Origin of the sequence: Frigoribacterium sp. CG_9.8, assembly GCF_015751965.1 — a bacterium.
Lineage (GTDB): Bacteria > Actinomycetota > Actinomycetes > Actinomycetales > Microbacteriaceae > Lacisediminihabitans.
In genome coordinates this window covers 56,768-111,982 of record NZ_JADOVH010000006.1, presented here as the reverse complement: position 1 = coordinate 111,982, position 55,215 = coordinate 56,768, and the positions used below count along the sequence as shown (strand labels likewise).

At 62.7% G+C, this 55,215-nt stretch carries 63 protein-coding genes and 1 pseudogene (2 of these 64 only partly in view); 13 read left to right on the top strand and 51 right to left on the bottom strand.

Annotated elements, in window-relative coordinates:
• Positions 1 to 194: the end of an acyltransferase family protein gene (locus IWX88_RS12580; RefSeq protein WP_196830824.1), read on the top strand. Its footprint begins 1,852 nt before the window's first position; only the last 194 of its 2,046 coding nucleotides appear in the window; the start codon falls outside the window, past its left edge; the stop codon is at positions 192 to 194.
• A gap of 182 nt (positions 195 to 376) precedes the next feature.
• On the opposite strand, the gene rplQ is transcribed toward IWX88_RS12580, so the two are convergent.
• From rplQ to rpoB, 46 genes and pseudogenes are all read right to left on the bottom strand, one after another.
• Entirely contained in the window at positions 377 to 925 is a 549-nt protein-coding gene (rplQ, locus tag IWX88_RS12575) for a 50S ribosomal protein L17 (RefSeq protein ID WP_196830822.1), read from the bottom strand.
• A 40-nt stretch (positions 926 to 965) separates the two neighbouring features.
• The gene (locus IWX88_RS12570) at positions 966 to 1,961 is read right to left on the bottom strand and encodes a DNA-directed RNA polymerase subunit alpha (RefSeq protein ID WP_196830819.1); all 996 of its coding nucleotides are present in this window, start codon (positions 1,959 to 1,961) and stop codon (positions 966 to 968) included.
• Between the two features lie 221 nt (positions 1,962 to 2,182).
• Positions 2,183 to 2,581 (bottom strand): 30S ribosomal protein S11, encoded by a 399-nt coding sequence (rpsK, locus tag IWX88_RS12565; protein ID WP_161885428.1) that lies wholly within the window; start codon positions 2,579 to 2,581, stop codon positions 2,183 to 2,185.
• Between the two features lie 42 nt (positions 2,582 to 2,623).
• Positions 2,624 to 2,998, bottom strand: coding sequence for a 30S ribosomal protein S13 (gene rpsM / locus IWX88_RS12560; RefSeq protein WP_185201698.1), 375 nt, complete (start codon positions 2,996 to 2,998; stop codon positions 2,624 to 2,626).
• A 192-nt stretch (positions 2,999 to 3,190) separates the two neighbouring features.
• Positions 3,191 to 3,307: a 50S ribosomal protein L36 gene (rpmJ, locus tag IWX88_RS12555; protein ID WP_185201699.1), complete on the bottom strand. Its 117-nt coding sequence runs from the start codon at positions 3,305 to 3,307 to the stop codon at positions 3,191 to 3,193.
• Between the two features lie 86 nt (positions 3,308 to 3,393).
• Positions 3,394 to 3,615 (bottom strand): translation initiation factor IF-1, encoded by a 222-nt coding sequence (gene infA, locus IWX88_RS12550; RefSeq protein ID WP_022883252.1) that lies wholly within the window; start codon positions 3,613 to 3,615, stop codon positions 3,394 to 3,396.
• 228 nt (positions 3,616 to 3,843) lie between these two features.
• Positions 3,844 to 4,674: a type I methionyl aminopeptidase gene (map, locus tag IWX88_RS12545; protein ID WP_196830817.1), complete on the bottom strand. Its 831-nt coding sequence runs from the start codon at positions 4,672 to 4,674 to the stop codon at positions 3,844 to 3,846.
• Positions 4,671 to 5,261 carry an adenylate kinase gene (locus IWX88_RS12540; protein WP_196830815.1) on the bottom strand — a complete coding sequence of 197 codons (591 nt, stop codon included), beginning with the start codon at positions 5,259 to 5,261 and terminating at the stop codon, positions 4,671 to 4,673. The genes map and IWX88_RS12540 overlap by 4 nt, the downstream gene beginning before the upstream one ends.
• Positions 5,258 to 6,583, bottom strand: a complete 1,326-nt coding sequence (secY, locus tag IWX88_RS12535; protein ID WP_196830813.1) for a preprotein translocase subunit SecY — start codon at positions 6,581 to 6,583, stop codon at positions 5,258 to 5,260. Before secY ends, IWX88_RS12540 begins: the two co-directional genes overlap by 4 nt.
• A 103-nt stretch (positions 6,584 to 6,686) precedes the next feature.
• The gene (rplO, locus tag IWX88_RS12530) at positions 6,687 to 7,250 is read right to left on the bottom strand and encodes a 50S ribosomal protein L15 (protein WP_196830811.1); all 564 of its coding nucleotides are present in this window, start codon (positions 7,248 to 7,250) and stop codon (positions 6,687 to 6,689) included.
• Positions 7,250 to 7,435 (bottom strand): 50S ribosomal protein L30, encoded by a 186-nt coding sequence (rpmD, locus tag IWX88_RS12525; protein WP_097060176.1) that lies wholly within the window; start codon positions 7,433 to 7,435, stop codon positions 7,250 to 7,252. Before rpmD ends, rplO begins: the two co-directional genes overlap by 1 nt.
• On the bottom strand, positions 7,435 to 8,097 hold the full coding sequence (rpsE, locus tag IWX88_RS12520) for a 30S ribosomal protein S5 (RefSeq protein ID WP_196830810.1): 663 nt from the start codon (positions 8,095 to 8,097) through the stop codon (positions 7,435 to 7,437). Before rpsE ends, rpmD begins: the two co-directional genes overlap by 1 nt.
• A gap of 32 nt (positions 8,098 to 8,129) precedes the next feature.
• Complete coding sequence (gene rplR, locus IWX88_RS12515; protein WP_196830847.1) at positions 8,130 to 8,501, bottom strand: 50S ribosomal protein L18; 372 nt, start codon at positions 8,499 to 8,501, stop codon at positions 8,130 to 8,132.
• 2 nt (positions 8,502 to 8,503) lie between these two features.
• Positions 8,504 to 9,040, bottom strand: a complete 537-nt coding sequence (gene rplF / locus IWX88_RS12510) for a 50S ribosomal protein L6 (protein WP_196830809.1) — start codon at positions 9,038 to 9,040, stop codon at positions 8,504 to 8,506.
• A gap of 6 nt (positions 9,041 to 9,046) precedes the next feature.
• Positions 9,047 to 9,445, bottom strand: coding sequence for a 30S ribosomal protein S8 (rpsH, locus tag IWX88_RS12505; RefSeq protein WP_196830808.1), 399 nt, complete (start codon positions 9,443 to 9,445; stop codon positions 9,047 to 9,049).
• 81 nt (positions 9,446 to 9,526) lie between these two features.
• Entirely contained in the window at positions 9,527 to 10,141 is a 615-nt protein-coding gene (gene rplE, locus IWX88_RS12500) for a 50S ribosomal protein L5 (protein WP_196830807.1), read from the bottom strand.
• A 251-nt stretch (positions 10,142 to 10,392) separates the two neighbouring features.
• A pseudogene (gene rplX, locus IWX88_RS13960) lies at positions 10,393 to 10,728 on the bottom strand (50S ribosomal protein L24); the annotation flags it as partial.
• A gap of 2 nt (positions 10,729 to 10,730) precedes the next feature.
• The gene (rplN, locus tag IWX88_RS12490; protein WP_196830804.1) at positions 10,731 to 11,099 is read right to left on the bottom strand and encodes a 50S ribosomal protein L14; all 369 of its coding nucleotides are present in this window, start codon (positions 11,097 to 11,099) and stop codon (positions 10,731 to 10,733) included.
• A 31-nt stretch (positions 11,100 to 11,130) separates the two neighbouring features.
• Positions 11,131 to 11,427 (bottom strand): 30S ribosomal protein S17, encoded by a 297-nt coding sequence (gene rpsQ, locus IWX88_RS12485; protein ID WP_196830802.1) that lies wholly within the window; start codon positions 11,425 to 11,427, stop codon positions 11,131 to 11,133.
• Complete coding sequence (gene rpmC, locus IWX88_RS12480) at positions 11,427 to 11,774, bottom strand: 50S ribosomal protein L29 (RefSeq protein ID WP_196830800.1); 348 nt, start codon at positions 11,772 to 11,774, stop codon at positions 11,427 to 11,429. Before rpmC ends, rpsQ begins: the two co-directional genes overlap by 1 nt.
• The gene (gene rplP / locus IWX88_RS12475) at positions 11,774 to 12,193 is read right to left on the bottom strand and encodes a 50S ribosomal protein L16 (protein ID WP_196830798.1); all 420 of its coding nucleotides are present in this window, start codon (positions 12,191 to 12,193) and stop codon (positions 11,774 to 11,776) included. Before rplP ends, rpmC begins: the two co-directional genes overlap by 1 nt.
• A gap of 4 nt (positions 12,194 to 12,197) precedes the next feature.
• On the bottom strand, positions 12,198 to 13,007 hold the full coding sequence (rpsC, locus tag IWX88_RS12470; protein WP_196830796.1) for a 30S ribosomal protein S3: 810 nt from the start codon (positions 13,005 to 13,007) through the stop codon (positions 12,198 to 12,200).
• Entirely contained in the window at positions 13,007 to 13,438 is a 432-nt protein-coding gene (gene rplV, locus IWX88_RS12465) for a 50S ribosomal protein L22 (protein ID WP_196830794.1), read from the bottom strand. Before rplV ends, rpsC begins: the two co-directional genes overlap by 1 nt.
• A 25-nt stretch (positions 13,439 to 13,463) precedes the next feature.
• On the bottom strand, positions 13,464 to 13,745 hold the full coding sequence (rpsS, locus tag IWX88_RS12460; RefSeq protein WP_185201712.1) for a 30S ribosomal protein S19: 282 nt from the start codon (positions 13,743 to 13,745) through the stop codon (positions 13,464 to 13,466).
• Positions 13,746 to 13,757: 12 nt separating this feature from the next.
• Entirely contained in the window at positions 13,758 to 14,597 is an 840-nt protein-coding gene (rplB, locus tag IWX88_RS12455) for a 50S ribosomal protein L2 (protein WP_196830792.1), read from the bottom strand.
• A gap of 19 nt (positions 14,598 to 14,616) precedes the next feature.
• A complete protein-coding gene (rplW, locus tag IWX88_RS12450; RefSeq protein ID WP_196830790.1) occupies positions 14,617 to 14,919 on the bottom strand; it encodes a 50S ribosomal protein L23 in 303 nt (100 codons plus the stop codon).
• On the bottom strand, positions 14,916 to 15,665 hold the full coding sequence (gene rplD / locus IWX88_RS12445; protein WP_196830788.1) for a 50S ribosomal protein L4: 750 nt from the start codon (positions 15,663 to 15,665) through the stop codon (positions 14,916 to 14,918). The genes rplW and rplD overlap by 4 nt, the downstream gene beginning before the upstream one ends.
• A 4-nt stretch (positions 15,666 to 15,669) precedes the next feature.
• Entirely contained in the window at positions 15,670 to 16,320 is a 651-nt protein-coding gene (gene rplC / locus IWX88_RS12440; protein ID WP_196830786.1) for a 50S ribosomal protein L3, read from the bottom strand.
• A 7-nt stretch (positions 16,321 to 16,327) separates the two neighbouring features.
• Entirely contained in the window at positions 16,328 to 16,636 is a 309-nt protein-coding gene (rpsJ, locus tag IWX88_RS12435) for a 30S ribosomal protein S10 (RefSeq protein WP_196830784.1), read from the bottom strand.
• Between the two features lie 406 nt (positions 16,637 to 17,042).
• Positions 17,043 to 17,747: a YoaK family protein gene (locus IWX88_RS12430; RefSeq protein ID WP_196830782.1), complete on the bottom strand. Its 705-nt coding sequence runs from the start codon at positions 17,745 to 17,747 to the stop codon at positions 17,043 to 17,045.
• A gap of 61 nt (positions 17,748 to 17,808) precedes the next feature.
• Positions 17,809 to 18,777 carry a DNA topoisomerase IB gene (locus IWX88_RS12425; RefSeq protein WP_196830779.1) on the bottom strand — a complete coding sequence of 323 codons (969 nt, stop codon included), beginning with the start codon at positions 18,775 to 18,777 and terminating at the stop codon, positions 17,809 to 17,811.
• 131 nt (positions 18,778 to 18,908) lie between these two features.
• On the bottom strand, positions 18,909 to 20,102 hold the full coding sequence (gene tuf, locus IWX88_RS12420; protein ID WP_196830777.1) for an elongation factor Tu: 1,194 nt from the start codon (positions 20,100 to 20,102) through the stop codon (positions 18,909 to 18,911).
• A gap of 109 nt (positions 20,103 to 20,211) precedes the next feature.
• On the bottom strand, positions 20,212 to 22,329 hold the full coding sequence (gene fusA, locus IWX88_RS12415) for an elongation factor G (RefSeq protein ID WP_196830775.1): 2,118 nt from the start codon (positions 22,327 to 22,329) through the stop codon (positions 20,212 to 20,214).
• A gap of 120 nt (positions 22,330 to 22,449) precedes the next feature.
• On the bottom strand, positions 22,450 to 22,920 hold the full coding sequence (gene rpsG / locus IWX88_RS12410) for a 30S ribosomal protein S7 (RefSeq protein WP_185201722.1): 471 nt from the start codon (positions 22,918 to 22,920) through the stop codon (positions 22,450 to 22,452).
• Positions 22,920 to 23,294, bottom strand: coding sequence for a 30S ribosomal protein S12 (rpsL, locus tag IWX88_RS12405; RefSeq protein WP_130981949.1), 375 nt, complete (start codon positions 23,292 to 23,294; stop codon positions 22,920 to 22,922). The genes rpsG and rpsL overlap by 1 nt, the downstream gene beginning before the upstream one ends.
• Before the next feature lie 323 nt (positions 23,295 to 23,617).
• Positions 23,618 to 24,112 (bottom strand): DUF6121 family protein, encoded by a 495-nt coding sequence (locus tag IWX88_RS12400; RefSeq protein ID WP_196830774.1) that lies wholly within the window; start codon positions 24,110 to 24,112, stop codon positions 23,618 to 23,620.
• A gap of 23 nt (positions 24,113 to 24,135) precedes the next feature.
• Positions 24,136 to 25,068: a hypothetical protein gene (locus IWX88_RS12395; RefSeq protein ID WP_196830773.1), complete on the bottom strand. Its 933-nt coding sequence runs from the start codon at positions 25,066 to 25,068 to the stop codon at positions 24,136 to 24,138.
• Positions 25,069 to 25,133: 65 nt separating this feature from the next.
• Positions 25,134 to 25,859, bottom strand: a complete 726-nt coding sequence (locus IWX88_RS12390) for a hypothetical protein (protein ID WP_196830772.1) — start codon at positions 25,857 to 25,859, stop codon at positions 25,134 to 25,136.
• Between the two features lies 1 nt (position 25,860).
• Positions 25,861 to 26,526, bottom strand: a complete 666-nt coding sequence (locus IWX88_RS12385; protein WP_196830771.1) for a hypothetical protein — start codon at positions 26,524 to 26,526, stop codon at positions 25,861 to 25,863.
• Positions 26,523 to 27,572 carry a type IV pilus assembly protein PilM gene (gene pilM / locus IWX88_RS12380; protein ID WP_196830770.1) on the bottom strand — a complete coding sequence of 350 codons (1,050 nt, stop codon included), beginning with the start codon at positions 27,570 to 27,572 and terminating at the stop codon, positions 26,523 to 26,525. The genes IWX88_RS12385 and pilM overlap by 4 nt, the downstream gene beginning before the upstream one ends.
• A gap of 33 nt (positions 27,573 to 27,605) precedes the next feature.
• Complete coding sequence (locus IWX88_RS12375) at positions 27,606 to 28,430, bottom strand: A24 family peptidase (RefSeq protein ID WP_196830768.1); 825 nt, start codon at positions 28,428 to 28,430, stop codon at positions 27,606 to 27,608.
• Between the two features lies 1 nt (position 28,431).
• Entirely contained in the window at positions 28,432 to 29,076 is a 645-nt protein-coding gene (locus IWX88_RS12370) for a hypothetical protein (RefSeq protein ID WP_196830766.1), read from the bottom strand.
• A gap of 125 nt (positions 29,077 to 29,201) precedes the next feature.
• Positions 29,202 to 30,065, bottom strand: coding sequence for a hypothetical protein (locus tag IWX88_RS12365; RefSeq protein ID WP_196830764.1), 864 nt, complete (start codon positions 30,063 to 30,065; stop codon positions 29,202 to 29,204).
• Positions 30,056 to 31,342, bottom strand: coding sequence for a GspE/PulE family protein (locus IWX88_RS12360; RefSeq protein WP_196830762.1), 1,287 nt, complete (start codon positions 31,340 to 31,342; stop codon positions 30,056 to 30,058). Before IWX88_RS12360 ends, IWX88_RS12365 begins: the two co-directional genes overlap by 10 nt.
• Before the next feature lie 257 nt (positions 31,343 to 31,599).
• Entirely contained in the window at positions 31,600 to 35,481 is a 3,882-nt protein-coding gene (locus IWX88_RS12355; protein WP_196830760.1) for a DNA-directed RNA polymerase subunit beta', read from the bottom strand.
• A gap of 70 nt (positions 35,482 to 35,551) precedes the next feature.
• A complete protein-coding gene (rpoB, locus tag IWX88_RS12350; RefSeq protein WP_196830758.1) occupies positions 35,552 to 39,061 on the bottom strand; it encodes a DNA-directed RNA polymerase subunit beta in 3,510 nt (1,169 codons plus the stop codon).
• A 390-nt stretch (positions 39,062 to 39,451) separates the two neighbouring features.
• Here rpoB and IWX88_RS12345 point away from each other — a divergent pair, with 390 nt between their 5' ends.
• Positions 39,452 to 40,084, top strand: coding sequence for a hypothetical protein (locus IWX88_RS12345; RefSeq protein ID WP_196830756.1), 633 nt, complete (start codon positions 39,452 to 39,454; stop codon positions 40,082 to 40,084).
• A gap of 30 nt (positions 40,085 to 40,114) precedes the next feature.
• Positions 40,115 to 40,564, top strand: coding sequence for a putative Ig domain-containing protein (locus IWX88_RS12340; RefSeq protein WP_196830754.1), 450 nt, complete (start codon positions 40,115 to 40,117; stop codon positions 40,562 to 40,564).
• Positions 40,565 to 40,798: 234 nt separating this feature from the next.
• On the opposite strand, the gene IWX88_RS12335 is transcribed toward IWX88_RS12340, so the two are convergent.
• Complete coding sequence (locus tag IWX88_RS12335) at positions 40,799 to 41,158, bottom strand: group 1 truncated hemoglobin (RefSeq protein ID WP_196830752.1); 360 nt, start codon at positions 41,156 to 41,158, stop codon at positions 40,799 to 40,801.
• Between the two features lie 116 nt (positions 41,159 to 41,274).
• On the opposite strand from IWX88_RS12335, the gene IWX88_RS12330 reads away from it, so the two are divergent.
• The 4 genes from IWX88_RS12330 to IWX88_RS12315 are packed head-to-tail and all read left to right on the top strand — an operon-like array spanning position 41,275 to position 44,280.
• Entirely contained in the window at positions 41,275 to 42,150 is an 876-nt protein-coding gene (locus IWX88_RS12330; protein WP_196830750.1) for a fused MFS/spermidine synthase, read from the top strand.
• Positions 42,151 to 42,184: 34 nt separating this feature from the next.
• Complete coding sequence (locus tag IWX88_RS12325) at positions 42,185 to 43,300, top strand: sorbosone dehydrogenase family protein (protein WP_196830748.1); 1,116 nt, start codon at positions 42,185 to 42,187, stop codon at positions 43,298 to 43,300.
• A gap of 10 nt (positions 43,301 to 43,310) precedes the next feature.
• Entirely contained in the window at positions 43,311 to 43,823 is a 513-nt protein-coding gene (locus IWX88_RS12320; protein ID WP_196830746.1) for a hypothetical protein, read from the top strand.
• The gene (locus IWX88_RS12315) at positions 43,816 to 44,280 is read left to right on the top strand and encodes a SprT-like domain-containing protein (RefSeq protein ID WP_196830745.1); all 465 of its coding nucleotides are present in this window, start codon (positions 43,816 to 43,818) and stop codon (positions 44,278 to 44,280) included. Before IWX88_RS12320 ends, IWX88_RS12315 begins: the two co-directional genes overlap by 8 nt.
• 24 nt (positions 44,281 to 44,304) lie before the next feature.
• Here IWX88_RS12315 and IWX88_RS12310 read toward each other — a convergent pair whose 3' ends face one another.
• A complete protein-coding gene (locus IWX88_RS12310; protein ID WP_196830744.1) occupies positions 44,305 to 44,715 on the bottom strand; it encodes an SRPBCC domain-containing protein in 411 nt (136 codons plus the stop codon).
• Between the two features lie 59 nt (positions 44,716 to 44,774).
• Between IWX88_RS12310 and IWX88_RS12305 the strand changes: the two genes are divergently transcribed.
• Positions 44,775 to 45,410, top strand: a complete 636-nt coding sequence (locus IWX88_RS12305) for a CGNR zinc finger domain-containing protein (RefSeq protein ID WP_231369261.1) — start codon at positions 44,775 to 44,777, stop codon at positions 45,408 to 45,410.
• 25 nt (positions 45,411 to 45,435) lie between these two features.
• Here IWX88_RS12305 and IWX88_RS12300 read toward each other — a convergent pair whose 3' ends face one another.
• Positions 45,436 to 45,741, bottom strand: a complete 306-nt coding sequence (locus IWX88_RS12300; RefSeq protein ID WP_196830743.1) for a DUF427 domain-containing protein — start codon at positions 45,739 to 45,741, stop codon at positions 45,436 to 45,438.
• A 91-nt stretch (positions 45,742 to 45,832) separates the two neighbouring features.
• On the opposite strand from IWX88_RS12300, the gene IWX88_RS12295 reads away from it, so the two are divergent.
• The 3 genes from IWX88_RS12295 to IWX88_RS12285 all read left to right on the top strand — a co-directional run bounded on the left by IWX88_RS12295 (position 45,833) and on the right by IWX88_RS12285 (position 48,742).
• Positions 45,833 to 46,309: a hypothetical protein gene (locus IWX88_RS12295; protein WP_196830742.1), complete on the top strand. Its 477-nt coding sequence runs from the start codon at positions 45,833 to 45,835 to the stop codon at positions 46,307 to 46,309.
• A 25-nt stretch (positions 46,310 to 46,334) separates the two neighbouring features.
• Positions 46,335 to 46,952: a DUF1684 domain-containing protein gene (locus IWX88_RS12290; protein ID WP_196830741.1), complete on the top strand. Its 618-nt coding sequence runs from the start codon at positions 46,335 to 46,337 to the stop codon at positions 46,950 to 46,952.
• A 206-nt stretch (positions 46,953 to 47,158) separates the two neighbouring features.
• On the top strand, positions 47,159 to 48,742 hold the full coding sequence (locus IWX88_RS12285; protein ID WP_196830739.1) for a DEAD/DEAH box helicase: 1,584 nt from the start codon (positions 47,159 to 47,161) through the stop codon (positions 48,740 to 48,742).
• 199 nt (positions 48,743 to 48,941) lie between these two features.
• On the opposite strand, the gene IWX88_RS12280 is transcribed toward IWX88_RS12285, so the two are convergent.
• On the bottom strand, positions 48,942 to 49,481 hold the full coding sequence (locus IWX88_RS12280) for an NUDIX hydrolase family protein (RefSeq protein WP_196830737.1): 540 nt from the start codon (positions 49,479 to 49,481) through the stop codon (positions 48,942 to 48,944).
• A 92-nt stretch (positions 49,482 to 49,573) separates the two neighbouring features.
• Here IWX88_RS12280 and IWX88_RS12275 point away from each other — a divergent pair, with 92 nt between their 5' ends.
• A complete protein-coding gene (locus tag IWX88_RS12275; protein WP_196830735.1) occupies positions 49,574 to 54,193 on the top strand; it encodes an ATP-dependent helicase in 4,620 nt (1,539 codons plus the stop codon).
• 151 nt (positions 54,194 to 54,344) lie between these two features.
• Positions 54,345 to 55,121: an Fpg/Nei family DNA glycosylase gene (locus IWX88_RS12270; protein ID WP_196830733.1), complete on the top strand. Its 777-nt coding sequence runs from the start codon at positions 54,345 to 54,347 to the stop codon at positions 55,119 to 55,121.
• Between the two features lie 24 nt (positions 55,122 to 55,145).
• Here IWX88_RS12270 and IWX88_RS12265 read toward each other — a convergent pair whose 3' ends face one another.
• A protein-coding gene (locus tag IWX88_RS12265) for a hypothetical protein (protein WP_196830732.1) crosses the window boundary here: on the bottom strand, positions 55,146 to 55,215 show its end. The gene runs 434 nt beyond the window's last position; the window shows 70 of its 504 coding nt (coding positions 435-504); its start codon lies off the right edge, out of view; its stop codon occupies positions 55,146 to 55,148.

The window sequence follows — 55,215 nt, the reverse complement described above, 5'->3', positions numbered from 1 at the left end:
ATGCGATCTCGTCGCGACTCGACCTTCTTGCGCGGGATCAAATCCACCCTGGGTCGGCGGGCGGAGTCATCTACGTACGCGCCGTGACGGATGCCCTTCAGCGGCTTACTCGGCTACCAGCTTTCGCAGGCCCGCGCGGTCCATTCGCTCCCCCCGACGCTCCCGGGCCACTCTTGCCCGCGACGCCCCCCTAACTCCCCTCCCCCAATCCCCCAATCCCCCAATCCCCCAATCCCCCAATCCTCCGTTGAACTGTCAAAGAGTGTCGCAAGCGGTCCCATTAGGCGACACTCTTTGACAGTTGAACAGCGGGGAGGGGTCGTTTAATTGGAAATGACCCCGTCCGGTGGACGGGGTCATACCTTTCAGTGCAGGGTTATTTTGCCTCGGGGGCAGCATCCTCAGAAACAGCAGCATCCTCAGCCACCGCAGCATCCTCAGAAACAGCAGCATCCTCAGCCACCGCAGCATCCTCAGAAGCTGCAGTCTCCATCGCGGCGACAACAGGTGCCTCCACAGGCGCTTCAGCCTTCGCGGCCTTCTTCGCCGACTTCGGCTTCGGAGTTACAGGCTCAAGCACCAGCTCGATCTGCACCATCGACGCGTTGTCGCCCTTACGGAAGCCGAGCTTCGTGATGCGCGTGTAGCCACCCTCTCGGAACTCGACAAGCGGCGCAATCTCGGTGAACAGTTCGTGCACAACAGTCTTATCGCCGATGGTCGCGAGAACGCGGCGACGCGCATGGAGATCCCCACGCTTGGCAAAGGTAATGAGCCTCTCGACAAGAGGACGCATGCGCTTGGCCTTCGTCTCGGTCGTCTTGATGCTCTTGTGGGTGAACAGGGCAGCCGCGAGGTTCGCAAGCATGAGGCGCTCGTGCGCCGGTCCACCGCCGAGGCGGGGTCCCTTAGTTGGTGCAGCCATTAGTCATTTCTCCAGGTGTGAAAGGTTAGGTACCGAGTGCCTAGTTTGCTTCTTCGACGTCGTCATAGCCGCTGTAGAAGTGCGCGCCATCAAATCCGGGCACGGTGTCTTTGAGGCTTAGGCCAAGCTCAATGAGCTTGTCCCTGACCTCATCGACCGACTTCTGCCCGAAGTTGCGGATGTTCATCAGTTGCGTCTCCGAGAGAGCAACCAGTTCGTTGACGGAGTTGATGCCCTCGCGCTTCAGGCAGTTGTAGCTGCGCACAGACAGGTCGAGGTCCTCGATGGGCATGCTGAGTTCGTTCGAGAGCACGGCGTCGACCGGAGCCGGACCGATCTCAATTCCCTCCGCAGCCGAGTTGAGCTCACGAGCCAACCCGAATAGCTCGGTCAATGTGCGACCGGCCGAGGCAATAGCGTCACGAGGGGTGATCGCGTTCTTGGTCTCGACATCCACCACGAGGCGATCGAAGTCGGTGCGCTCTCCGGCACGCGTCGCCTCGACGCGGTAGGTGACCTTGAGCACCGGCGAATAGATCGAGTCGATCGGAATCTGCCCGGCTTCGCTGAACTCATTGCGGTTCTGCGTTGCCGATACGTAGCCACGGCCACGTTCAATGGTCAGCTCGAGCTCGAATTTCGCCTTGTCGTTGAGCGTTGCGATAACGAGCTCAGGGTTATGGATCTCGACACCGGCCGGAGCCGAAATGTCCGCGGCGGTAACCTGGCCAGCGCCCTGCTTGCGCAGATATGCAGTGATCGGCTCGTCGTGCTCGCTCGAGACGACGAGCCCCTTGATATTCAGGATGATCTCGGTGACGTCTTCCTTCACACCGGCGATCGTCGAGAACTCATGCAGCACGCCATCGATCCGGATGCTCGTCACAGCAGCTCCCGGGATCGAGGAGAGAAGCGTGCGACGAAGCGAGTTGCCAAGGGTGTAACCGAAACCGGGTTCAAGCGGCTCGATGATGAACCGTGAACGGAACTCGGAAATGTTCTCTTCGGTAAGAGTTGGACGCTGTGCAATCAGCACTGGTGATTCCTTTCGGCGAAGTGTCCGCTATTTGACACTTGTGCGTGCGGCGGGTGGCGGGCCCGTCGTTGTATTGAGTTGTGATCGGTGGTGCTTGTAAAAATTGGAAGCGTCTTGGTCGAGTTGGCCCCTCGAGATCCCGTCTCGCGGTGCTGTCAGGGGTCTCGAGCCGCTCGCTGGCGCTCGCTGCTGAACCGGACGCAGGGTGTGGCGCTTTACGCCTACACTCTGCGTCGCTTCGGCGGACGGCATCCGTTGTGTGCTTGGGGGGTGACGTCGTTGATCGATCCGACCTCGAGGCCAGCAGCCTGGAGAGAACGGATCGCGGTCTCGCGGCCTGAGCCGGGTCCCTTGACGAAGACGTCGACCTTCTTGACACCGTGCTCCTGCGCCTGGCGAGCAGCAGACTCTGCCGAGAGCTGAGCCGCGAACGGGGTCGACTTGCGCGAGCCCTTGAAGCCCACGGTTCCTGACGACGCCCAGCTCAGCACGGCCCCGGTCGGGTCGGTGATGGTAACGATGGTGTTGTTGAATGTCGACTTGATGTGAGCCTGGCCCACTGCGACGTTCTTCTTTTCTTTACGACGCGGCTTGCGAGCGGCCGATTTTGGTGCTGCCATGGTGTTCTCCTAAAACCTGTATGGCGATGCGAGCGATGCTCGCTATCGGGCCTTCTTCTTGCCGGCGACGGTGCGCTTCGGGCCCTTACGGGTGCGAGCGTTGGTCTTGGTGCGCTGTCCGTGAACCGGAAGGCCACGGCGATGACGAATGCCCTGGTAGCTGCCGATTTCGACCTTGCGACGGATGTCTGCGGCGACCTCGCGACGGAGGTCACCCTCTACCTTGAAGTTTCCTTCGACGTAGTCGCGGAGCGCGATGAGCTGGTCATCGGTGAGGTCCTTGACGCGGATTTCTCCGCTGATTTCGGTGTCCGCGAGGGTCTTGAGTGCCCTCGTGCGGCCAACACCGTAGATGTAGGTCAATGCGACTTCGACGCGCTTATCGCGCGGGATATCGACTCCTGCTAGACGAGCCATTGTGGCTTCTCCTGGTTGTGAGTGGAGGTCTGTAGCAGCACCGGTGCAACGGCCTCCGACCGCTGGTGTCCCCGGCTGAAACCGGTTCTGGTGTTGCTATGTGATGTGCGTATTGAGTTATGCGTACCGGTTAGACATGGACGCGAAGCCCGTGCCGACCCGGCAGTCGAATTGGCCGCTGGCCACCCTCGACTAGCCCTGGCGCTGCTTGTGACGCGGGTTGTTCTTGCAGATGACCATGACGTTGCCGTTGCGACGGATCACGCGGCAGTGCTCGCACATGGGCTTAACGCTGGGAGCGACCTTCATTGTTTTCTTCTTTCGCTGTCTTCGTACCGATTCGGCATTTCGCCGAACAGGCCGTTACTTTCCTGCAGTCGTTCGCCGGGATGGCGCTACTTGTAGCGGTAGACGATCCGGCCGCGGGTCAGGTCGTAGGGGCTCAGCTCCACGATCACACGATCCTCAGGAAGGATGCGGATGTAGTGCTGGCGCATCTTCCCCGAAATATGGGCGAGTACTTTGTGACCGTTGGTCAGCTCAACGCGAAACATTGCGTTGGGCAGAGCTTCGACTACTGCACCCTCGATTTCGATGACACCGTCTTTTTTGGCCATTGCCTCTTCGTCGCTAAAAGTATTGATTGCTGGTCGTGCGGTTGGATTGTGGTGATTCAGACAGAGTTAACCTGGCAGTTGACACCAAGGGACGAGCTTATGCCAATCCCGGGCGTTTTGCCAACTTGTGCTTATACTACGCATTCGCTCGTCACGAACAGCGAGAGCAACAGCGCCACGAACGACGTCGCGAACCCCGCACCGAGCGGCATCGCGACGTGCAACAGGTCAGGCAATCGGCACCGGGACCACCCCAAGCGGGGCGAGTCCTGCAGCACCGCCGTCTTCGGCCGTGAGCACCCAGATTCCACCGGCGTGAACCGCTACCGAGTGCTCCCAATGCGCCGCCACCATGCCGTCACGGGTTGCGACGGTCCAGTCATCGTCTCGGGTGAAGGTCTCGATACCGCCGAGCGTCACCATCGGTTCGATGGCCACGACGAGACCCGGCTTCACCTGCGGCCCACGCTCGCGCACCCGGTAATTGAATACCGGTGGCTCCTCGTGCATTGAACGGCCGATACCGTGGCCGACGTAGTCCTCAAGGATTCCGTAGCTCCCCTGGGACTCGATGTAGTCCTCGATCTCGCCGCCGATGTGGTTCAAATAGGCGACCGTAGCCAGTGCGGCAATACCGCGCCAGAGCGACTGTTCGGTGACATCCGAGAGCTTCTGCCGCTCAGCCACAACGGGCAGGCGGGACGGATCAGGCACGACCACGCTGATCGCCGCGTCTCCGTTCCACCCGCCAAGCTCTGCTCCGCTGTCGATCGACACGATGTCCCCCGGCTCGAGAAGGCGGGGGCCCGGGATACCGTGCACGACGTCGTCATTGACCGAAGAGCAGATCGTGTGTCGGTAACCCGGCTCTTTCATGAAGTTCGGGACGGCACCGAGCCCACGGATTGTCGCCTCCGCTATCGCATCGAGTTCACCGGTCGAGATGCCAGCCCTGATGGCGGATCGAACAGCGGCGAGGGATGCTGCGGTGGCTAATCCCGGCGCGACCATGAGCCGCAACTCCGCCGGTGTCTTATAAATATTTTTGCGGAGGCTCACTTAGCCGCAGCCACGATTCCGCGGGCAGCAAGTGCGTCACTGATGCGCGAGCTCACCTCGTCGATCTCACCGAGCCCGTCGACCTCAATCAGTAGCGCGCGATCACGGTAGACGGCGATCAGCGGTGTGGTCTCGTGGCTGTATACCTGCTGGCGATGACGGATCGCATCTTCCGTATCATCGGTGCGACCCTCTGCAATCGCACGTTTTCGCAGCCGTGCGACCACCTCCTCCTGGTCGGCAACGAGCTGGATCACCGCATCAAGCGACTGACCCCTGCCCGCGAGCAGTTCGTCGAGGTACGTCACCTGCTTAAGAGTTCGGGGGTACCCATCGAGGAGGAACCCCTCGAGGGCATCCCCCTCGGCGAGACGGCCACTGACGAGCGCGTTGGTCAGAGTGTCCGGAACGTAATCGCCGGCATCCACAATCGCCTTCACTTCGATGCCGAGTGGGGTCTCTTCCTTGATGTTCTTCCGAAAGATGTCACCGGTGGCGATCGCCGGGATGGCGAAGTTCTCGAGCAAACGAGCTGACTGCGTACCTTTGCCCGCCCCGGGCGGGCCGATGATCAGCAGCCGGGTCAACGGAGAAGGCCCTCGTAGTGGCGTTGCTGCAGCTGCGAATCGATTTGCTTCACAGTTTCAAGTCCCACTCCGACGATGATCAGGATGCTCGCGCCACCGAACGGGAAGTTTTGATTTGCACCGAAGAGGCCGAGCGCGATCAGTGGCACCAGCGCGATCAGTCCGAGGTAGATGGATCCGGGAAGAGTCACGCGAGTGAGCACGTAGTCGAGGTATTCGGCGGTCGGCCGACCGGCGCGAATACCCGGGATGAATCCGCCGTACTTTTTCATGTTGTCGGCGACTTCCTCCGGATTGAAGGTGATTGCCACATAGAAGTAGGTGAATCCGACGATGAGGAGGAAGTACAGAGCCATATACAGCGGGTTGTCACCGGTGCGGAGGTTGTCAGTGATCCAGGTGACCCACGCGGCGGGAGCCTTGCCCGCAGCAGGCTGGTTGAATTGGGCGATCAGGGCAGGCAGATACAGCAGCGACGATGCGAAGATGACGGGCACGACGCCGGCCATGTTCACCTTGATGGGGATGTAAGTGTTGTTTCCGCCATAGGTCCGCCGCCCGACCATTCGCTTTGCGTACTGCACCGGGATGCGCCGCTGCGACTGTTCAACGAACACCACCAGCCCCATGATCACAATCCCCATGAGGATCACGAGGAGGAAGACCTCGAAGCCCTTCGCCTGCTGGATGGCCCACAGCGAACTGGGGAATCGGGCCGCGATCGAGGTGAAGATGAGGATCGACATTCCGTTGCCCACGCCGCGCTCGGTGATGAGCTCGCCCATCCACATGATCAAGCCGGTGCCGGCCGTCATGGTGATGACCATCAGAAGGATGGCGTACCACGCCGAATTGGTGATCAGGGCCGAGCACTCCGGCGTGCCGGTCGATGTGGGGAAGAGTGCGCCGCTGCGGGCGACGGTGATGAGGGTAGTCGACTGCAGCACACCGAGGGCGATGGTGAGGTAACGCGTGTACTGCGTCAGGCGTGCCTGTCCGGACTGGCCCTCTTTGTAGAGAGTATCGAAGTGCGGAATGACCACGCGTAGCAGCTGCACGATGATCGACGCCGTGATGTACGGCATGATACCCAGCGCAAAAATGGACAGCTGGAGTAGTGCCCCACCGCTGAACAGGTTAACCAGTTCGTACAGACCAGAAGTACCGGAGTTCGCCGCCAGGCACGTCTGCACATTGCCAAAGTTGACAAATGGCGCCGGGATGAACGACCCCAAGCGGAAGAGCGCAATCAGGGCGAGCGTAAAACCGATTTTCTTCCGAAGATCGGGGGTGCGGAAGATCCGCGCTACCGCTCTGAACAACGATGCCTCCTGGTGAGAATTCTGGGGCGAAGCAGGTGGCCCTTTCGGGCCACCTGGACGGCTACGACTCGGTCGAACGCCGGGCCGAGGCCCGGCGGCGACTTCAGTTTACGGAACCGCCCGCTGCAACGATCTTCTGCTCAGCGGAGCTGGAGACCTTGTCAACTGCAACATTGAGCTTAACCGCAATGTCACCATCGCCAAGAACCTTGACCTTCTCGTTCTTGCGCACGGCACCCTTGGCCACGAGATCGACGATGGTTACGTCGCCTCCGGAGGGGTACAGCTCTGCGAGCTTCTCCAGGTTCACCACCTGGTATTCGACGCGGAAGGGGTTCTTGAAGCCGCGCAGCTTCGGAGTACGCATGATGCTGTTCAGGTTTCCACCCTCGAGCCCGACGCGCACTTGATAGCGGGCCTTCGTTCCTTTGGTTCCACGACCCGCGGTCTTTCCCTTGGATCCTTCACCACGTCCCACTCGGGTGCGATCTTTCTTCGCACCGGGAGCCGGACGGAGGTGATGCATTTTGAGCACCTGCGGACGCGCCTCAGTGACCGGCTGCACTACCTTTTTGGCCGGTGCGGACTTGGTCGCCGTCGCCTTGGGGGCAGTTGCCTTTTTGGGGGCTGCCGCGGTGGCTGTAGCAGATTTCGTATTTTCAGCCATTAGTCAATCTCCTCGACCTTGACCAGGTGAGCGACGGTGCGAACGTAGCCGCGGTTCTGCGAGTTGTCTTCGCGAACCACGACATCGCCGATGCGGTGGAGCCCGAGGCTCCGCAGGGTGTCGCGCTGGTTTTGCTTCTCACTAATTTTGGACTTGATCTGGGTCACCTTCAGGCGAGCAGCCATCAGACACCTGCCTTTGCATCAGCCTGGGCACGCAAGAGGCGCGCAGGTGCAACATCCTCGAGCGACAGACCACGACGTGCGGCGACCGCACTCGGCTCCTCGAGCTGCTTGAGGGCTGCAACGGTTGCGTGCACGATGTTGATCGTGTTGGACGATCCGAGCGACTTGCTCAGCACATCGTGGATTCCGGCGCACTCGAGTACGGCACGCACGGGTCCACCGGCAATAACTCCGGTCCCGGCAGATGCCGGCCGAAGTAGCACGACGCCGGCGGCGGCCTCGCCCTGCACTGGATGCGGGATGGTCACGCCGACGCGGGGAACGCGGAAAAAGTTCTTCTTCGCTTCCTCGACGCCCTTGGAGATCGCAGTCGGCACCTCGCGGGCCTTGCCGTATCCCACGCCGACCAGTCCGTTGCCGTCGCCGACAACGACGAGGGCGGTGAAGCTGAAGCGACGACCACCCTTGACGACTTTGGATACGCGGTTGATGGTGACCACGCGCTCGAGGAACTGGCTCTTCTCAGAGTCGCGGCTCCCGCGCTGCTGGTTAGGGTTGCGCTCGCGTCCGCCGCGGCGCGCCTCGCGAGGCTCGTTCGCAGCCGGCTCGGTTGCGGCCGCAGTCTCGACGACCGAGACGGTCGGTTCGGCTTCGGTTGCCACAGGTGTCTCCTTGCTGGTGTTAGTCGTGTCGCTCACAGGTCGAGTCCCCCTTCGCGGGCGCCTTCGGCGATGGCAGCGACGCGACCCGCGTATTTGCTTCCACCACGATCGAATACAACGGCGGCGATGCCGGCGGCCTGTGCACGCACGGCGACGAGCTCGCCCACCTTGCGCGCCTTGGCGGTCTTATCACCGTCGAATGTGCGCATGTCTGCTTCGAGGGTCGATGCCGAGGCGAGAGTGAAACCCTTGCTGTCGTCGACGACCTGCACGAAGACGTGGCGGGCTGAACGCGTGACCACGAGACGCGGTCGAAGTTCGGTTCCGACGATCTTCTTGCGAAGACGTGCATGCCTGCGGCCCTTTGCGGCCGACTTGCTCTTGCCTCTAGTTCCGAGAGCCATGATCACTTACCACTCTTTCCGGCCTTGCGGCGGACTACCTCGCCTGCGTAGCGAACGCCCTTGCCCTTATAGGGCTCCGGCTTACGCAACTTACGAATGTTGGCGGCAACTTCTCCGACAGCCTGCTTGTCGATGCCGTGCACCGTCAGCTTGTTGTTGCCTTCGACGGCAAAGGAGATGCCCGCCGGGGGATCGACCGTGATCGAATGAGAGAATCCGAGGGCGAACTCCAAGGAACTGCCCTTCGCGAGCACACGGTAACCGGTGCCGACGATCTCAAGACCCTTCGAGTAGCCGGTCGTGACACCGATGATCTGGTTAGCGATCAGAGTTCGGGTGAGGCCGTGCAACGAGCGCGACTCGCGCTCGTCGTCCGGACGAGTGACCAGAAGCTGGCCGTCCTCGATCTTGACCTCAATCGGGCTGGCGACGGTGAGCGCGAGCTCACCCTTCGGGCCCTTGACGGTGACGGCTGAGCCGGTCACCGTGACATCGACCCCAGTGGGGATCGCAATGGGAAGGCGTCCAATTCGCGACATGGCTGCTCAGTACACGTAGGCGAGGACTTCCCCACCCACGCCCTTCTTCGACGCCTGGCGGTCCGTGAGGAGGCCGGATGATGTCGAGAGGATGGCAACGCCGAGGCCACCGAGAACACGAGGGATTTCGGTCGACTTCGCGTACACACGGAGGCCGGGCTTCGAGACCCTCTTGATTCCCGCGATGGAGCGCTCACGGTTTGGTCCGTATTTGAGGTCGATGGTGAGAGTCTGGCCGACGCGCGCGTCTTCGACCTTCCATCCGCCGATATAGCCCTCGTTCTTGAGGATCTCAGCAATGTGAGCCTTGAGCTTGCTGTTCGGCATTGACACGGTGTCGTGGTATGCCGAATTAGCATTGCGCAGTCTGGTCAGCAGGTCTGCGACCGGATCTGTCATTGTCATGATGGTCATGCCTTCCTCACCCGGTTTCGCCAACTCTTACAAAATTGGCGACCTTGATGATCGGTGGTGCTGTGGACGAAATTATCTGGCCTGTGCGGGGGTGTTCTCCGCGTTGCGGAATGGAAAGCCGAGCGCCTTGAGCAGCGCGCGACCCTCATCATCGTTTCGGGCGGTGGTCACGACGGTGATGTCGAAGCCGCGAACGCGATCGATCCGATCCTGGTCGATCTCGTGGAACATCGACTGCTCCGTGAGACCGAAGGTGTAGTTGCCGTTGCCATCGAACTGCTTGTCCGACAGGCCACGGAAGTCGCGGATGCGGGGAAGCGCGAGCGAGAGGAGCCGGTCGAGGAACTCCCAGGCGCGGTCACCGCGAAGCGTGACATGGGCGCCAATCGGCTGGCCCTCGCGGAGTTTGAACTGCGCGATGGACTTACGAGCGGCGGTGACCTGAGGCTTTTGGCCGGTGATCGCGGTGAGGTCTTTGACAGCCCCGTCGATGATCTTGCCGTCGCGAGCAGCCTCGCCGACACCGGTGTTCACAACGATCTTCACGATTCCGGGCACTTGGTGCACGTTCGTGAAGCCGAAGTCCTTCGCCAGCTGGGCAGAGATCTCGGTCTTGTACTTCTGCTTGAGACGCGGCTGGGCTGCCTTGACAGGTGCCGTGCCAGCTGCAGTTGCAGTGTCAGTCATTAGTCGGCGTCCTTCTCAGTTGCCTTGGTGGTTTTGGGTGCGGCCTTCGCCTTGGGAGCTGCCTTCACCTTCGGGGCGGCGGCTTCGGTCGCGACCGGAGTCGTGGACTCCTCGCCACTCACGATTCCATCGGTGACGACAACGACGTCAGCGACAACTTCGGCCGTATCGGCTTCTGTGTTGTCGGCCTGTGCGCTGTCGGCCTTCTTGGAGTCAGCCTTCTTTGCAGACGCTTTGACGGGCTTGCGACGCGAGTCCTTGAAGTACCGCGTGCGGGTGGTCTTGCCCGTGGCATCCGTTTCGACCGTGAAGCCGACGCGAGCCGGCTGCTTGGTATCAGGATTGACCAGCTGCACGTTCGACACATGGATCGGCGCTTCGCGCGTCTCGATGCCGCCGGTCTTGGTGCCGCGGTCGCTCTGGCCGACGCGAACATGCTTGGTGATGTAGTTGAGTCCCTCGACGACGACGCGGTTCTTTTCCACAAGCACCTCGATCACCCGCCCCTGCTTGCCACGGTCGCCACCGCGAGGCTGGCTGCGGCCGCTGATGAGCTGGACGAGATCGCCCTTTTTGATGTTCGCCATGGTTACAAGACCTCCGGTGCAAGCGAAATGATCTTCATGAACTTCTTATCGCGAAGTTCGCGACCGACCGGTCCGAAGATGCGGGTGCCACGAGGGTCGCCGTCGGCCTTGAGGATAACAGCGGCATTCTCGTCGAACTTGATGTATGAGCCGTCGGGGCGACGGGTCTCTTTCTTGGTGCGCACGATGACCGCCTTGACGACGTCACCCTTCTTGACGTTGCCGCCAGGGATCGCATCCTTTACCGTGGCGACGATGACATCGCCAAGGCCGGCATAACGACGGCCGGAGCCACCGAGTACGCGAATCGTGAGCAGCTCCTTGGCACCGGTGTTATCGGCGACCTTGAGCCTGGATTCCTGCTGAAGCATTTAGGTGTCCTTATACGAAGTAGGCGCGGGCCTACTTGGCCTTTTCGAGGATCTCAACCAGGCGCCAGTGCTTCGTAGCACTGAGCGGACGGGTTTCGTTGATGATGACGAGGTCGCCGATTCCGGCCGCATTGGCCTCGTCGTGCGCCTTCACCTTGGAGGTGCGGCGGATGACCTTGCCATAGAGAGGATGCTTTACGCGGTCCTCGACCTCGACGACGATGGTCTTGTCCATCTTGTCGCTCGTGACATAGCCACGACGGGTCTTGCGGTAGCCGCGGTCGGCCGCCGTCTCTGCGGCGTCAGTGCGTGTGATTTCGGTTGCCATTACTTCTTCTCCTCGGCGGATGTGGCAGCCGTGTCAACAGCAGCCGACTCGGCAGCCGCCGGAGCGACTTCCTCTGTCTTCTTGGTCTTCTTTGCAGCCTTAGGGGCTACCTCAACCGGGGCCGGAGTGGCACGGATACCGAGCTCGCGCTCACGGATCACCGTGTAGACGCGGGCAATATCGCGCTTGACCGCGCGAAGTCGACCGTGGCTGTCCAACTGGCCGGTAGCCGACTGGAAGCGCAGGTTGAACAGCTCTTCCTTGGCTTTCTTGAGTTCGTCGATGAGTCGCTCATCTTCGAATGTGTCTAGCTCGTCTGGAGCGAGCTCTTTGGAACCGATCGCCATTATGCGTCGCCTTCCTCGCGCTTGATGATGCGTGCCTTGAGTGGCAGTTTGTGGATGGCACGGGTGAGCGCTTCGCGCGCGACCTCATCGCTGACGCCGGCGAGCTCGAAGAGCACGCGACCCGGCTTGACGTTGGCAATCCACCACTCGGGGGAGCCCTTACCGGAACCCATGCGGGTTTCAGCTGGCTTCTTGGTAAGCGGGCGGTCGGGGTAGATGTTGATCCACACCTTCCCACCGCGCTTGATGTGACGGGTCATCGCGATTCGAGCTGCCTCGATCTGGCGGTTGGTCACATAGGCGGGAGTGATGGCCTGGATGCCGTACTCACCGAACGTCACCGTTGTACCACCGGTCGCCTGGCCGCTACGGCCCGGGTGGTGCTGCTTACGGTGCTTGACCTTGCGGGGAATCAACATGGCTCTAGCCCTCCACTGCTACTGCTGCCGGAGCAGCATCTGCCTTCGGAGCGGTTGCAACTGCCGGAGCAGCTCCACGACGCGGTCCGCTATCGCGGGCACCATCACGACGGTCGTCGCGGCGCTCGGGGCGCGTTGACTTGGCGTTAGCCTGCTCGCGAGCGAGCTCCTTGTTCGTGATGTCACCCTTGTAGATCCAGACCTTCACGCCGATGCGCCCGAAGGTGGTCTTGGCTTCGTAGAAGCCGTAATCGATGTTCGCGCGCAGAGTATGCAGCGGAACGCGACCCTCGCGGTAGAACTCGGAGCGGCTCATCTCAGCACCGCCAAGACGACCGGAGACCTGAATGCGCACACCCTTGACCGTCGGGGTGCGCTGGGCACCCTGCAGACCCTTGCGCATCGCACGACGGAACGCGACGCGAGCGCTGAGCTGCTCCGCAATTCCCTGTGCCACGAGCTGGGCCTCGGCTTCGGGGTTCTTCACCTCGAGGATGTTGAGTTGGATCTGCTTGCCCGAAAGCTGTTCGAGATCGGTGCGAATGCGCTCCGCCTCGGCGCCACGACGGCCAATCACGATGCCCGGGCGGGCGGTGTGGATGTCGACGCGGACACGGTCGCGGGTGCGCTCGATCTCGATGCGTGCCACTCCGGCGCGGTCGAGGGAGGTCTTGAGCAAGTTGCGGATCTTGATGTCTTCGGCGACGAAGTCGCTGTAGCGCTGTCCGACCTTCGTGCTGTCTGAGAACCACCGAGACACATGGTCAGTGGTGATGCCCAGGCGGAACCCGTAGGGGTTTACTTTCTGTCCCATTACTTCTTCCCTGCCTTCGCAGTTGTTGAACCCTGCGCGGCCGATGGACGCTGCGAAGTCGCAACAGCGGTGTCTTTTTGGTCCGGCGTGGCCAGGATGATCGTGATGTGGCTGGTGCGCTTCAGAATCTGGAATGCGCGACCCTGTGCACGGGCCTGGAAGCGCTTGAGTGTCGTTCCCTCGTCGACGTATGCCGATGAGACGAACAGGTCTTGCTCATCCAGGTAGCTGTTGCTGGCATCCGCCTTGACCCGCGCGTTGGCAATGGCCGACTCGACGAGCTTGTAGACGGGAGTGCTCGCGCCCTGCGGCGCGAACTTCAGAATCGCGAGTGCCTCGTGCGCCTGCTTGCCGCGGATCATGTTGACAACACGACGAGCCTTGGTGGCAGTGACGCGAATGTGCTTCACGCGAGCCATGGATTCAACCATTTCTCTGTACCTTTCCGTCCCCGCGCTAGCGGCGACGACCCTTCTTGTCGTCCTTCTCGTGTCCACGGAAGGTGCGGGTGGGAGCAAACTCTCCGAGCTTGTGCCCAACCATCGTCTCGGTGATGAACACCGGGATGTGCTTGCGTCCGTCATGCACCGCGATCGTGTGACCGAGGAACGACGGAATGATCATCGAGCGACGTGACCAGGTCTTGATAACGCTCTTGCTGCTGGCTTCGTTCGCCTTGGCCACCTTGCGAAACAGGTGGTCGTCGACGAAGGGGCCCTTTTTAAGACTGCGTGGCATCCTTTACAACTCCTACTTGCGCTTCTTGCCGACATTGCGGCGGCGGACGATGAGCTTGTCGCTCTCTTTGTTGATGTGGCGGGTGCGGCCCTCTTTTTGACCCCACGGGCTGACCGGGTGGCGTCCACCGGAGGTCTTGCCCTCTCCACCACCATGTGGGTGGTCGACCGGGTTCATGGCGACTCCACGCACAGTCGGGCGAACGCCCTTCCAGCGCATCCGGCCGGCCTTTCCCCAGTTGATGTTCGACTGCTCGGCGTTGCCGACCTCGCCGATCGTGGCGCGGCAGCGCGCATCGACGTTACGGATTTCACCGGACGGCAAGCGAAGCTGTGCGTACGGGCCGTCCTTGGCGACGAGTCGAACGGATGCTCCGGCCGAGCGAGCCATCTTGGCTCCCCCGCCTGGCTTCAGCTCGATCGCGTGGATGACGGTACCGACCGGGATGTTGCGCAGCGGCAGGTTATTACCCGGCTTGATGTCTGCGCCGGAACCCGACTCGATGATGTCACCCTGGTTGAGCTTGTTCGGGGCGATGATGTAGCGCTTCGAGCCATCCACGAAATGCAGCAGCGCGATGCGCGCCGTGCGGTTCGGGTCGTACTCGATCTCAGCGACGCGGGCGTTGACGCCGTCCTTGTCGTTGCGCTTGAAGTCGATCACGCGGTACTGGCGCTTGTGGCCACCACCGATGTGACGGGTCGTGATGCGACCGGCGTTGTTACGGCCACCGGTCTTGGGCAGCGGTCGAAGAAGTGACTTCTCCGGGGTCGAGCGCGTGATCTCGGCAAAGTCTGCAACCGAGGAACCGCGACGACCGGGAGTCGTGGGCTTGTACTTACGAATAGGCATGGTTTTCTCTCCTCGGTCCTTAGCCGACAGCGGTGAAGATGTCGATGGAACCGGACTTGAGGGTCACGATCGCGCGCTTGGTGTCTTTGCGCTTACCGAGACCGAACTTGGTACGGCGGGTCTTACCCTTTTTGTTCAGGGTGTTGATCGACGCAACCTCGACGCTGAAGATCTTCTCGATCGCCAGCTTGATCTCGGTCTTGTTCGAACGCGGGTCAACCACGAACGTGTATTTGCCCTGGTCGATCAGGCTGTAGCTCTTCTCGGAAACGACCGGCGACAGGATGACGTCGCGGGGGTCTTTCTGGGTTGCGATGCTCATGCGGATGCCTTCCCGGTGGTAGCTAGTGCCCGGCGTGCCGCTGCACGCTCCGGGCTGACGCGCTTCTTGCTAACGGGAGCGTCGTCCTCGGCAGCCTCGACCGGTGCGGTCTTGACCGGGCCGGCGACGAACCCGTCGAACGCGCTCTTGGTGAACACGATGTCATCGCTCACGACGACGTCGTAGGCGTTGAGCTGATCCCAGGTGAGTACGTGCACTCCAGGAATGTTGCGCACGCTCTTCTGGCTGACGGTGTCGTTGCGCTCGATCACGATGAGCACCTGGCTCGAAGTCGCGATGCGGGCGAGCAGCGCGACGATCGCCTTGGTCGACGGCACAGCCCCGACGGAGAGCGAGTCGATGACATGGATGCGTCCGCCACGGGCGCGGTCCGAGAGGGTGCCGCGCAATGCTGCCGCAATCATCTTCTTGGGGGTGCGTTGGCCGTAGTCGCGGGGGTGCGGTCCGTGGACGATTCCACCACCGGTCATCTGAGGAGCGCGGATCGATCCCTGGCGGGCACGACCGGTTCCCTTCTGCTTGAACGGCTTGCGACCGGCACCGGATACTTCACCGCGGCGCAGCGTGTTGTGCGTGCCCTGACGAGCTGCGGCGCGCTGGGCGACGACAACCTGGTGAATGAGCGGAACGTTGGTCTGCACGTCAAAAATCTCCGCGGGGAGGTCGACGGATGTGACCTTCTTTCCCAGGGCGTCGATGACGTCGAGCGTGTTTGTGTCGGCCATGGCCCTACACTCCCTTCACTGCGTTGCGGACGAAGACGATGCGACCCTTGGCGCCGGGAACAGCACCCTTGACCAGGATCAGGTTCTTCTCGAGGTCGACTGAGTGCACGATGAGGTTCATCGCGGTGACTCGGTCTCCACCCATGCGGCCGGCCATGCGCATTCCCTTGAACACGCGTGAAGGCGTGGAGGATGCACCGATCGAGCCGGGCTTGCGGTGGTTGCGGTGCGAACCGTGAGACGAAGAGACACCCTTGAAGTTGTGTCGCTTCATGACTCCGGCGAAGCCCTTGCCCTTGGATGTTCCGACGACGTCGACCTTTTGGCCGGCTTCGAAGATGTCGACCGCGATCTCCTGGCCGAGGGTGTACTCGGCGGCATCCGCGGTACGCACCTCGGTGAGGTGGCGGCGGGGTGTGACCCCAGCCTTGTCGAAGTGACCGGACGCGGGCTTGTTCACCTTGCGCGGATCGATCTGGCCGTAGGCGATCTGCACGGCCAGGTAGCCGTCTACCTCCTCGGAGCGCAGCTGGGTCACGACGTTCGGTGTGATCTCGACGACCGTCACGGGGATGAGCTTGTTATTTGCGTCCCAGACCTGGGTCATCCCGAGCTTCTTGCCCAGCAGTCCCTTACTTGTCTTAGTAGTAGCCATCAGTCGCCTACAGCTTGATCTCGATGTTGACGTCGGCGGGGAGGTCGAGTCGCATGAGCGAGTCGACGGCCTTCGGCGTCGGGTCGATGATGTCGATGAGGCGCTTGTGGGTGCGCTTCTCGAAGTGCTCGCGGCTGTCCTTGTACTTATGAGGAGAACGGATCACCGCAATGATGTTCTTCTCGGTCGGCAGCGGAACCGGGCCGACGACAGTAGCACCGGCACGGGTCACCGTGTCGACGATCTTGCGCGCCGAGCTGTCGATGACCTCGTGGTCATACGACTTAAGTCGGATGCGGATCTTTTGTCCCGCCATGTGTGACTCACTCTCTTTAAGGCATCATGGCTTCGCGGCGCGCGCTCGGCTATTGGATGCTCGGTTTGCTTCACCGCTGCTACCTGCTCAGCTGCTGCGCACCACTGTTGTTGTGTCAATTACTGCTTGCCCAATAGATCATTGGGATGTCTCTCATCCCGGCGTTCGGGCGTAGTGCCCTCGCGCCGCACGCAGCTATTGCCGCGTGCAAGGGAGTCGATCAAGTCGCGTTCTGCTACCCGCGGCCCAAATGGTGACGCTGTGCGTATAACGGCACGGTCTCGCATCTGTGCACTGCCTGGCAGTGATCCCGGCGCAAAGCCGGTTTTGTTGAACTAGGAGAGTCTGCCACAGGTTTCGCATTGCTGCAACCCGGGCGTGTCGCTTTGGGAGTGTCGGCTGGCGATCACCGGTCGACCAGCGCTTTCACCGTTCGACGATTGGCGGTCACCAGGGTCACCATTCCGGCAGTGAAGATGATTGCACCGGCCAGGAGCGCCTCGGCGCCACCGAAGTAGAGATGCACCGCGGCGCCAATCGCAGCACCGATTCCCATGGCGAGAATAGCCGCGAGCCGCGGGAACCAGTTCTTGCCGGTGCCTCCGGCGAGTCGGCTGTCACGGGCCAGATTGGCGAGGGTATTCGTGACGACGATGGTCGTGACATCCGAATTGCCAACCGGTTTGACCGCGGACACCTGCGCTCCCATGACCACCGAAAGAACGGCGGTGACGGTGAGCAAAGCCGGGTGCGGAAGTGTCTGGACGATGAGCCAGTAAATCGCCGATCCAATGATCAGCACCGCTCCGGCGATCAGAATGGCGCGGCTGGTGGTCGGCAGCCCCTTCCTCGCCGACTGCCCAACGATTCGACCGCCGATCATCGACCCGAGTGCGAACCCGACGAGCGCGATGGCATAGTTCACAATGAGCGCGGTTCCCGCTCCCACGAGGCTGAACCCGATGAAGAGCACGTTGCCCGTCATGTTGCCGGTGAACACACGGTCAAGCGCAAGGTAGCTCACCGCGTCGATACATCCGGTAGAGGCGGTCAACAGCAGCAGGCCGGTGACGAAGTGGTGCCCGACGGGGAGCAGAGGAAAGCGCGCCATCGATCTAACGGTAGCGGAATGGACTCCCCCTTCGAGTGCTGCTGCGCGTTCGCGAGGACATTTACTCGACAAGAAGGATTCGCAACTCTGATTCTGCCGCGCTCACCCGGGCGGGGTCAATGGTGATTCCCGCCCGATAGTGGTCAACGATCCGCGGATCCACGTAACTTTTCTTGGCGATGGACGGGGTGTTGCCGAGTACCCGGGCGGCATCCCGCATCGCCTGTGCCAACGCACGATCCCGCGCTGCCTTGCGCTGCTCGGCACCGTGCTTTGCCAAGCTGGTCGCCGCCGCGACAGTGCCGTGAAGCGTGCGAAAGTCCTTAGCGGTAAATTCCCCACCCGTGCGTTCCTTCACATAGGCGTTGATATCGGCGGCAACAACGGGATGCCAAGTGGACCCGTCTTTCCACGCCAACAACCGCGCGTCCGGACCGCGCCGCTTCAGAGCACGAACCCCTGTGGCGAGGTCGACATCCGTGATCTCTGACTGCCACTCCTGGCCGCTCTTCGCCGGAAAACTCAGGAATACCGTGTCGCCACTGACTGTGACGTGCGAGCAAAGCAGAGTGGCGAGGCCATGGCTGCCGTTCGCCTCGGCGTATTGCTCTGATCCCACGCGGAGCGAGCCGGTGTCAAGCATGCGGAACGCGGTGGCGAGGGCACGCTCGCGCGTCGGTCTGGGTGATCGCAGGTCCATCGTCACCCGCCGACGCGCAGCGGGCAGCGATTCGGCGAGACTCAATGCGCGATCGAACTTTATCCGGTCCTTCTGCTCACGCCAGCTCGAGTGATAGAGGTACTGTCGGCGACCGGCCGCATCCATGCCCGTCGCCTGGATGTGTCCATTGGCATGGGGAGCGATCCAGACGTCCGTCCACGCCGGAGGGATGGCGAGCTGTTCGATGCGAGCCCGAGGCTCTCGGTCGGTGATGGGATGCCCGCCCGTGTCGGTGTAGGAGAAGCCGCGACCGGCCCGCGCCCGGTGAAATCCGGCAGCAGAAAAGTCACTTCGGCGCAGTCGGGGCATACTTCCACCCTAAGCGGCGGAGTCGCGGCGGCATCTCGATACCCGCGTCTCACCCGGGCGGGAAACGACGAAGGGCCCCACCCCTGCGGATGCGGCCCTTCGTTCGCGCTTGAATCAGCGCCGTGCAGGTGCTACTTGAGAATCTTTACGACAGTGCCGGCGCCGACGGTGCGGCCACCCTCGCGGATTGCGAAGCGGAGGCCCTCTTCCATGGCGATCGGCTGAATCAGGTTGACCGTCATCTCGGTGGTGTCACCAGGCATGACCATCTCGGTGCCCTCGGGCAGGGAGATGACGCCGGTGACATCCGTGGTGCGGAAGTAGAACTGCGGGCGGTAGTTCGCGTAGAACGGGTTGTGACGTCCACCCTCATCCTTCGAGAGGATGTAGGCGTTGGCCTCGAACTCGGTGTGGGGCGTGACCGAACCGGGCTTGACAACAACCTGGCCGCGCTCGACATCCTCACGCTTGGTTCCGCGAAGAAGCAGTCCGACATTCTCGCCGGCGCGCGCATCTTCGAGGGTCTTACGGAACATCTCGATGGCGGTCACGATGGTCTTGGAGGACTTCTCCTTGATCCCGACGATTTCGACCTCGTCGTTCGGGTGCAGGATTCCGCGCTCGACACGACCGGTGATGACGGTGCCACGACCGGTGATCGTGAAGACGTCCTCGACCGGCATGAGGAACGGCTTGTCCATCTCGCGAAGGGGCTCGGGAACGAACTCGTCAACCTTGTCCATGAGGTCGGCAACAGTTGCCGCCCACACCGGGTCACCCTCGAGTGCCTTGAGCGCAGAAACGCGCACGACCGGGGCCGTGTCGCCATCGAACTCCTGGCTCGAGAGCAGCTCGCGAACTTCGATCTCGACGAGCTCGAGGATCTCCTCGTCGTCCACCATGTCGGTCTTGTTCAACGCGACGACGATGTACGGCACACCAACCTGGCGAGCAAGCAGCACGTGCTCGCGCGTCTGCGGCATCGGGCCGTCAGTGGCGGCAACAACCAGGATCGCGCCATCCATCTGGGCGGCACCGGTGATCATGTTCTTGATGTAGTCAGCGTGGCCGGGAGCGTCTACGTGTGCGTAGTGGCGCTTCTCCGTCTGGTACTCCACGTGGGAGATGTTGATCGTGATTCCACGCTGCTTCTCCTCGGGGGAGTTATCGATCTGGTCAAACGCGTAAGAAGCGTTCAACGTCGGGTACTTGTCGTGCAGCACCTTCGTAATCGCAGCCGTCAACGTGGTCTTACCGTGGTCGACGTGACCGATGGTACCGACGTTGACGTGTGGCTTAGTCCGCTCGAACTTTGCCTTCGCCAATTGGTCCTCCTCAGGACTTAGGTGTAGGCGCCCACGGCTCGAATTGTTTCGGGCCGTGCGCGCTACGGGGGTTTGGATTTAGATATTTTACTTGGACAAACAGCGGAAGCTATTCGCCCTTGTTCTTTTGGATGATCTCGTCGGCGACCGCGCGCGGCACCTCAGAGTAGCTGTCGAACGACATCGAGTACACTGCGCGCCCGGATGTCTTGGACCGGAGGTCTCCGACATAGCCGAACATCTCCGACAGGGGTACCTTTGCGGCGATAACCTTCACGCCGGTCGCGTCCTCCATCGACTGGATCTGCCCACGACGTGAGTTCAGGTCGCCGATGACGTCTCCCATGTACTCCTCCGGGGTACGCACTTCGACGGCCATCAGCGGCTCGAGCAGCACGGGATCGGCCTTACGAGCCGCTTCCTTGAACGCCATCGAGCCGGCGATCTTGAATGCCATTTCCGAGGAGTCGACATCGTGCGAGGCACCATCGAGCAGGATCGCCATGACCCCGACCATCGGATAACCCGCGAGCACGCCGACCTGAAGCGCGTCCTGGATGCCGTGATCGACAGAGGGGATGTACTCGCGCGGGATCCGACCACCGGTGACCTTGTTGACGAACTCGTAGCTCTTTTCGGCGGTCACCTCCATCGGCTCAAGCGAGATCTGGATCTTAGCGAACTGGCCGGAGCCACCCGTCTGCTTCTTGTGAGTGAAGTCGTGCTTCTCGACGACACGACGAATCGTTTCGCGATAGGCGACCTGGGGCTTTCCGACGTTCGCTTCGACACCGAACTCGCGCTTCATGCGGTCGACCAAGATGTCAAGGTGAAGCTCACCCATTCCCTTGATCACCGTCTGGCCGGTGTCGACGTTCTGCTCCGTGCGGAACGTCGGGTCCTCCTCAGCGAGCTTCTGGATCGCGAGACCCAGCTTCTCCTGGTCGGCCTTCGTCTTCGGCTCGATGGCAACCTCGATGACCGGCTCCGGGAACGTCATCGACTCGAGAACAACCTGGTTCGTCGGGTCGGTGAGTGTGTCACCGGTTGTCGTGTCCTTGAGGCCGATGACCGCGTAAATGTGACCGGCCGTGACGCTGTCGACCGGGTTCTCCTTATTTGCGTGCATCTGGAAGATCTTGCCGATACGCTCCTTCTTGCCCTTGGTCGCGTTGACTAGCTGGGCTCCGGAGTCGGCCCGACCCGAGTAGACCCGGATATAGGTGAGACGGCCGAAGAAGGGGTGAACCGCGACCTTGAACGCGAGCGCGGCGAATGGCTCGGTCGCATCCGGGTGGCGAAGGATGACCTTCTCTTCGTCGCGGGGGTCATGAGCCTCGATGGCTGGCACGTCGAGCGGTGTCGGCAGGTAGTCGATCACCGCGTCGAGCATCGGCTGAACCCCGCGGTTCTTGAAAGCGGAGCCGCACAGCACCGGGTAGATCTGGCTCGAGATGGTGAGCTTGCGAATCGCAGCCTTGATCTCGGCGACCGAGAAATCGGTGTCACCCTCCATGAAACGCCCGAGCAGCACGTCGTCGGTCTCGGCGACAACCTCGAGAAGAGCGGCACGGTACTCGTTCGCCTTCTCCACCAAGTCGGCCGGGATCTCTTCGATGTCGTATTTAGAACCGAGCTCGACGTCACCCTTCGAGTCTCCGCGCCACGTCAGCGCACGCATCTCGACGAGGTCGACGACCCCCTCGAAGCTGTTCTCAAAACCGATCGGGAGCTGGATGACGAGGGGCTTTGCACCGAGGCGCTTGATGATCGTGTCGACCGTGTAGTAGAAGTCGGCCCCGAGCTTGTCCATCTTGTTGACGAAGCAGATGCGCGGAACGTCGTACTTATCAGCCTGACGCCACACGGTCTCGGACTGGGGCTCAACGCCCTCCTTGCCGTCGAACACAGCAACCGCACCGTCGAGCACGCGGAGCGACCGCTCCACCTCGACGGTGAAGTCCACATGCCCGGGGGTGTCGATGATGTTGATCTGATGCTTATTCCAGAAACAGGTCGTCGCCGCAGACGTGATGGTGATGCCGCGTTCCTGCTCCTGCGCCATCCAGTCCATCGTGGCTGCACCATCGTGCACCTCACCGATCTTGTGGGTGATGCCCGTGTAGTAGAGGATGCGCTCAGTTGTGGTGGTCTTGCCAGCATCGATGTGAGCCATGATGCCGATGTTTCGGACCTTGTTCAGGTCGGTGAGCACGTCTTGTGCCACGGGGTGTCCTTACGGTTCAGAAGTGAATAGATGCTGGGGAAGGTGCCTGAAACTTCAGTCGCAGGCTCCCTCGGGACTGGCGTCGCGCAATCGCTTGCGCGACTGCCACAGCTCCAGCGTCTACCAGCGGTAGTGTGCGAATGCTTTGTTGGCGTCAGCCATCTTGTGGGTGTCCTCGCGACGCTTGACCGCGGCACCGAGGCCGTTGGATGCGTCGAGGATCTCGTTGGTGAGACGTTCGGTCATGGTCTTCTCGCGACGGCCCTTGGCGTAGGTGGTGAGCCAGCGCAGCGCGAGAGTGTTGGCGCGATGAGGCTTGACCTCGACCGGTACCTGGTAGGTCGATCCACCAACGCGGCGGCTCTTGACCTCGATGGTTGGGCGCACATTGTCGAGCGCTTTTTTCAGCGTGACTACGGCATCCGCACCGTTTTTGGTCGACACTCCGACGAGCGCGTCATAAACGATTCGCTCTGCGAGGCCCTTCTTGCCATCAAGAAGGATCTTGTTGACGAGCTGGCTGACGATCGGGGCTCCGTAGACCGGGTCCGCGACTACGGGACGCTTCGGTGCTGGTCCTTTACGAGGCATTACTTCTTGTCCTTCTTCGCGCCGTAGAGGCTACGGGCCTGCTTGCGGTTCTTAACAGCCTGGGTGTCGAGCGCGCCGCGCACGATTTTGTAGCGCACACCGGGGAGATCCTTGACACGACCGCCACGGATCAGCACCATCGAGTGCTCCTGGAGGTTGTGGCCCTCGCCGGGGATGTACGCGGTCACCTCGGTGCCGTTGGAAAGCTTGACGCGAGCGACCTTGCGCAGCGCCGAGTTGGGCTTCTTCGGGGTGGTTGTGTACACGCGGGTGCACACCCCGCGCTGCTGCGGGTTGCCCTTGAGGGCGGGCGCCTTGGTCTTGACGACCTTGGGGCTACGGCCCTTGCGGACCAACTGCTGAATGGTGGGCACTGCATACTCCTTGTATCTATTGCACGGTGACAGATGTTGCGTAGCATCCGTTCCGACGTTCTGTAGGTCCGTCGGAATCGGTTTGCACCACACGCGAATCGCACGAGAATGTTCGATCCTGAATGGTATGCCGTGGGGGCTGAAGATCTTTCACAGACCCGCAAACCCAGCTTGTGTGGCTGATGTCGAGCCGGTCCTGCGCCTGGAAGAACTGGACGCGATTCAGGCGCGCAACAGGGCACACACGTTCCCCATACTACGTGCTGCCTGCACCCGCGGTCAAATGACTCCGCATGTCCCTGAGCGAGAAATCGAAAGGCCGCTTACTCGCGACGGTCGTGATCATCACGGTTCTCCCACCACCACCGGGGCGTTCGCGCCGCTCCCCCGCCATCGCGATAGGAGAGCAACACCAGGAAGGCCAGTGCGACAACGAAGGCGATCACCGCGACCGCGATCGCAAACGGTCCGATTGCATTCGACCCGAAGAAAAGGAGAGAGACAAGCAGTTGTCCCTTGCCGAGGGAGTAGAGGGCTGATCCGATGATGAGGAAGGAGAAGTAGGTGACCACCGCGGTGATGATGGCATCAGTGAAGAGGAACCCTCGCCGCCGGCCGAAAGCCACGAGAATCGCGTAAAGTGCGGCGGTCGCCACGGCAAACATGATCGGCGCGATGAGCGGCCCGGCATCCCGCTCAGTGAGCACCTCGCGGTCGGCGAACAAGCTGATGATGCCGCTGGCCGCGATGGCGAGCGCGAGGAACAGTACGGCGGCGAACACCGCTATCGTGCGTGCAAAACGTGATCGTGCATCCACTCGCGGTTCACCCACCCGGCAGCTCAGGCGGTGGCTTCTGGCGTGCCGTAGCGGGCTTTCTCGTATTCTGACGTACGCGCCGCCGACTCGCTATCGAAGGTCTCGCGCGCGTCGATGTTGCGCGCCTTCATCCTGCGCCCGCGGGCACTAATGAACGCACCCATCCACATCGACACCTCACGGGCGACCAGTGCGGCGCCGATGATGAACGGGCTGGAGAGCGCGGTGGCGAGCAACCGGGCAGCCTCCGTCGCTGTCTCGCCCAGCACGTTGTTGACCAGCAGTCCAGTGGCGACCGTTCCGAAGTAAACGAACAGCCCGACTAAGAGGCTGCCGAGCACGTAGGACCACCAGGAGGCGCGGTTGGCGAGCATCACAACGATCACGAAGCCCACGAAGAAGAAGATTGCGGGGGTGTAGAAGGCGAGCGAGCCAAAGAAGTCGAACTGGAAGACACCCACCTCGACCGCGCGGATTGTGGCGATGACTAATGCGTATAGTCCAGTGAAGACGACGGTGGAAAGCAACGCGATGAGCACACCGAACCCGCGATTGCCCTTCTTGATCGGCGGCACCGGTGCCGGCACGTAGACGGTCTGCATCGAGGCGGCGGATGTCGCAGCGCGCGGCGGCGGCTCATCGGACGTTGAGGCTGGCCCTGTTTGCGTGGCTGCCGGCGGTGTTTGCGTGGCTGCCGGCGGTGCTTGCGTGGCTGCCGGCGGTGTTTCCGCGGCTGCCGAACCGCTCGCGGCGGCGTCTGGCTCGGCCGCGGACGGCGAGGAGGGCCGCGCTGGCGGAACCTCGACGAGGTCGTAGACCGGCTTTCCGTTTGCCTGCTCCGCTGCTACTGGCTCATCCGCGGAGGGTGCCGTGGTGGTCGGCCGAGGCTCGACGGCGTCAGTCGACTCATCGCCTCGATGGAGGCCCCCTTGGGGGGTGGGTGTCTCATTGCTCATGATGTCGCTCCTCACGGGCTGGCCAAGCCATCCCTGATGGTCACGTCAGCCTAGCAACGCCTCGCCTATTTGGTGCTCGCCTCGCTTGTAGCGCTCGCCCCGTTCGCGAGAATCACGTAGACGAATCCGCCGACCGTTGCGTCAACCGATCCCGCCGCGGTCTTGTCAGCCGGTGGCTTGGTCGACATCGTTGTGACGAGGAAAAGTCTCGGACCGGTTTGCAGCCCCTTGACGAACTCCAGCACCTTCAAGTACGGCCCCTTGAGGGACAGCTGGACCGGTATCGCAATGAAGTTTGCCGCGGTGATCTTGGGGTTTGTCACCAGTCCGGGCGCCGTGGGGGCTGCGGGAGCACTGACAGGCACGTTGGTGGGAGCGGGCGTCGCGGTGGGAGACGAAGTCGCCGAATTTCCCACCGCGGGTGCCGCCGCGACAACGACCGGGGGTGTGTATGCCTTCGCGTCGGAGACGGTGATGGAGTTCACTTCGACCTGGTGTTCGCCCGCCAGGTAGTCGAGGTCGGTGACGAACGCCGAGATCTGTGCGCTCGAGGGCACGGACTCGCGCAGGACGGCGGCGTCCCGGGTGAGCTTGGTGATTCCTTCGAAGTCAGTTTTGAGCTTGGCAATCGAAGCGGAGCTCGCGTCGTTGCGGGTCTGCGTGGCTGCCAGGTCGTCGCTGGCTAAGGTCGCGGAGGAGAGCTGCGGTTGGATTCCCAGAAACCAACCCAAGACCACCACCACCACCATGGCAAGTCCCGCACCGATAGACCACAGTCTGTTCGAATCCATGTCACTTTCCCTTCGCCGCGAAGCGGTTAGTAAAGGCCGCCTCGTTGATGTGCATGGTTATGGCGACCGAGTAAATGCCGGTGACGTCATCGCGAATGACCGATCCGGGGGATGCGTCCGCGTAGCCGGGAAGCCCGGTGAGCGAGTTCAGCCAGACCGGCACTTCGGGCAGGGTCGCGCTCGTGGCCGCAAAACTGAGAGTTGCCACCCTCGCCCCCTGCGAGGGCACCGATGCCTGAGCGTAGGACTGCAACGGTGACCCCGCCTCGATAGTGACGGAGGTGAGGATAACGTTGGCTGGCAGAGTGGCCTGCACCTGATTGAGGTACTTCTGCCAGTCGATTTCGGTGGAAGTTCCCACCAGCTGTGCCGCTTCCACCAGGCTCACCTCCTGTTGCACCGATCGCACAGTGCCGTACTTGCGCTGTTCCACGAGCAAAGCGGCAGTCCTGTTCTGTTCGGTCGTCAGGTTCGCCTGCATCTGCATCGCCCCCAGAGCGGCCGCACCCGTTCCCAGGATCATCACCAGGCCTAGCGCGGCGACTCCCCACCAGAGGCGCCTGCGAATCGTTCGCGCTGTGCTGTAGAGCCGCAGTTCCGGTGGCAGGAGGTCTGCGCTCGGCTCACCTCCGACGACCAGTGCCCCTGCCACGAAGCGGCGGCTCATGAGAGCTTCCCCAGGGCGAGTCCCAGCGCGACCGTTATCGATGTGCGGCTGCGGTTGATCTGGTCGGCGTCGAGCGAACGCGCCAGGGTGATCGTCGAGAACGGGTCCGCTTCCACGACCGGGAGCTTCATGATCTCGGCAAGCGCCTTCTGAAAGCCGATGAGCTGCGCACCACCTCCGGTGAGCAGGATCTGCCGAATGGGTTCGTGCGGCCGCAGTGTTGTGAAGTAGGTGATGCTGTTGCGCAGACTCGCCAGCAATTCCCCGGTGACCTCGTAGAGGATCGCGACCACCCTTCGTTCCTCCAATGTCGAGACTTGGCGGGCAAGTCCGAGGCGCTTCTTCTGCTCCTCCGCCTGTTTCACGTCGAGTTTGAGCCTGAGCCTCAGCGCCTGCGTCAGGTCCTCGCCGCCGGCGGGGATGATGCGCACGAACTGTGGCACGCCGTCGGTCGCGATGACCACAGTGGCCGCATTTGCGCCGACGTCGATCAACACGATGGTGCCTGTCACCTGAGGCCGGGTGATGAGAACTCGGCTCAGGGCGAAGGGAATCAGATCGACCTTCAACGGGTTGAGGCCCGCCTCCTGTATGGCTTTCACGTTGCCAAGCACGGCATCCTTGATGGCCGCGATGAGCAGACCATGCACCACGGGACCATTTTCGCCCACCGACTCGGAGATCGGATAAAAGTCGAGAAGGGCGTCGGCGACCGGCACGGGAAGCATGTCCTGCACCTGGAATGGAAGAGCTTCGCGAATGTGCGCGAGCGACGCCCGCGGCACTGTGGGGTCACGTGCGAGAACCCGCTGGTTGCCCATTCCGAGCGCCACGTTCTTGGTCTTGAAACCCCCAGTCGACCACAGACGTTTGATTATGGCGCCGACCGCATGCGGTTCGAGCACTTCACCGCGGCTGACAGCCCCTTCGGGGAGGGGCAGCTCAAGAAATCGAACCAACGTCGTTTTGCCGGTCGAGGCACCGCTCACCTCAACAGCTCGCACCGAAGTGCTTCCGATGTCGACGCCGACAACATTTCGTGCCATTTTCATCTCACTTTTCTGACCCGACAATGCGGGTCAAGCCAATCCGACTGCGGAAAGATAGCCACGCGCGATCGAGTTGCCGAAAATTGCCCCGATCCAGGCCCCGACAAGCATCCATGGCCCGAAGGGAATACTGGACTTGCGGGTTGCGCGCCGAAACACCATGAGCAGGAGTCCGAAAAGTCCACCGATGAAGAAAGCACCAAAGGCGCCCACAACCAACTCCCCCCAACCCAGGAAACCGAGATAGAGCCCGATCACCGCAGCGAGTTTGACATCGCCAAAACCCATACCCCGGGGGCTAACGAGTGCCAAAATTAGGTAGAACAAGAACAGGCTGACCGAGCCGATAACAGCGCGTATGAACGCAGAGGAATCCGATCCGAGTACGGCCGCAGCACCGAGCAGTACGGTGCCAACGACGAGGCTCGGCAACACGATGCGATTGGGCAGCGTGTGAGTATCGATGTCAATGAGAGTGAGCACCACGCTTATCGACCCGAAATACAGGAAGGCGACAAGCGCGAGCGTTGTGGCGGTGACCTCTGACGGTCGGCTGAAGCCAGACGGGACGCGGGTTGCCGAGAACCACAGCACCACAAGCCCAAAAAGCGCCGCAGTACTCGCCTCGACGAGAGGATAACGGGCCGAAATCGGCGTCCGACAATCTCGGCACTTGCCACCGAGCAGGAGCCAGGAGACGACAGGGATGTTGTCGTAACCCCGAATTCGGCTGCGGCACTGGGGGCACGCGCTCGGCGGCGATACGATCGACAGCCTGAGCGGTACGCGGTGGGCGACCACGTTGAGGAATGACCCGATCAGCAATCCGAGACTGCCCGCGAGAATGGCCGTCACGCTACCCCGCGTTGAGGGTGCGAATCGCGGTGCGAGGACCAATGACGGCGATGAACGGTGTGGGTGTCTCGCTCGAGTTCGTCCCCGCAAATAGGTTGACCCCCGGAATGCCGATCGGCACGTAGTTCAGCGTGAAGGCGTTGGAGGTCTTCGTTGAGCTTGAGTAGATCTGGCCCCTCCAGACGTTCGCCGAGTTGGTGACCGGGCACGGCGAGTAGATCATGGCCGCTACTCTGGAGCCGATCGTGACGTTGTTGGTCATGGTGAAGCTGCCACCGCTTGGGCAGTCGGGAACGTGATTGTTGAGGGTGCCTCGATCGGGGATGATGAACCAGAGTTTGCGGTTGATTGCCGTGGCGGATTGGAAGTTGTTGTTGCTGAGCTTGAACGAGTTGGCAATGATGACCAGGTCACTGTTCATGTTCTGTGTGGAGCTCAGCGCGCTCAAGTCGAGATTGCAGGTGCTGGCGTTCAGCACCGTGGGGGTGAGTGACGCCAGCACGGTGGTCATGGCGGCTATGAATCCCGGTCCGCTGCAGCTGCTCCCGGAAAGGGGGATCTCTGCGAATCCTCCCGGCTGCCAGTCGGTGATGGGGTAGGGATAATCGACCCAGCCCGGTACAAATGGCAGAGTTGGGACGGCCATCCCTGTATTGTTCTGGGTGATCGTGCCCGTAACAGTTCCGCTGTTGGAGACGGTGCCGGCGACGACCACGGATCCTCCAACGGTCGTTGAGTCCAAGAAGACGGACGCTCCGGCGCCTGGCCCGGCTACGATGCTGCCTCCGACCGCTCCCTAGACTTCACTGGCCCGGCGGCGAAGACGCTCCCGTCGACGATGGCCAAGTTGGAGAGCGCGACCAACGGATAGGTTCCGGTCGACGGGCTCACTTTGCCATATACCCGCGAATTCTGCAAGTCGATTGTGCCGGATGCGTACAGGTCACCATCGATGACACACCCGCTCGCGAGTGACGCCGCGCCCGATCCGAGAATGACGTTGCCTTTGATGGTCGACCCCGAGGTGCAGTTCATGCTGCCCGACAGGTACTGGATGGCGGGGAGGACGGTTCCGCCCTGCGTGATCGTGAGATTGTTGACCGTCGTGTCGGTCTGAGCATAGGAATAGATAGACGCGCCGGTTCCCGTGAGATAGGGCAAGGCAGTGAGCGTGTACGGGTAGATCGCCGACAACTTGCGTGTATTGCCTGAGGCGTTTCCCGCCAGCCCGAAGGTGTCCGCCGTACCGATCGAGTTGCGCTTCAGTCGCTTGACCGCCGTCGTGGTCGGGCATCCGCTCACCCATGAAGTGTCGACGTCGGGCACCGGCGAGGGGTCAACATTGGAGTAAGAGACGTTCACGGTGAAGATCGGCGCGGTTGTGCTCACGTACTGGGTCAGACAGCCCCCGGCTGGGGTTCCCAGGCTGGCAGCCGCGAAGTCGATTCCGCCCTCTGCCGCCGCCTGCGCCTGCACCCCGGAGCGGATCGCCGTGCTGTACCCTACCGCGTAAATCGTGCTGGAGGTCACGGTAAGCGCAATGATGGCCGCCACCGCCGTCAACCCGATCGCGGCGAGCAGCGCGGCACCGCTTTCCTCTTTTCCTACCCTACGGAATCTGGCGTCTAGAAACATGGCGAGCTCACTGTCGGGGCTTGAGGAGTGTACGTGGTGGTGGTGATCTTGACGTAGGGCTGGGAGTCGGCCGCCACATTGAACGTGAGGTCGACACGCGAACCGGCGGGGGCCGTGAGTGAGGCTTCGATGGCGATCTGCGCGGTCTCGTGGTCGCGGATCTCACCGAGCAACACGACATCCGGATCCGACCGCAGAATCGACCGCAACGCGCTGGCGAAGGTGAGTCCAGCCTTCGGATTGACCTGCACCTGGTTGATGCCGTCCATGCGGTATTCCACCGGATCCTCGACCGTGATCACATTGATCTCGGGCTTCGCCACGGAGCGGAGAGTCGCGTACAGCGTCGTCGACTTACCGGATCCCGTTGGTCCGGTGACGGGGATCATGCCATACGGCTTCGAGTACGACTTCTTATAGACTTCGGCGTTTCTTTTCAGCAACCCGAGATCGTTAAGGCTCATGCTCGAGCCGGAGTTGTCGAGGATTCGCATGACGACCTTCTCGCCCCACACCATGGGCAGAGTAGCCACGCGAAGGTCGACCTTGCGGCCACCGTGGATCACCGAGAGGCGGCCATCCTGCGGCTTGCGACGCTCGGCGATATCGATGTCGCTCACGATCTTGAGCCGGGAGATCACGCCATTCTGGATCTGCTTGGGCGCTCGCTGCATCTCGTGCAGCACCCCGTCGATGCGGTAACGCACCCGCATCTCCTGCTCAGCGGGCTCGATGTGGATGTCTGACGCACGATCCTGGATCGCCTGGCTGATGAGCAGGTTGACCAAACGTACGATCGGGGCGTCGTCTTCGAAGGCTTCGGGATTCACCGGCCCCATGTCGGCGGAAGGCCTGCCCTCTTCCTCGAGGGCCGTAGTGAGGTCGTTGAGTTCCCCGTCAGCCCGGAGCAGCCGATTCATGGCATTGCGCAGATCCTGGCGCTCCGCAACCACCGCATTTACCCGCATCCGGGTTGCGGCACGGATGTCATCGAGGGCAAAGATATCGCCAGGATTCGTCATAGCAACGGTGATCGTGTCGCCAGCAACCGAGAGCGGTAGGAGGTCATAGCAGCGGAACAGCGCGGCGGGTACAAGAGAGACAGCAGTGCGATCGATGGGAAAATCGACGAGTTCCACAAAAGGCAGATCGGCATGCGCGGCAAATGCAGACGCGACCTGGACGTCGGTGATTATCCCCCTGTCGATCAGTTTTATGATCTGGAGTTCATCGGTGGCAGCATCCCCGGTGATTTCATCGAGACATTCGATCGGCATGAAGCCACGAATGATAAGAATTTCAGCAATTGAAGACACTTCCACGGGATTTCAGTGTTGGCGAATCGGGAATTTTCGAACAGAAAGAGAAGAACTATCTTTTCGGGAGTTTTAGGCCATCTGCGCTTGAGCGCCAAACACAGTCCCGCAATAGGGGGGGGTAGGACCGTTTGCCCCACAACCGTGCCGCAGTGATGTGAGACGTTAACGTACGAACGGCCCCTCGCCGCAGCGAGAGGCCATTCGCAGACCAGGTGCTAGTTGTAGGTACCTGGCGTGTAGTCATCCGACGAGAAGCTGTCGAAGTCGACGAACGAGAGATCCGCTTCGCTGAACGACGAGTCGTCCGTGAAGATGCGGTTCGGGTAGCGCTCGGCTTTGGCTTCGTCTGTCGCCTCGACGGAGACGTTGCGGTACCTTGGCAGGCCGGTTCCGGCGGGAATCAGCTTTCCGATGATCACGTTCTCCTTCAGGCCCATCAGCGGGTCGGACTTGCCCTCCATTGCGGCCTGCGTGAGAACACGCGTGGTCTCCTGGAACGACGCGGCCGACAGCCACGACTCGGTCGCAAGCGATGCCTTGGTGATACCCATGACCTCCTGGCGAGCGGACGCGGTCTTCTTGCCCTCGGTGAGCGCCGAGCGATTTAGCTCGTTGTACTTGAGGCGGTCGACCAGCTCACCCGGAAGGAGCCCGGTGTCACCGTGATCGACGACAGTCACCTTGCGGAGCATCTGGCGAACGATGACCTCGATGTGCTTGTCGTGAATCGGAACACCCTGCGAGCGATATACGCCCTGCACACCACTGACGAGGTGGATCTGCACCGCACGCACACCGCGGACTCGAAGAACTTCCTTCGGGTCGATCGCACCGACATGCAATTGCTGCCCGAGGTCGACGTGCTGGCCATCCTCAACGAGAAGGGTCGCGCGCTTGAGCACCGGGTAGGCGATCGGCTCGTCACCGTTATCGGGGGTCAGGATGAGCTTGCGGCTGCGGTCCGTGTCCTCGATATTGATGCGACCGGCGGCCTCGGCGATGGGTGACGCACCCTTGGGGGTGCGAGCCTCGAACAGCTCTGTGACGCGCGGCAGACCCTGAGTGATGTCATCCGCGGATGCCACACCACCGGTGTGGAAGGTGCGCATTGTGAGCTGCGTGCCTGGCTCACCGATCGACTGGGCCGCAATGATACCGACGGCCTCGCCGATGTCAACGAGCTTGCCTGTCGCAAGTGAGCGACCGTAGCAGGTCGCACACACACCGACCGCGGACTCGCAGGTGAGCACCGAACGCACCTTGATGGTGTGCACGTTGGCGGCGAGCAGGGTGTCGAGAAGCACATCGCCCACGTCGGCACCGGCCGTCGCGATGACCTCGCCGGCGTCGTTCACCGCGTCTGCAGCGAGGCTGCGAGCGTAGACCGAGTTCTCGACGTTGACATCGAGCGACCAGTTGCCTGCGGCATCCTGAACGGCGATCGGCATGTCGAGGCCCTTTGAGGTGCCACAGTCGTCCTCGCGGATGATGACGTCCTGCGACACGTCGACGAGTCGACGGGTCAGGTAACCGGAGTCAGCGGTACGAAGAGCGGTGTCGGCCAGCCCCTTGCGAGCACCGTGAGTCGCGATGAAGTACTCGGCAACCGAGAGTCCTTCGCGGTAGCTCGAGATGATCGGGCGGGGGATGATCTCACCCTTGGGGTTCGACACGAGGCCACGCATACCGGCGATCTGGCGAACCTGCATCCAGTTACCGCGGGCACCGGAGGTGACCATGCGGTTGATCGTGTTGTCGGCTGGCATGTTGTCTTCCATCGCCTTGGCGACTTCGGCCGTTGCCTTGTTCCAGATCTCGATGAGCTCCTGGCGACGCTCGGCGTCGGTCGTGAGGCCCTTCTCGAACTGGGTCTGAACCTTCGTGGCCTGCTTCTCGTAGCCCTCGATGATCTGGCGCTTGTTCGGCGGGGTGAGCACGTCGCTGAGCGCGACGGTCACACCGCTTCGGGATGCCCAGTGGAATCCGGCGTCCTTGATGCGGTCGAGTGCCGCGGCGACCTCCACCTTGGGGTACCGCTCGGCGAGATCGTTGACGATCGCGGAGAGCTGGCCCTTGTCGGCGACGGCCTCGACGTACGGGTAGTCCTCGGGGAGGGTCTCGTTGAAGAGTGCCCGGCCGAGGCTCGTGTTTACGAGCACCGGTGTGCCGACTACGAACCCAGCCGGTTCCTCGCCCTCGTTGAAGACAACATCCGACAGGCGGATGCGCACCTTCGCGTTGAGGTCGACCGAGTGCTGGTCGTGAGCCAGGATCGCCTCGGCGATCGAGGAGAACGCGCGGCCTTCACCGACGACACCCTCCTTGAGCGTGGTGAGGTGGTGCAGGCCGATGATCATGTCCTGGGTCGGCAGGGTGACCGGACGACCATCGGACGGCTTCAGGATGTTGTTTGAGGCGAGCATCAGGATGCGCGCCTCAGCCTGGGCCTCGACGGACAGCGGAAGGTGCACAGCCATCTGGTCACCGTCGAAGTCGGCGTTGAATGCCGCACAGACGAGCGGGTGCAGCTGGATGGCCTTGCCCTCCACGAGCTGAGGCTCAAACGCCTGGATGCCCAGACGGTGAAGCGTCGGCGCGCGGTTGAGCAGCACGGGGCGCTCGCGGATGATCTCCTCGAGTACGTCCCACACCTGCGGACGCGACCGCTCGACCATGCGCTTGGCGCTCTTGATGTTCTGCGCGTGGCTCAAGTCGATGAGGCGCTTGATCACGAATGGCTTGAACAGCTCGAGTGCCATCTGCTTGGGCAGACCGCACTGGTGCAGCTTGAGCTGCGGGCCGACGATGATGACCGAACGGCCGGAGTAGTCGACGCGCTTGCCGAGCAGGTTCTGGCGGAAACGACCCTGCTTGCCCTTGAGCATGTCGCTCAGGGACTTGAGGGCGCGGTTACCGGTTCCGGTGACGGGGCGACCACGGCGACCGTTGTCGAACAGCGCGTCGACGGCCTCCTGCAGCATCCGCTTCTCATTGTTGACGATGATCTCGGGGGCACCGAGGTCGAGCAGTCGACGCAGACGGTTGTTGCGGTTGATCACACGACGGTAGAGGTCGTTGAGGTCGGAGGTCGCGAAGCGGCCACCGTCGAGCTGAACCATCGGGCGAAGCTCCGGCGGGATGACCGGTACAACCTCGAGCACCATCGCAGCCGGCGAGTTGCCGGTCTGCAGGAAGGAGTTGACTACGCGCAGTCGCTTGATCGCGCGGATCTTCTTCTGGCCCTTGCCGTTAGCGATCTGGTCGTGCAGGTCGTCGCTCTCGGTCGCCAGATCGAAAGCCTGGAGCCGCTTCTGGATGGCCTCGGCGCCCATGTAGGCCTCGAAGTACACGCCGAAACGGTCCTGGAGGTCGTGGAACACGGCATCCTCGGGCTTCAGGTCGCCGACCTTGAGGCTGCGGAAGTCATCCCACACGCGCTCGAGCTGGGCGATCTGCTCATCGAAGGACTTTCGGGCCTGGCCCATTTCCTTCTCAGCGACGTCCTTGGTGCGGCGCTTCTGATCGGCTTTCGCACCCTCTTCTTCCAGGGCTGCCAGGTCGGTCTCAAGGCGCTGCAGACGGTCGGCGATGCGGGCATCGCGCTGACTCTCCAGCTCCTTGATCTCGAGACCGATCTCCTTTTCGAGGCCGGGCGTGTCTTCGTGACGGCCGTCCTCATCGACAGAGATGACCATATAGGCGGCGAAGTAGATGACCTTCTCGAGGTCCTTCGGCGCCATGTCGAGCAGGTAACCCAAGCGCGAGGGGACTCCCTTGAAGTACCAAATGTGGGTGACTGGGGCGGCGAGTTCGATGTGGCCCATGCGCTCACGGCGCACCGACGACTTCGTCACCTCTACGCCGCAGCGCTCACAGACGATTCCTTTGAAGCGCACGCGCTTGTACTTGCCGCACGAGCACTCCCAGTCGCGGCTCGGTCCGAAGATCTGCTCTCCGAAGAGGCCGTCTTTTTCGGGCTTGAGGGTGCGGTAATTGATCGTTTCGGGCTTCTTGACTTCACCGTGTGACCAGCGACGGATGTCGTCAGCGGTTGCGAGGCCGATACGAAGCTCATCGAACGTTGTTACGTCGAGCAATTTTTCTCCTACTTTAGAAAAACTTTTAAAAAAGGGTGTCTGCGATCGTGACCAAAGAGCCTTAGCTGGTTCAGATGTCGTCGATCGACGAGTTCTCGAAGCGCGCGGAGATGTTGATACCGAGTTCCTCCGCTGCGCGGTAGACCTCGTCATCCGTGTCACGCAGGCTCACTGCGGTTCCGTCAGCCGAGAGCACCTCGACGTTCAGACACAGCGACTGCATCTCCTTGATGAGCACCTTGAAGCTCTCCGGAATACCGGGCTCCTGGATGTTCTCGCCCTTGACGATGGCTTCGTAGACCTTCACCCGACCGAGGATGTCATCCGACTTGATCGTCAGGAGCTCCTGCAGTGCGTAAGCGGCACCGTAAGCCTCGAGAGCCCAGACCTCCATCTCACCGAATCGCTGTCCACCGAACTGCGCCTTACCACCCAGCGGCTGCTGCGTGATCATCGAGTACGGTCCTGTCGAGCGCGCGTGGATCTTGTCGTCGACGAGGTGGTGCAGCTTGAGGATGTACATGTAACCGACCGATACCGGCTGCGGGAATGGCTCGCCGGAGCGGCCATCAAACAGCTGGGTCTTACCGGACGATCCGATGAGGCGGTCGCCGTCCCTGGTCGGGTTCGTCGAGTCGAGCAGACCCTCGATCTCGGCCTCGAGCGCACCGTCGAACACGGGGGTCGCAACCTTCGTGCCCGGAGCGGCCGACTTGGCTTCGTCGGAGATCTTGGCTGCCCACTTCGGGTTGCCCTTGATGTCCCAGCCCTGCTTCGCAACCCATCCGAGGTGGGTCTCGAGAACCTGACCGAAGTTCATCCGACCGGGGATACCGAGCGGGTTCAAGATGATGTCGACCGGGGTTCCATCGGCGAGGAACGGCATGTCTTCGACCGGGAGGATCTTGGAGATGACGCCCTTGTTGCCGTGACGGCCGGCGAGCTTGTCGCCCTCGGTGATCTTGCGCTTCTGGGCGATGAAAACGACGACGCGCTGGTTCACACCGGAGCCGAGTTCGTCATCACCGTCCTGCGAGTCGAACACCTTGACGCCGATGATCGTTCCGGCCTCACCGTGGGGAACCTTGAGCGAGGTATCGCGAACTTCGCGGCTCTTCTCATTGAAGATCGCCCGCAGCAGTCGCTCTTCGGCCGACAGCTCGGTCTCGCCCTTGGGCGTGACCTTGCCGACCAGGATGTCACCGGGACGAACCTCGGCGCCGATACGGATGATGCCCCGTTCGTCGAGGTCGGCGAGCAACTCCGGGCTCACGTTCGGAAGATCGCGAGTGATCTCTTCCTTACCGAGCTTGGTGTCGCGGGCGTCGACCTCGTACTCCTCGATGTGGATCGAGGAGAGGGTGTCATCCTTCACCAGGTTCTGGCTCAGGATCATCGCGTCCTCGAAGTTGTAGCCCTCCCACGGCATGAATGCCACGAGCAGGTTCTTTCCGAGGGCGAGTTCGCCGTTCTCCGTCGCTGGCCCGTCCGCAAGAACCTGGCCGACCTCGACGCGGTCGCCCGCTGAGACGATGACGCGGTTGTTGTAGGAGGTTCCCTGGTTGGAGCGGTTGAACTTGCGAAGGTAGTAGTCCTTGGTTCCACCATCGTCGAGCTGCACGGTCACGACGTCAGCCGAGACCTCCGAGACAACTCCGGCACCGGTTGCGGTGACCACGTCGCCGGCGTCGATAGCCGCGTAGCCCTCCATACCGGTTCCGACCAGCGGCGACTCGCTGCGCAGCAGCGGCACGGCCTGGCGTTGCATGTTCGCACCCATGAGGGCGCGGTTTGCATCGTCGTGCTCGAGGAACGGGATGAGCGAGGTCGCAACCGACACCATCTGGCGCGGCGAGACATCCATGTAGCCGATGTCCTCGATGGGGAAGAGGTCAACCTCTCCACCCTTCTTACGCGCAAGCACGCGAGGCTCGGCGAAACGGGCATCCGGCGTCAGAGGCGCATTCGCCTGGGCGACGACGTACTCGTCTTCCTCGCTGGCGGTGAGGTAGTCGATGGTCTCGGAGACGACACCATTGATGACGCGTCGGTAGGGAGTCTCGATGAACCCGAATGAGTTGATTCGAGCGAACGACGCGAGCGAACCGATCAGGCCGATGTTCGGGCCTTCCGGGGTCTCGATCGGGCACATCCGGCCGTAGTGCGAGGGGTGAACGTCTCGCACTTCGACGCCGGCGCGCTCACGGGACAGACCACCCGGGCCGAGCGCCGACAGGCGACGCTTGTGGGTGAGACCCGCGAGCGGGTTGTTTTGGTCCATGAACTGCGACAGCTGCGAGGTACCGAAGAACTCCTTTATCGCGGCGACGACGGGGCGCACGTTGATCAGGGTCTGCGGGGTGATCGCTTCGATGTCCTGCGTGGTCATGCGCTCGCGAACGACACGCTCCATGCGGGACAGGCCGGTGCGCACCTGGTTTTGGATGAGCTCGCCGACCGCGCGGATGCGGCGGTTACCGAAGTGGTCGATGTCGTCCACGTCGAGGCGGAGGTCAACGGGCTTGCCATCGCGAGTGCCCGACAGCGTCTTCTGCTCGTCGTGCAGGGCAACCAGGTACTTGATTGTCGCGAGAATGTCCTGCTGGCTGAGCACGGAGTTCGACAGCTGTGCGTCGATCCCGAGCTTGCGGTTGATTTTGTAGCGACCGACCTTTGCCAAGTCGTAGCGCTTGGAGTTGAAGTAGAAGTTGTCGAGGAGTGCGCGGGCTGCCTCGGCGGCGACCTGCTCTCCCGGGCGAAGCTTGCGGTAGATGTCCTTGAGCGCCTCATCCTTGGTCAGGATGTTGTCCTTCTCGAGCGTCAACTCGATGGATGCAAAGCCCTTGAACTCTTCGAGAATCTCTTCGCTCGTAAGGCCGAGGGCCTTGAGGAACACGGTAACCGACTGCTTGCGCTTGCGGTCGATTCGCACTCCGACCTGGTCGCGCTTGTCGATCTCGAACTCGAGCCACGCACCGCGGCTCGGGATGATGCGTGCGGAGTAGATGTCCTTGTCGGAGGTCTTCTCCTGCTGACGCTCGAAGTACACGCCGGGCGAACGCACGAGCTGGGAGACGACTACACGCTCCGTGCCGTTGATGACGAAGGTGCCCTTGGGGGTCATCAGCGGAAAGTCGCCCATGAAGACGGTTTGGGTCTTGATCTCACCCGTGAGGTGGTTCATGAACTCGGCCTCGACGTACAGGGGCGCGGAGAAGGTCTTCCCCTTCTCCTTGCACTCGTCAATCGAGTACTTCTTCTCTTCGAGGAATGGATTCGTGAACGAGAGTTGCATTGTCTCGCCCAGATCTTCGATCGGAGAGATCTCTTCGAAGATCTCCTCGAGACCGGTGAGGGCCGGGAGGTCCTGACGACCCGATGCCTTCGCCTGTGCGGCGCGTTCCTTCCAGAGGTCGTTACCGACGAGCCAGTCGAAGCTCTCGGTCTGGAGTGCGAGAAGATCGGGAACTGTCAGCGTGTCGGTGATCTTCGCGAACGAGAGGCGCTCGGCTGAGCGTCCGTTCGTGGGAGATCCCTTTTTCGATGAGTTCGTGGTGGATGCGTTGCGAGCAGCAGCCAAGGAAATAACCTCCGGTGGGCGGTGTTACCCGCCCCATTGCTAAGTGGGGAGTTCAGGCGGTGATGGATTTCGCTTCGGGGGTGTACCCGTCTTGAACGAGCGCAGCCGACCGCAATATGAAGGCATAGTTCTCCTAGAAGCGCAAGGGACCACTATAGTTCGGATCCAGCCCCGATAGCAAGCGGTTTCTTGAGCCGGTTCCCAGCATCGCCTGAAATCTGACCCGGGGCAAGATGGCGGCCTTGGCCTATCTAATCAGATTTGAGTGGCGCTCACCCCGAATTCCGTGTAACTTCCGACCAGGTGAAAACTCGCACCCGTCGTGATTCCCGCTGACCTAAGTCCCACTGTGTCAGCCATGACCAGGTCGACCACTCCACGAGGATCCCGATGCCCTCACGCACCCTGCCGACGATTCACACTGCCGCCCGCGTGCTGTCCCCGCTGGTGCGACCATCCCGATCCCCTCGACGCTCGACACCCTCCACGCTCAGAGCGGTGGCTGCAGCAACGATCGCCGCTGTGCTGCTCAGCCTGAGCGCCGTCGACGGCACTGCCGCAATCGCCGCGCCCGTCGGAGTTCAACCCGTCACACCCGCCACACCGGGCGCCGTCGTCGGCTGGGGCGACAACGGCTACGGGCAGACGTCCGTACCTGCAGGGCTGACCGGAGTGACCGCGATCGCCGCCGGTGTGCTCCATTCCCTCGCTCTGAAGGCCGATGGGACCGTCGTCAGCTGGGGCGACAACCGCTGCCCGCAGACGGACGTGCCTGCAGGACTGTCCGGAGTGATTGCGATCGCCGCCGGCACGTACCATTCCCTCGCTCTGAAGACCGATGGAACCGTCGTCGCCTGGGGCTACAACGTCTTAGGGAACACGGACGTGCCTGCAGGACTGACCGGAGTGACCGCGATCGCCGCCGGTAATTCTCATTCCCTGGCAATTGGACAACTGGCTCCAACCTTTACAGCGGATGCTCCGTCGTCGTCAGTCGAAGCCGGTGCAAGCTTCTCGACCTAAACGTTTGAGGCATCGGGTGTACCCACCGCGATGACGTTCACTATCAACTCTGGTGCGCTGCCAGCAGGTACCACCCTCAGCTCTGCCGGGGTGCTCTCTGGAACCACCACCACGGCCGGCACCTACACCTACACCGTCACCGCCAGCAACGGGGTTTCCCCCGATGCAACAAGTGCCTCGCACACAATCGAAGTGACCGCCGGTGAGTTCGCGGCTGTTACCGTAACCCCGGCAGGGGGCACGGTTGCTGCAGGTGGAACGCAGGCGTTCACTGCCACCGGGGCTGACCAGTACGGAAACACCCTCGGCGATGTCACCTCCGCCACCACGTTCACGATCACCCCGGACGGCAGTTGCAGCACCAACACCTGCACCGCCACTTTTCCGGGAGCACACACGGTCACTGCTACCAACGGAGCGGTAAGCGGCAGCACCGAACTGAGCGTGATCGCCGCCGCTTTGCCCTACGTGTCAGGGTGAGTTGAGGCCAGTAGTCAGAGCAAGTCCGCCGTGCGCGACGAGAGCCCGATGATTAAGAGCACCAGTCCCGGCACGCACGCGGGGGCCCGACAGCGCGGCGGTCGTTCACCCCAGCGCAGAAACTTGACCACCTGGCCGCGCATGAGTACGCGATCTCCCGGAACGGGAGTGGATCATATTTGCGGGAGCAGGGCATCTATTCCTCGCAGATAACGCAAGCAGAACCAGTCCTTTTCAGTGGTGGACTTCGACGATCACCGGACGCAACATGGTGAGTCGGGCATCCATCCGCAGGATGTTCTCCGGGGTGACCCCGATAGCAGCGAGCGTCTCTCCCAGTCTCACCACGAGCAGGTCGAAGGCCTGGTGGGTGACCTTGAGGCCAGCGTGAGCATGGCGCATGCTACGGCCCTCGTAGTTTTCCGGGCCATCGAGGGCGACGGTGAGATAGGCGTGGAGATGGAACCTGAGAAGGGTGCTGTCAATCGTGGAAAACCAGGATGACAGCAGGGGGTCAGCGCTCACCCTCTGCCAGTAGTCGGCGATGACGGTCGTGATCGCAGCGTCTCCGCCAATCTCTTCGTACAAACTCATGGGATTTCTTATACCGATTGGTCTACCAATCCAGTGTCGTCTAGAACTTTCAGCGGCGACAACGCCCCCTTACTGTGGTACCCCTAATGAGGCACGCCCGGGGTGGTGAGTGTGGCATGGTCGTGAGAGTGACCGAACATCCCTCTGCAATTTTGAAACTCAGTGGCTACCGAGCCGTGATCGAGCCCGACCGCTGGGTGCCGGGCAGCTTCACCCTCATTGTGGACGGCACCCCGCAGTCGCACGTGAATCTCGAAGATCCGAGCCAGCTGTTCTTCGAATACATCCAGCGCATCGGGCATGTAATCGACCAGCTCGGGATGCCCGGTGAGCCAATCACAGCGGTGCATCTGGGGGCAGGGGCCCTCACGCTCCCCCGCTACATCGAGGTCACCAGACCGGGATCGCGCCAGCAGGTTGTGGAGTTGGAGACCGATCTTGTTGACCTCGTGCGTGCGCATCTCCCTTTGCCACGCAACGCGTCGATCCGGTTGCGTCACGGGGATGCGCGGGAGGTGCTTAGCAAACTTCCCGATGGCCTTCGCGGAGCAGTCGATCTTCTGGTTGTCGATGTCTTTAGCGGAGCCCGCACCCCCGCCCATGTCACCAGCCTGGAGTTCTACCGCGAGGCTGTTGCCCTGCTGGAGTCGGACGGCATCATCGTCGCGAACGTCGCCGACGGCCCGGGACTCGCCTTTGCGCGCGGCCAGGCGGCAACGCTGCTTTCGGCGACCGGGCATGTTGCCGCCCTCGCCGAGACCCAAATTCTGAAGGGGCGGCGATTCGGCAATGTGGTGATGGTGGGGTCACGGGCGCCACTGCCACTTGATTGGCTGCCCCGACTCCTCGCCGGCGGACCGCATCCGTCGAAGGTGGTGGAAGGAGCGGAGCTTCGCAACTGGATCGCCGGAGCCTCGATCGTCACCGATGACACTGCCGTTCAGTCCCCTCCCCCGGCGAAGAGCATCTTTCAGGTTGGCAATCGCGACTGATCGCGATTTTCTCGGCAGAAAGGGTCAGACTCGGATGATGCTGAGCCCTTCATTACCGCTCACGATCGTGGCCGTCATTCTGCTCACCGGTTGCACGGCACCGCCAAGATCCGGCACGACTTCGTCACCTCCCGCATCCGCCCCAGCCGACGCCCTCCGGCCAATCGGTGACCCGACAGTGCTGGCGACCGGCCTTGCTGCGCCGTGGTCGATAGTTCGGCTGGGCACCACCGACTCCACGCTCATCAGTGAACGCGACTCTGGCACTGTGGTGGAGCGAGAGCCGTCGGGGCAGCTGCGTACCGTTGGTGTCGTGCCCGGTGTCGTACACGCGGGCGAGGGAGGCCTCCTCGGCCTGGCGGTTGATCCATCGGATTCGGACCATTGGCTATACGCGTACCTCACGACCGCCACGGACAACCGCATCGTGCGGATGCCACTGCTCAGCACATCCGGCTCCTACCGGCTCGGTGCGGTGAGCCCGATTCTCACCGGGCTTGCGAAGGCCGCAAATCATGACGGCGGTCGCATCGCCTTCGGCCCGGATGGCATGCTCTACGCCACCGTCGGCGATGCCGGGCAACCCTCCCGGGCTCAGGATCCCGCCTCGCTCAACGGCAAGATCCTGCGGATGACGCCAACCGGTGCCGCGCCGCGCGACAATCCGATCAACGGATCCCTCGTCTATTCCCTCGGCCACCGCAACCCCCAGGGCATCGCCTGGGACGCGGATGGGCAGCTCTGGGCTGCAGAGTTCGGCCAGAGCACCTGGGACGAATTCAACCGGATCGAACCCGGTGGGAACTACGGTTGGCCCGAGATCGAGGGCATCGGATCGAAGAAGGGTTTCATCGATCCGGTGTACCAGTGGCCCACCGCCGAAGCCAGCCCGAGCGGGCTCGCCTTCGTTGGTGGCACCTTCTTTCTCACCGCCCTTCGGGGGGAACGGCTCTGGGCGATCTCGCCGGGCAGCAACGCCGCCACCGCACTGCCCTTTCTCACCGGTTCCCTCGGCCGGCTGCGGGATGCCGTGCCCGGTCCGGATGGCTCGCTCTGGCTACTCACCAACAACACCGACGGGCGCGGATCAGCCGCTAAAGAGGACGACAAGCTCGTCGAAGTGCGACTGGATGTCGCTCGCACGGGTTAATCTCAAAGGAATGATTACCGGCTGGGATCCTGAGACACTGCGAGAGCGCGTCGATCGTGGTGCCATCGAATTGCGCCTCGCCGAACTCGGTAGTGGGCGAAGTACAGCTGCCCTCAGCGAAAAAGCGGAACTGCTGCGATTGCTCGGTCGCAATGGTGAGGCACTCGCGGCCGCCGAGCAGGCCTTTCGGCTGGCGCACTTCAGTGGCGATCGCGAACAGCTCACGGCCGCTCGACTGCGGCGAGCGCGAGTATTCCAATATCAGGGTGAGTTCGATCGGGCTCTTGCCGAGATGACGGCGGTGCGAGCGACCGCACGGCTCGAAGAATGGGCCTCACTCGAGGGGTCGGCTGCGTTCTCATCTGGTTCAACCCTGTTCGACCTGGGGCGCTACACAGAATCGCGTGATGCGTTCGCCGCTGCGTTCGACATCCGCACCGGCTCAGAGGCTCCCTCGGCCGAAATCGAAGCGGCTCGTTTCGCCCTCCAAATCGCTACCCGGGAGGCAGCGGCATATGGCTGAGCTGGTGCGGGTGCGCCGCTGGGCCGACGCCCTGATTACCCTGCACCTAGACCCCGCCTGGACCTTCGGCTTCGACTCGGCGAAGACTCGCGCTGGCCTCTGCAATTACACTCTCAAGACCATCAGCGTCTCGCGCTATCTCGCCTCGAGATATGAGGATGACGAGATCCATCAGGTGCTGCTCCACGAGGTTGCTCATGCGATTGCCGGCACCCGCGCCGGGCACGGACCGCACTGGAAGGCGATCGCAACGGATCTCGGCTACGAAGGCAAACGCCTCCACGACGGTGCCATCGCTAACGAACTTGCACCGTGGGTCGGAGCGTGCCCTGCGGGTCACCTGCATTATCGGTATCGCCGCCCGACCCGCGCTCTCGCCTGCGGCAAGTGCTCACGGCGCTTCGACGCGGCTCACACGATCGCATGGACTCACCGGGCGGTGACGCGGACGCGCTGACTGCGCCGCGGTGCTGGCTGGGCGTCAGCGGTTCGGATCGAATGCTGCCGCCAGGTGGGTCACGACGTTTTTCCAGTGGCCAAGCATCATCCGTCGTTCTTCTCGGTCGGCAAGACGCTCATGCTGGATGACGATGGTCGTACCGCCGTCCACCTCTTTCACCGAGACCTGGAGCACAGTGTCGTGCGGCCAGTCGTCGGGGCGCCAGGTGAGACGTATCTTCGCGTTCTCGGTATAGGCCCGCACCTCGCCGGTGACGCCATCCGCTGTTCGGTAGGTCTCGCCCTTCACCTGCGGCAGTGTCGTGTCGCCGAGCCAGAGGGGAAGGCCCTCGCCAACGATAAACTCCCAAGCGACTTCGCTGCGGGCAGGCACTGTCTGTCTCACTCCGACGTCCCAGCCGGCATCCGGCTTCTTTCCCGTGGTGTCGGTCATCGCGGTCTCCTTCATGGTGGGTCCTGTGAACGTAGCCCGTAACCGACTATATTGGTTACATGCGCGCAACACGCCGCACGACCGGCCAAGAGCTGACCCTGGGTGACGGCCGCCGCTGGTGGTTCGATTCCGGATCACTGGCGATCGACTTCGCATATACGGGTTCGATGGGCACGGATGCACTGGGCACGAGCTCGATTGGCACGGGTCCAGTATGGGAGGGCGCGCTCGCAGAGATCCTGCATGAAGCATCCGATCTCACGGCCTGGCTCTCCAGGCGGTTCCCCGAGGTTGTCGACGACGCGACCGACCGCGACCTGATCGATGCACGGACACTGCGGGAGTCCCTGGCGCGTGCTGCAACGGCGCTCAGCAGCCATCAGGAGATCCCCTCGGGCGACATCGATGTGATCAATCTCTTCGCGTCGACTCCGGATATCGCGCCGGCGTTGGACAGCGGAACACGCCAAGCCGGCCGCTCCCGAGCCAGAGCCAGCCACGCGCTGTCTGTGGTGGCTCGGGAGGCCGTCGAGTTGTTCGCAGCCAACCCGGCCGATCGCATCCGTCAGTGCGGTGCGGATGGTTGCGAGCTGATCTTCTACGACGAGTCCCGCTCGAACAATCGCCGGTGGTGCTCCATGGATCGTTGTGGAAACCGGGCGAAGGTGCGCGCCCACCGGGCACGCACCTCGTGATTCCTGAGTCTGGTGACAGTCGGGTCTAGCCGACCTTCACCTCTTTCCAGAACGCCACATAGTTTCCGAAGTTCTTGCCGTCGGTGCGAGCGAACGCGCTCTCGTGCGGGTTCGGATAGCTCCATGCGCGGTCTTGCAGGGTTGCATCGCCGTCCTTCACGTTGAAGAACTGGCATTCGCCCTTCCACGGGCAGTTGTACGGCGTCGCGCTGTCGACGAGGAATTCACTCTTGACGCTCGACGGCGGGAAATACCAGTTGCCCTCGATCTTGATGAGGTCGTCCTGCGGGGCGTCGGCGATAACGACGCCGTTGAGAATTGCCTGGGTCATGATTCCTCCTGTAAAAAATGTGTGTTTATTTTCAGTGGAACGCTACGCGCGCAAGCTGAATTCCTTCAGGCACCGATGGCAGACTTGAGCGATGCAAATCCTCCTCAAGCTTGTGCTGGACTGCTCTGCGGATGCCGCGTGGGACGCCGTGCGTTCTCCGCGTGGCATGCAGCAGGTCTCGGCACCGTTGACCACCTTCGAGTCCCTCGAACCCGGAGGTTTTCCCCCAACGTGGTCTGCCGGCGAGCACACGGTGCGGATCTCGAGCTTCGGCGGTGTCACTGTCGGGGACCAGGTGATCGGTATTTCATATCCCGAGCGCGAGGACGATGTGCGAGTGCAGGTCGACACCGGCCGCGGACTCAGCGGCCCACTTGCTCTCGTCACCAAATGGCAGCACTCAATCGCGATTGCACCCGCGCCACACGGTCGCACCCTCTACCGCGACCAGTTGGTGTTCGAGGCTGGCGCGCTCACCCCGCTTCTGTGGCTGGGCTACTGGGCTTTCTGGCAGTGGCGCGGTGCCCGCATCCGCGCGCTCGCCCCATCGTGGGAAGCACACGCGTGATGACTGTCAGTGTTGCGAGTGCCTCATGAGCGCAGCGTTGGATGTCGCTGACTGGCGGCGTCGGGTTTCCGCCCTGTACGCCGGGGTGCGCGTGGCGACGGATCTCTACGCCGCGCACGACCTGTGGCGTCGGGAACGGGATCGGCTCTTCGCGGAGCATCCGTCCTCTCCCCTAATGCCCGCGGACCTCGCCGCCTTCACCGGACTGCCGGTGAAGCCCTACGATCCGGACTGGCGGTTCGAGGTAGCGGTGTCACCGGCCGAACCACGGCACCTGGATTTCGAGACCGGCACCGACGGGATTGTGCCGTTCGATCTGATCGGTGTCGTCGAAGTCATCGGTGTCGGCTCCCTCGATGTGTGGAAGCTCGGAAGCTACGGCGGCGGATTATTCCTGCCGGTGAAGGATGCCCTCGCCGGGCTCGCCGGTGGCACTTACGGGGGTGGCCGCTACCTACTCGACACGATCAAGGGAGCGGATCTGGGCCCCGGCCGGGCCGCCGACTCCCTCGTTCTCGACTTCAACTTTGCCTACAATCCGTCCTGTGCCTACGACCCGGCATGGGCCTGTCCACTGGCCCAATCCGGCAATCGTGTGGAGGTAGAAATTCCCGTCGGCGAGCGATATTCGGGCGTTCACTAGCGGCACCTGCTACTCTAGGATCACCTGCGAGATCATCCTGATCTCCCTGCGTCGTTGAACGCTCCCTCTTCTCCCCACAACTTTCCAGTTGTGCGGGTCGTAGATACTTTCTCCGGCGATCGATTGTGGCCACTGTCACTCTCGCCAATCCACACGGCCCCGACCTGCTCGGATGCCCGATGTGTAACGATTCGAAAGTTTAATTCTTGTCAGAAAACATTTCCTCCTTTGGTGCGCTCGGCGTGCCAGCACCCCTCGTCGCGGTTCTTGCAGCGCAGGGGATCGACTCACCGTTTCCGATCCAGGTCGACACCCTTCCCGACACGCTCTCCGGGCGCGACGTACTCGGCCGCGGTAAGACCGGCAGTGGTAAGACCCTCGCTTTCGCCATCCCGATGATCGCCCGTCTCGGCGGCAAGCTCGCCGGAGGCCAGCGCCGCCCCGGGCGCCCCCTCGCGCTCATCCTCGCTCCGACCCGTGAGCTCGCCACCCAGATCACGGTGGCGCTCACCCCGCTCGCGGATGTCTACGGGCTCAAGTCCGTCACCATCTTCGGTGGTGTCTCGCAGCAGCGCCAAGTGGCCGCACTCAAGGCAGGTGTCGACATCGTCGTTGCGTGCCCCGGACGCCTGGAAGACCTGATGAAGCAGGGATTCGTCTCGCTGGATGCGGTGGAGATCTCGATCCTCGACGAGGCTGACCACATGGCCGACCTCGGCTTTCTTCCGGTCGTCACCCGAATCATGGACAAGACCCCGCAGTCGGGCCAGCGCATGCTGTTTAGCGCCACGCTCGACAACGGCGTTGACCGGCTCGTGAAGAAGTACCTCCACAATGAAGTTCTGCATTCCGTTGACGAGGCGACCTCGCATGTCAGCGCAATGACACATCACGTTTTCGAAGTTGACTCGGTGGAGTCCAAGCACCTGCTGGTGGAGAAGCTCGCCTCGGGTACCGGTCGCCGCATCCTCTTCATGCGCACCAAGCACCACGCCAAAAAGCTCGCCAAGCAACTCACCGACGCCGGCATCCCCTCTGTCGACCTGCACGGCAACCTCTCGCAGGTGCAGCGCGACCGCAACCTCGCCTCCTTCGCTGCCGGAGACACCCGCGTTCTCGTGGCAACGGACGTCGCGGCCCGCGGCGTACACGTCGACGACATCGAACTCGTCATCCACGTCGACCCGCCAGCCGAGCACAAGGCATATCTGCACCGATCGGGCCGCACCGCCCGCGCGGGCAAGGAGGGTGAGGTCGTCACGATCGTGCTCCCGACCCAGCGTCGTGACACAGCGGCACTGCTGAAGAAGGCGGAAATCACCGTCACACCGCAGCAGGTGACCGCCGACTCGGCTGCAGTGACCGCTCTGGTTGGCGATGTTGCTGCGTGGGTCAAGCCTGCTCCGCGTGCCGCCGCCCAGGTGCAGGGCGCTCCACGTGCCCGTTCCGGTGGACAGCGTCAGTCGCAGGGTGGACGCTCCGCCGGACAGGGTCGCTCGCAGGGCGGATCACAGGGCCGTTCGGAAGGCGGCTCGCAGGGTCGCGCGCAGGGCGGATCACAGGGCGCGAACGCTCAGCGCAAGCGTGCCAATCGCGACGGTGCCGCAGCCGCCGGCGGTTCACGCAACTTCTACAGCACCGCGAGCGGAGAGAGCTCCTCGGCCGCACCACGCACGGGCGGATCGCCCCAGGGCGGTGCCGGTCGTGCCGGATCCGGTGGCGGACTGGTCGGTATGTCTCAGGGCGGCGGACGCCGTCGAAGTGGCGGCGGCAGTGGCGGCGGTCGCTGAGCGCCTCACCGCAGCCCGGTAACACAAGAGCCAAGTAATACCGGTGAATGTGCTCGTTCGACAGGTTTGGTTCTGTTCGAGCGGGCACATTCGTGTCAGCAGGGGCCAATCCCGGTGAAATGGACCGGTCGCGGCGGCGCCAGCGTCAGAAAAGCCGACCGCGTCAGAAAAGCCGACCGCGTCAGTAAAGCCGACCGCGTCAGTAAAGCCGACCGACTGAGGCGAGTGCCGCTCGCACGAGCGCACCGCGACCGCCCTCCATCTCGGCGGAAATCAAATCGGATGCCGCCTCCTGTGGGCTCATCCAGGTGAGCTCGAGGGCATCCTGGCGGGGGTCGCACGTGCCAGTCACTGGCACCACGTAGGCGAGAGAGACCGCGTGTTGGCGATCGTCGGTGAACTGAGACCCCGGAAATGGGAAGTACTCGGCGACCAGAAATGGGATAGGGCTCGCGGGCAGTAACGGGAAGGCCATCGGTCCAAGGTCCTTTTCGAGGTGACGAAAAAGCGCCTCGCGCAGACTCTCGCCGTACATCACGCGGCCCGACACGAGAGTTCGGGTGATCGAACCGGCCGAATTGGCACGCAGCAGAATCCCGACCTCGGTGACTTGGCCGACGCCATCCACGCGCACCGGCACCGCTTCCACATACAGAAGAGGAAGTCGTCGTCGCGTTTCTGCGAGCTCCTCATCGGACAGCCAGCCGGAATTCGGATCAGGGGTGCCTACGAAGCTCATATGCCATTGTCACGCATCAGCGGAGCGCATAACGACAGGGACAGGGCCGACTGACAGTGCCGACTGTCAGGCGCTTGCACCAAGATGGTCTGATGAGCGATGTGCTCGGGCGATTTTCCCCGGCGACCCGAGACTGGTTTTCGGGTGCGTTCCCCGCGCCTACTCCTGCCCAGCTGGGCGCTTGGGACGCGATCACCGCCGGGTCGAATGCCCTAGTTGTCGCCCCGACCGGATCGGGTAAGACCCTCGCCGCCTTCCTGTGGGCGATCGACCGGTTAGCGACAACCCCTGCACCGGATGACCGCAACCTCCGCACCCGCGTGCTGTACATTTCCCCCCTCAAAGCCCTTGCCGTCGACGTCGAACGCAACCTGCGGGCTCCTCTGGTCGGTGTCACCCAGACCGCCAAACGGCTCGGGATGTCGCCCCCGGAGGTCACCGTCGGCGTGCGTTCCGGTGACACCTCCTCGGGCGACCGCAGGCTGCTGCAGCGCCTGCCCCCGGACATCCTGATCACAACTCCGGAGTCGCTCTACCTGATGCTCACGGCCTCGGCCCGGGACACGCTCCGCGGTGTCGAGACGGTGATTATCGACGAGGTGCACGCCGTCGCGTCGACCAAGCGCGGTGCCCATCTCGCGTTGTCGCTCGAGCGACTCGACCTCCTGCTCGAGAAACCCGCGCAAAGGATCGGGCTCTCCGCGACGGTGCGACCCCGCGAAGAGGTGGCCCGATTCCTCGCCGGTAGTGCCCCGGTCACGATCGTCGCGCCCCCGTCGACGAAGAAATTCGACCTGAGTGTCGTCGTGCCCGTCGAGGACATGACCGAACTCGGCACGGCACCGGCAGTGCGCGAGGGATTGGCAGCGGCATCCACCGAGACAGTGCAGGGGTCGATCTGGCCGCACGTCGAAGAACAGATCGTAGACCGGATCCTCGAGCACCAGTCCACGATCGTCTTCGCGAATTCCCGACGACTGGCCGAACGTCTGACTGCCCGACTCAACGAAATCTACTCGCTGCGGCAGGAGGAGTTCGAGCTGGCGCTGGTCGGGGTGGCGCTCAAACCCTCCCTCGCAGGTTCGGTCGGCGCTGGGGACGCGGAATCGCTTCGCGATTCGCCCAGCTCCACCGCGCTGCTCGCTCGGGCCCATCATGGCTCCGTATCGAAGGAGCAACGCGCCCTCATCGAGGATGACCTCAAGTCTGGGCGGCTGCGCTGTGTGGTGGCAACCAGCTCCCTCGAACTCGGTATTGACATGGGCGCGGTCGACCTCGTGATCCAGGTCGAGTCTCCCCCGAGCGTCGCGAGCGGCCTCCAGCGCGTCGGGCGGGCTGGCCACCAGGTCGGCGAGGTGTCGAACGGCATCATTTTTCCCAAGCATCGGGCCGACCTCATCCACTCCGCTGTCGCAAGCGAGCGGATGTCGGCCGGGCTGATCGAGGCGATGCGGATCCCGCAGAATCCGCTTGATGTGCTTGCACAGCAGACCGTCGCCGCCGTCGCCCTCGACTCCCTCGATGTGGACGAATGGTTCGACACCGTTCGGCGCAGCGCCCCCTTTGCAAATCTGCCGCGCTCGGCCTACGACGCCACCCTCGACCTGCTGAGCGGACTATATCCCTCCGACGAATTCGCGGAGTTGCGCCCGCGCATCGTCTGGGATCGTGTCGCCGGCACGATCACCGGTCGCCCGGGAGCGCAGCGCCTGGCGGTGACCTCCGGCGGGACCATCCCGGATCGCGGCCTGTTCGGAGTCTTCATGGTGGGATCGGGCACCGGGGATCGAGCGCCGGCGCGAGTGGGCGAGCTCGACGAGGAGATGGTCTACGAATCCCGGGTCGGCGATGTCTTCGCGCTCGGCGCCACCAGCTGGCGAATCGAAGACATCACCCACGACCGCGTGATCGTGAGCCCCGCATTCGGACAGCCGGGCAAGGTGCCGTTCTGGCGAGGTGACGGCATCGGACGTCCAGCCGAGCTCGGGCGCGCAATCGGAGAGTTCACCCGAGAGATCGCCAGCGGCTCGTCGACGGATGTGCGCACCCGCGCCGTGCTCGGAGGGCTCGACACTCGCGCGGTGAATAACCTCGTGGCCTTTATCGACGATCAGAAGAAGGCGACCGGCCATGTGCCCAATGACCGCACACTCGTCGTTGAACGTTTTCGTGACGAACTCGGGGACTGGCGGGTAATTTTACATTCCCCGTACGGCATGCAAGTCCATGCGCCGTGGGCTCTCGCGATCGGAGCGCGAATTCGCGAGCGATTCGGGCTCGACGGCGCCGCGATGGCGAGCGACGATGGCGTGATCCTGCGCATCCCCGACACCGAGAGTGAACCACCCGGCGCGGAACTTTTCGTCTTCGAAGCGGCCGAACTGCGCGACATCGTCACCGAGGAAGTGGGCGGATCCGCGCTGTTCGCCTCCCGGTTTCGCGAGTGTGCTGCCCGAGCGCTGTTGCTGCCGCGCTACAACCCCGGCCGCCGCTCGCCTCTCTGGCAGCAGCGCCAGCGGGCCTCGCAGTTACTGAGCGTTGCGCGCAAATACCCGAGCTTCCCCATCGTGCTCGAGACGGTGCGCGAGGTGCTCCAGGATGCCTATGACCTACCGGCACTTACCCATATCGCCGAGCAAATCGAAAGCCGCCACATTCGTATTGTCGAGACCGAAACAGAAGCGGCGTCGCCATTCGCCCGTTCATTGCTTTTTGGATATGTCGCTGCGTTCATGTACGAGGGCGATTCACCACTCGCCGAACGGCGCGCGGCCGCACTGTCACTCGATCCGACGCTGCTCGCCGAACTACTGGGTCGCGCCGAGCTGCGGGAGCTGCTCGACCCGGCGGTTATCGAGCAGCTCGAGCGTGAACTGCAGAGGCTGGCACCGGATCGGCGCGCCCGCGACACAGAGGGCATCGTCGATCTCTTGCGCATCCTCGGTCCGCTGACCGAAGCGGAGATCGTCCTGCGCCTCGATGCGGCAAGCGGGCTCGTGGGCCCAGCACTCGAGGCTGCTCTTACCGGCCTGGCCCGATCACACCGGGTCTGGCGTGCTGGCAGCGAACGCTGGGCGGTCATCGAGGATGCGGCACGCCTGCGGGATGCACTCGGCACACCGCTTCCGATCGGTATCCCATCCGCATTCATCGAGCCGGTGGATGACCCGCTCGGTGATCTGGTCAGCCGCTTCGCCCGCACCCACGCCCCCTTCACTGTGGCTGCGGTCGCCGACCGTCTCGGTCTCGGAACGGCTGTGGTGCTCACCGCCCTTCGTTCGCTCGCGGGGCAGCGGCGCGTCGTCGAGGGTGAGTTTCGGCCGGGAGCGACCGGAAGCGAATGGTGCGACGTCGAGGTGCTGCGCCGATTGCGCAGCCGATCACTTGCCGCCCTCCGCCATGAGGTGGAGCCGGTGGACGCCGCGACCCTCGGCCGATTCCTCCCCTCCTGGCAGCATGTCGCCGAACCCCTGCGCGGTGTAGACGGCCTGGCCACCGTAATCGACCAGCTCGCCGGGGTCGCGCTGCCGGCATCCGCCTGGGAGTCGCTGGTTCTTCCCGCCCGGGTCAAGGACTACTCGCCGGTCATGCTCGACGAACTGACCGCTGCGGGAGAGGTGATCTGGTCGGGCGGCGGCGCACTCCCGGGCAATGACGGCTGGGTGAGTCTGCACCTGGCCGACAGCGCAGCCCTCACCCTGCCCGAACCGACGGGAGCCGAGACCACCGAATTGCAGCGTTCGATCCTGGCCAGCCTCACCGGCGGCGGAGCGTATTTCTTTCGGCAGCTTTCCAACGCGGTGGGCAGTACCGATGACACAGTGTTGACAGCGGCGCTCTGGGATCTCGTCTGGTCGGGACTCGTCACCAACGACACGCTGTCGCCTCTTCGCTCCTACCTCGGGGCAAGTACGACCAAGGCACGGGCGATCCCACGCTCGCGCGCGTACCGTGGCCGAGCCCGGCCCACGATGCCGAGTACCGGCGGTCCACCGAGTGCGGCTGGCCGCTGGTCACTGCTGCCACTTGCGGAACCGGATGCGACGGTGCGCGGCATCGCGACGGCGGAATTGCTGCTCGAGCGCTACGGTGTCGTCACCCGGGGGGCGGTCGTGAGCGAAGGCATCCGCGGCGGGTTCTCGCACGCCTACCGGGTGCTGAGCGGGTTTGAGGAGACCGGTCGCGCACGCCGCGGCTACTTTGTGGAGGGTCTCGGTGCCGCCCAGTTTGCCACCGGCGCTACAGTCGACCGGCTACGCGCGTTTGCCAGGGAACCCGACTCCGAGCACGAACCGGTTGCGATCACGCTTGCTGCGACCGACCCGGCGAACGCCTACGGTGCTGCGCTGGCGTGGCCGACGTCATCTCCCCTCGGGGGTGCTGTAGTCGGCGGAGGTGCTGTAGTGGAAACCATCGCTGATTCGAAGCGGGGTCATCGTCCCGGTCGCAAGGCGGGAGCTCTGGTCGTGATCGTTGATGGTGCGCTCGCTCTGTATGTGGAGCGCGGCGGGAAGACCATGCTGACGTTTGCGGCGGGTGACCGTGCGCTGACTGCGGCGGCGCACTCGCTCGCGTCGGTCATCCGCCGTTCGGGGGGAAAATTGAAGGTCGAACGCGTGAACGGGGACTTCGTGATCGGCACCGGCCTCGGTGATGCCCTCGTCGAGGCGGGATTCACGGTCACGCCGCAGGGACTGCGGCTGAGAGGGTGACGAAGGTCGCTTCGGGAGCCCCGGGACTTGTTGATTCGAGAGGCGCGAACCTGGCGGTCGGCACACTGGCGGTCGGCACACTGGCGGTCGGCACACTGGCGGTCGGCACTCCAAGACGCGCGCCATAATCGAAGAATGACAGGACACTGACATGCCAGAGGGCGACACCGTTTACCGCACCGCGATAAATCTCGACGCTGCGCTGGCCGGGAGCGCACTGACTCGCTGCGACATCCGCGTGCCGGCATTCGCCACGGTGGATCTCACCGGCGACGTCGTGGAGGGCGTGGTGAGTCGGGGCAAGCACCTGCTGATCCGGGTGAACGCACACAGTATCCACAGCCACCTCAAGATGGAGGGTTCCTGGCACGTGTACCGGCACGGCACGAAATGGCGGCGGCCGGCATGGCAGGCGCGTGCCATCCTCGCTACCGCAGACTGGCTCGCCGTTGGGTTCCAGCTCGGCACCCTCGACGTGGTCGCGCGCGACGACGAAGAGAGTGTGGTCGGCTATCTCGGCCCCGATCTGCTCGGCCCAGACTGGAACGCGGATGAGGCGCTGCTGCGCCTCACCGCCGATCCAGCCCGCGCGGTCGGCCTTGCTCTGCTCGACCAGCGCGTCATGGCCGGGCTTGGCAACGTCTACCGAAACGAGTTGTGTTTTCTCAGCGGGGCACTGCCCACCCGGCCGATCGGGGACATCGAGAGCCCCAAGAAGCTGGTGGCACTCGCCCACCGGCTGATCGACGCCAACAAAGATCGGGTCGAGCGCACCACCACCGGCACACTGCGGGGTGACACCGACTGGGTCTATCGGCGCGAGGGCAAGCCGTGTCTGCGCTGTGGCACCCGCATCGAACGCGGCAAACTCGGCGAGTCGACGCTGCAACTGCGCGACACCTACTGGTGCCCGCAGTGCCAGAGTTGAGAATTCCCGCCTGCCTGGTCCTGCTCAGCGGCGTCGGGACGCCAGCAGAAACAGGGTCGCAGTCGCGGTCGCGAGCCCCAGGACCACCAGGAGC

What these genes read in the sequence shown, in the direction of transcription:
- IWX88_RS12340 (WP_196830754.1), top strand. Translation starts at nt 40,115, where the DNA reads ATGACGTTCACTATCAACTCTGGTGCGCTGCCAGCAGGTACCACCCTC.
- IWX88_RS12430 (WP_196830782.1), bottom strand. Translation starts at nt 17,747, where the DNA reads ATGGCGCGCTTTCCTCTGCTCCCCGTCGGGCACCACTTCGTCACCGGC.
- infA (WP_022883252.1), bottom strand. Translation starts at nt 3,615, where the DNA reads ATGGCCAAAAAAGACGGTGTCATCGAAATCGAGGGTGCAGTAGTCGAA.
- rpmC (WP_196830800.1), bottom strand. Translation starts at nt 11,774, where the DNA reads ATGGCGATCGGTTCCAAAGAGCTCGCTCCAGACGAGCTAGACACATTC.
- IWX88_RS12290 (WP_196830741.1), top strand. Translation starts at nt 46,335, where the DNA reads ATGAGCGCAGCGTTGGATGTCGCTGACTGGCGGCGTCGGGTTTCCGCC.
- rpsH (WP_196830808.1), bottom strand. Translation starts at nt 9,445, where the DNA reads ATGACAATGACAGATCCGGTCGCAGACCTGCTGACCAGACTGCGCAAT.
- rpsK (WP_161885428.1), bottom strand. Translation starts at nt 2,581, where the DNA reads ATGGCAGCACCAAAATCGGCCGCTCGCAAGCCGCGTCGTAAAGAAAAG.
- rplV (WP_196830794.1), bottom strand. Translation starts at nt 13,438, where the DNA reads ATGGTTGAATCCATGGCTCGCGTGAAGCACATTCGCGTCACTGCCACC.
- IWX88_RS12325 (WP_196830748.1), top strand. Translation starts at nt 42,185, where the DNA reads ATGATGCTGAGCCCTTCATTACCGCTCACGATCGTGGCCGTCATTCTG.
- rplW (WP_196830790.1), bottom strand. Translation starts at nt 14,919, where the DNA reads ATGAGCATCGCAACCCAGAAAGACCCCCGCGACGTCATCCTGTCGCCG.
- rpsJ (WP_196830784.1), bottom strand. Translation starts at nt 16,636, where the DNA reads ATGGCGGGACAAAAGATCCGCATCCGACTTAAGTCGTATGACCACGAG.
- rplF (WP_196830809.1), bottom strand. Translation starts at nt 9,040, where the DNA reads ATGTCGCGAATTGGACGCCTTCCCATTGCGATCCCCACTGGGGTCGAT.
- IWX88_RS12310 (WP_196830744.1), bottom strand. Translation starts at nt 44,715, where the DNA reads ATGACCGACACCACGGGAAAGAAGCCGGATGCCGGCTGGGACGTCGGA.
- IWX88_RS12385 (WP_196830771.1), bottom strand. Translation starts at nt 26,526, where the DNA reads ATGAGCCGCCGCTTCGTGGCAGGGGCACTGGTCGTCGGAGGTGAGCCG.
- rpsQ (WP_196830802.1), bottom strand. Translation starts at nt 11,427, where the DNA reads ATGGCAACCGAAATCACACGCACTGACGCCGCAGAGACGGCGGCCGAC.
- rplD (WP_196830788.1), bottom strand. Translation starts at nt 15,665, where the DNA reads ATGGCCGACACAAACACGCTCGACGTCATCGACGCCCTGGGAAAGAAG.
- IWX88_RS12320 (WP_196830746.1), top strand. Translation starts at nt 43,311, where the DNA reads ATGATTACCGGCTGGGATCCTGAGACACTGCGAGAGCGCGTCGATCGT.
- rpsG (WP_185201722.1), bottom strand. Translation starts at nt 22,920, where the DNA reads ATGCCTCGTAAAGGACCAGCACCGAAGCGTCCCGTAGTCGCGGACCCG.
- IWX88_RS12280 (WP_196830737.1), bottom strand. Translation starts at nt 49,481, where the DNA reads ATGAGCTTCGTAGGCACCCCTGATCCGAATTCCGGCTGGCTGTCCGAT.
- pilM (WP_196830770.1), bottom strand. Translation starts at nt 27,572, where the DNA reads ATGGCACGAAATGTTGTCGGCGTCGACATCGGAAGCACTTCGGTGCGA.
- IWX88_RS12315 (WP_196830745.1), top strand. Translation starts at nt 43,816, where the DNA reads ATGGCTGAGCTGGTGCGGGTGCGCCGCTGGGCCGACGCCCTGATTACC.
- rplO (WP_196830811.1), bottom strand. Translation starts at nt 7,250, where the DNA reads ATGGCTGAAAATACGAAATCTGCTACAGCCACCGCGGCAGCCCCCAAA.
- rplQ (WP_196830822.1), bottom strand. Translation starts at nt 925, where the DNA reads ATGGCTGCACCAACTAAGGGACCCCGCCTCGGCGGTGGACCGGCGCAC.
- IWX88_RS12390 (WP_196830772.1), bottom strand. Translation starts at nt 25,859, where the DNA reads ATGGATTCGAACAGACTGTGGTCTATCGGTGCGGGACTTGCCATGGTG.
- rplR (WP_196830847.1), bottom strand. Translation starts at nt 8,501, where the DNA reads ATGGCTCTCGGAACTAGAGGCAAGAGCAAGTCGGCCGCAAAGGGCCGC.
- rplB (WP_196830792.1), bottom strand. Translation starts at nt 14,597, where the DNA reads ATGCCTATTCGTAAGTACAAGCCCACGACTCCCGGTCGTCGCGGTTCC.
- IWX88_RS12300 (WP_196830743.1), bottom strand. Translation starts at nt 45,741, where the DNA reads ATGACCCAGGCAATTCTCAACGGCGTCGTTATCGCCGACGCCCCGCAG.
- IWX88_RS12275 (WP_196830735.1), top strand. Translation starts at nt 49,574, where the DNA reads ATGAGCGATGTGCTCGGGCGATTTTCCCCGGCGACCCGAGACTGGTTT.
- IWX88_RS12295 (WP_196830742.1), top strand. Translation starts at nt 45,833, where the DNA reads ATGCAAATCCTCCTCAAGCTTGTGCTGGACTGCTCTGCGGATGCCGCG.
- rplP (WP_196830798.1), bottom strand. Translation starts at nt 12,193, where the DNA reads ATGTTGATTCCCCGCAAGGTCAAGCACCGTAAGCAGCACCACCCGGGC.
- rplE (WP_196830807.1), bottom strand. Translation starts at nt 10,141, where the DNA reads ATGACTGACACTGCAACTGCAGCTGGCACGGCACCTGTCAAGGCAGCC.
- IWX88_RS12330 (WP_196830750.1), top strand. Translation starts at nt 41,275, where the DNA reads ATGGTCGTGAGAGTGACCGAACATCCCTCTGCAATTTTGAAACTCAGT.
- IWX88_RS12335 (WP_196830752.1), bottom strand. Translation starts at nt 41,158, where the DNA reads ATGAGTTTGTACGAAGAGATTGGCGGAGACGCTGCGATCACGACCGTC.
- rpmD (WP_097060176.1), bottom strand. Translation starts at nt 7,435, where the DNA reads ATGGCTGCTCGCCTGAAGGTGACCCAGATCAAGTCCAAAATTAGTGAG.
- rpsS (WP_185201712.1), bottom strand. Translation starts at nt 13,745, where the DNA reads ATGCCACGCAGTCTTAAAAAGGGCCCCTTCGTCGACGACCACCTGTTT.
- rplC (WP_196830786.1), bottom strand. Translation starts at nt 16,320, where the DNA reads ATGGCTACTACTAAGACAAGTAAGGGACTGCTGGGCAAGAAGCTCGGG.
- IWX88_RS12360 (WP_196830762.1), bottom strand. Translation starts at nt 31,342, where the DNA reads ATGCCGATCGAATGTCTCGATGAAATCACCGGGGATGCTGCCACCGAT.
- IWX88_RS12270 (WP_196830733.1), top strand. Translation starts at nt 54,345, where the DNA reads ATGCCAGAGGGCGACACCGTTTACCGCACCGCGATAAATCTCGACGCT.
- IWX88_RS12305 (WP_231369261.1), top strand. Translation starts at nt 44,775, where the DNA reads ATGCGCGCAACACGCCGCACGACCGGCCAAGAGCTGACCCTGGGTGAC.
- IWX88_RS12345 (WP_196830756.1), top strand. Translation starts at nt 39,452, where the DNA reads ATGCCCTCACGCACCCTGCCGACGATTCACACTGCCGCCCGCGTGCTG.
- rplN (WP_196830804.1), bottom strand. Translation starts at nt 11,099, where the DNA reads ATGCTTCAGCAGGAATCCAGGCTCAAGGTCGCCGATAACACCGGTGCC.
- rpsM (WP_185201698.1), bottom strand. Translation starts at nt 2,998, where the DNA reads ATGGCTCGTCTAGCAGGAGTCGATATCCCGCGCGATAAGCGCGTCGAA.
- rpmJ (WP_185201699.1), bottom strand. Translation starts at nt 3,307, where the DNA reads ATGAAGGTCGCTCCCAGCGTTAAGCCCATGTGCGAGCACTGCCGCGTG.
- IWX88_RS12365 (WP_196830764.1), bottom strand. Translation starts at nt 30,065, where the DNA reads ATGTTTCTAGACGCCAGATTCCGTAGGGTAGGAAAAGAGGAAAGCGGT.
- IWX88_RS12425 (WP_196830779.1), bottom strand. Translation starts at nt 18,777, where the DNA reads ATGCCCCGACTGCGCCGAAGTGACTTTTCTGCTGCCGGATTTCACCGG.
- rpsC (WP_196830796.1), bottom strand. Translation starts at nt 13,007, where the DNA reads ATGGGACAGAAAGTAAACCCCTACGGGTTCCGCCTGGGCATCACCACT.
- IWX88_RS12370 (WP_196830766.1), bottom strand. Translation starts at nt 29,076, where the DNA reads ATGGCCGTCCCAACTCTGCCATTTGTACCGGGCTGGGTCGATTATCCC.
- IWX88_RS12395 (WP_196830773.1), bottom strand. Translation starts at nt 25,068, where the DNA reads ATGAGCAATGAGACACCCACCCCCCAAGGGGGCCTCCATCGAGGCGAT.